We start from the raw sequence: 46626 nt of genomic DNA on the forward strand, positions 1-46626 counted from the left end.
TCGGCCGGCGACGAACACAACGTCGAAACCCACAGCAAGGACGGCAAAAAACGCACCCACGAAGAGGACAACCATGGCAGTCAGCATTTTCCGCCCGGCTGGTACACTTTCGGCACGTTAAGGTTCTGGAAGATGCGTTGGTTGATACGGGGCGTCAGGTAGGACAGTTGCGGGCGCAGGGTCACCGCGTAGCGGGTCAGGTGTTTGCCGGAATCACCCTGGGCGGCGCGATAGATCTGGCCATGGATGCCGCTAGCGTCGGGCGAGAGCTGCAAGAAGGCCGGTTTGTGCAGCAGGGTCTCGAGGTCCAGGGACGGCTGTTCACTGACCAGTTACACCTCAAATACAAAAGGCGGGCTGATGGCTTCCCGACCTTGCAGGGAAAGAACCTGGAAGTCGTTGGAAAGACCTTCGATGGTCAGGGTAAAGTGAGTTTGATTGGCCGGCGCGAACATCCCTTGTTCCTCGTGCAGTGCTGCGGCGTTGCCAATGCCGGAAAAAGGAATCAGCAGACGCAAAATTCTGGAAGGGCGAAAACAACATCGACCAGCAGAGCTGGCCGATGCTTGAAACGGTCGGCTAAACTTAGCCAGCGACCGGGGAACGCCAGTCATCGGAACCCGAAGTACCGGATACTTCGTGGGTCCAGGTGATTTTGCGGTAGGTGAAGTGCACGTCTTCCAGGTGGGTGAAGTGCGAGTTCGCCGGGTCCTGGCAGTTGTGCATGTAGTCCTTGATGTCGACGATGATCGCGTCTTCAAGTTTGGTGGTGTAGTAGTGCTCTTGGGTGCCTTGAGCTGAGGTGCGGTACCACTTGATTTCAATAGTGGTCATGCGCTCGCCCGACGTCAGGGCAGCCAGCAGCAGTGGGGACGCCTTGTCGAACACTTTGGTGATTACAACCGGCTTGTGAACGCGCTGACCAGTAGGTTGGCCGGACTGCGGGTCACGCGGGATGATCACTTCGTGCTGGAAACCCTGAACCATGACCTGGTCTTCGTGACCTTCCTGGTAGGTGTTGCCAACCGAGTCGGCAGTGAACGCGCCGGCAGTGATCAGACCTTGTTTCTCGCCAGTAACGGACATGTACGCTGGTGTAGCCATGGATGTGCTCCTTGCTAAATAAGTGAGGGTGCCCGGGAGGCGGTATCGCCCGGTGGGTGCCTGACTGTTATCAAAGTCCGTGCCATAAACTTGAAACATTATATAAATCAGGTGGTTGAAGATTTTTTCCAACGTTCGCGAAGAGTTTTTTGCAAAGATCGCTGTGAATGTGCGCAAGAAGTTGCGCAGTACTGCGCAACTTCTTGCGCACTTGGCTGGAGCGCCTGACTGGCCGGGCGATCAGCGACCCGGCCAGGTCTTTCGCGGCGTTGAGTGCGCAACTTGTTGCGCATCAAGGCGGTTGGCCATCATTCGGGTGACCCATCGTCTCATTGGCCGAAAACCTTTAGCAGAACCGCTAGGGTGACAGGTGCAACGAACAGTGCCGCCTGGAGGTCAAATTCAGCGCCGAGATGAATGAACATTTGCGAACTCAAGGAGAACGAGATGAAAATCCTGATGGTTTTAACGTCCCACGATCAATTGGGTAACACGGGTAAGAAAACCGGCTTTTGGCTGGAAGAATTCGCCGCACCGTATTTCGCCTTCAAGGACGCTGGCGCTCAGCTGACCCTGGCCTCGCCCAAGGGCGGCCAACCACCGCTGGACCCAAAAAGCGACGAGCCGGACGCGCAAACCGCGGCCACTGAGCGCTTTCGTAAAGACTCCGCCGCCCAGTCCGCCTTGGCGTCTACCGCTCTGCTGAGCAGTGCGAGACCTGAAGATTACGATGCGATTTTCTACCCGGGCGGCCATGGCCCGCTGTGGGATTTGGCCGAAGATAAAATTTCGATTGCCTTGATCGAGGCGTTTTACAAGGCGGGCAAGCCGGTCGCGGCCGTCTGCCACGCACCGGGTGTGTTGCGTGACGTCAAGGGCGCGGACGGCCAGCCGCTGGTCAAAGGCAAGCGTGTGACGGGCTTCACCAACTCTGAGGAAGAGGCTGTGCAACTGACGGACGTCGTGCCGTTTTTGGTGGAGGACATGCTGCAGGAGAAGGGGGGTATTTATTCCAAGGAGGCGGATTGGGCGAGTTATGTGGTCACGGATGGGATGCTGATAACCGGTCAGAATCCAGCGTCGTCTGAGGCAGCGGCACAAGAACTGTTGGCGAAGCTCCGCTAAATATGACGTGTAGCAGCTGGCGAAGCCTGCGTTCGGCTGCGCAGCAGTCGTAAAACCGGCAAACACGGTTTGTCTGAAGACCTCGGCGGCTGATACAACGACTGCTTTGCAGCCGAACGCAGGCTTCGCCAGCTGCTACACGTTCGTGCCACGCCTCAGACAGCGAGGCTCGACGCGGCGAAACATTCCTCGATCGAGCGGCGCTGCGTCTCGGCATACAACGCCAGCTCATCAATCATCGATCGCCCCAGCGCCTTCTCGAACACCTGCCGGTTCGAATGCACCCCATAGTGGGTTTGCGCCGCATCCCCCAGGTTCGACTGAAAAATTCCCGCCGCGCTAACCGGCAGGAAATCTTCGTACACCAACGGTTCAACCCGCAAATACCCGCCGCTGAGCAAATCCTCCAGCGACAACGATTTCAGCTCATCGGCCCCCAAGCCTTTTTCCGTGACGAAGTAGCGAAAGTACGCCAGTTCCTGTTGACGCATGCCTTCGTAGGTGTCAGGAAATTCGCTGAAGTGCTGCGCCATCAGCGCGTTGTAGCGCGCAGCGTTGGCTTCGTTGGGGAAGTCCTTGAGTTCGTCTCGGGCCGCATTGAGCAAGCGGTCGTAAAGCGTCCGGCCCTTGGGGGTGAGTGCGGCACCGCGTTGCTCGATTTCGCCGAAACGGGCGCTGTGGCTGCCGCGAGTCTCGGTTTGATCGGTGAAGGAGACAGGTTCGTCCAGGGCTTTGAAACTGGTCTGGCGCAGCAGGATCGGGCACTGACGGCGGGGCGGGCCTTCGATCACCGCTTTGGGGGTGATGCCATGGGCAGGCATTTGCGCCTGGACCCTGTCGATGTCCAGGGTGCGCGGCGTCAGGTGGTTGATATGCGGGCCTGTGAACGCCACCACGTCGGCGATCAGGCGATGCTGGGCGATAAGTTTGCGGTACTGCTCGGCGGTGACGGTGGCGCTGTGATGCCAGCGAAACGTTTCCAGCGCCTGCTCGACGAAGTTCCGGGCCTCTTGTTCGGTGAGGCCGCCCTGGGTTTCGGCGCGATCGATGAGGGTCAGCGCGGTGGGCGTGAAGATCGAACGCTTATCCAGCACCGATTGGGCGAACGCTCGCAGTTCCAGATCTTCAATCAGTTCCAGGCGCAGCAGGGAGGTGAAGACCCGGAACGGGCTGACCTGCAACGCCGCCTCATGCACCGCGCGAAAAGCCGTGGAATGCACCGGCACGCCGGCCGGGGTCAGGTCGTAATAACCCACTGGTTGCATGCCCATCACCGCAAACAGACGGGCGAGGGTCGCCAGTTCATTGGCAGTGCCGACGCGGATCGCGCCATGCCGCTCCAGGTCCAGGCGCTGGATTTCGCCGGTGCTGTTCAACTGCCGGGCGATCTTCGGGTTGCTGTCCAGCACGTGACGGTTGGTCTGTTCCACCAGTTCCATCAGCGTGCCGTACAGCGGCACTTCTTCGCGGTACATGTCGGACATCGCTTTGGAGAAGCGTTGGCGGATCAGGTCAGGGCTGACGAAGTTCGGGTGGCTCATGAAAAATTCCTGGTGCAGTGACGTAAAGGATGCGGGAAAAGATCGCAGCCTTGCGCGGCGCCGGCAAACGAAGAATCTTACGAACTTCATTCTGCAAAGGACTGCTGGTTGTAGCAGCTGACGAGCCTGCGAGGCTGCGTTCGACTGCGAAGCAGTCGTAAACCCTGGCGGTACGGTCCACCTGACACACCGAGGTGGATGATTTTACGACTGCTTCGCAGCCGAACGCAGCCTCGCTGGGGCTCGACAGCTGCTACACGGGAAGTTCCGAGCGCAGTGATGCCAAAAACTCCCGGTACAACCGAGCCGTGTTTGTGGGTTGTTCCACCATCGGCATATGCCCGGTGTGATCCCAGACTTCCACTCGCAGATCGTCGATGCCTTTGCTCCAGATCGCCACGCTGCTGACATCGATCAAACGGTCCTTGCGCCCCCACAGCAACAGCGCCTGGCACTTGATGTCGGGCAGTTTCGGCTCCATCGGCGGGCTGGCGCGCAAGTCTCTGAAGATTTCTTCCAGCTCCTCGCATTGCTGTTCATAGCGCTGAGCGATGGCGTCCAGCATTACCCTGGGTACCCACGGTGGTTCGGCCATGGTCATGGCATAGAAGCGCTGGAATTCTTCCCTTGAATGGATAAGGAACGGGTTGTGGCCCTTGGCCAAATGCCGCTCCAGGTCGCTGGTTTCCGGGGCGGTGACACCCGCCGGGTCGATCAGGGCCACCGAAACAATGCGATCGGGATACGTGGCCGCGAGCCACGCCGCCATGTAACCGCCCATCGAGTTGCCGATTACATGGACTTTCTCGACGCCGCAGACATCGAGCAACTGGATCATCCGCTTGGCCTGCAAAGGAATGTCGTAGCCGCCGCCCGCCTTGAAACCGGTTTCGCCATGGCCGGCGATGTCGGGGATGATCACCCGATGGTTGCCGACAAAGTGCCGGGCAAAACGCAGCCAGATGTTCTTGTCGGCACTGTAACCATGGAGCATCAGCACACTGCTGGACGCTTCGTACGGCCCGCCTTGCCAGGTCGAAACGGTCATTTCGGCGATCGGCACGACGATTTTGTGCATTCGATACAGCTTGGCCTCTATCGACATGTTCAAGTCATAGAGCCAATGACCGATGGCCGGGTAGCTCAACCAGCTCCAGGCCACGAAAACTGCGATAGCGACAACCAACACAAGCATCAGGCATCTTCCTTTTACGTGATCAGGACAGAATGTGATCAGCGGGTTTCAGCGTCCTCGTCAAGCGGTGATAGCTGAAACTGAACCCCGGAAACATCGCAATCACATGACCGCTCTTGCTTTGATACCAACTATGGCAGCCCCCGGACTTCCATACGGTGCGTTCCATCTCCCGGTGGATCATTTCAGTGTAGGTACGTTCTGCTTCGGGGCGTACTTCGATGCTGCGCAAACCGTGTTCTTTTAACGTGCGGATGCAATCAAGAATGTAATTCATCTGTGATTCGATGATGAACAGCGCCGAGGTGTGGCCGATGCCCGTGTTGGGGCCGGTGACGATAAACAGATTGGGGAAGTCCGGCAGGCTGGTGCCGAGATAGGCCCGCGGGTACTGCGCCCAGAAATCGCTGAGTTGCTTGCCGTTTTTTCCGGTGACCGGGTAAGAAATCACCCCATCGGTGGCGTCGTAACCGGTGGACCAGACGATCAAGTCCAGGTCGATGTGTTGGCCGTCCTGGGTGACGATGCCGGTTTCGTCGATGGAAACGATGCCTTGCTCGCGGCTGTGTAGTGTCACATTACTGCGACCGAGTGCCGGGTACAGGGTGCTCGAGATGATTATCCGTTTGCAGCCGATTGCGTAATCCGGCGTCAGTTTTCGCCTAAGTTCCGGATCGGGCACTTGCCGTTCGAGAACGCGCAGTGCGTGTTGCTGGACCAAACGGATTGCCGGCCGTGAGTATTTGAAGGCAATCACTCGGGTTTCGAACTGCCAGTAGATCAGCCAGCGCAACAGTTTGTAGGCCGGTTTGAGCCCCAGCAGCCAACGCTGCAAAGGCCCAAAGGCGCGGTCGGCCCGAGGCAATACCCAGTGGGGCGTGCGCTGGAACACATGCAAATGCTCAGCGTCTGGGGCAATCGTCGGAATAACCTGGGCCGCGCTGGCGCCGCTGCCAACGATGGCCACGCGTTTTTGCCGGTAATCGTAGGCGTGGTCCCAGTTGTTGGTGTGAAAGGTCTTGCCCTGAAACCGCTCCTGGCCTTCGAAGTGTGGGACCACCGGTTGGCTCAGCGGCCCGGTGGCGTTGATCAGGAACTGCGCATGGAACGTGCCTTTGCTGGCGGTGTGCACCGCCCAGCGTTTGCTGTCGTCGTCCCATTCGATGCGCTCGACATTGGCTTGCAGTTCCACCTTTTCTCGCAGGCCGAAGTGCTCCACCACGTACTGGGTGTAGTGGTGCAGTTCGGCCTGTTCGGCGAACATTTGCGTCCAGCGGAAGGGGGCGAAGGACAGGGAATAGAGCGGCGAGGGTACGTCGACCGCCGCACCGGGGTAGGTGTTTTGGCACCAGGTGCCACCGAAAAAGTCACGCCGTTCCAGCAGGCGGAAATCGCAGATGCCTGCCTTGAGCAGATTGATTGCCGCGCACTGGCCGCCAAAACCGCTGCCGATGATCAACACTTGAAAAGTCTGCATGGGCCTCCTTTTTTGTCGTTATTGATCGAACCCTCCTTTCATGTATAGCAAAACATTAGGCGCTCGCCTCATGGCTATGCCTCGGTATTCAGACCGCCAGCCGGTGATGGCTATTTGCCGTTGCCCTGATAGACTCTCACCACACTTGAAACCCTAGTGTTTTCAGGTTCCGTTCTGTGGCGCAGAGGCTCCTATGGGAAAAACGGGAGGAAAAGGACTTTCACTGGCCAGGAGGCTCTATACATCGCGAACCTTGGGTTTGGCCCTGGGATTGTTGCTCGTGAGCGCGGCGATGTATCCACTCAACCCGGCACCGTGGGTCTGGGTGGTGATGCTGCTCAACGCCGTACTCTGGCCGCACCTGGCTTATCAATGGGCGCGCCGCGCGCAAGTGCCTTATCACGCCGAACACCGCAACCTGCTGGTAGACGCCTTTCTCGGCGGCTTTTGGGTCGCTGCCATGCAGTTCAATCCGCTGCCCAGCGCGACGACCCTGGCCATGATGGCGATGAACAATGTGGCCATTGGCGGTTTGCGTTTCCTGTTGGCGGGAACCGTGGCGCAGATTCTCGGGATAGGTGTCGGACTGCTGATTTTCACCCCCGCATTCATCCCGCAAACCAGCCAAATGCAGCTGTATGCCTGCCTACCCTTAATGTGTTTGTATCCGCTGGCATTGGGCTGGATCTGCTTTCGCCAGGCTCACACCCTCGGCCGACAAAAGCGTGAGTTGCTGGCCCTGAGTCGCACCGACAGCCTCACCGGTCTGCTGAACCACGGCGCCTGGAAGGATCAACTGGAAGTCGAATTCCAGCGTTGCAAACGTCAACAGCAGGGCGGGGCGATTGCGCTGATCGACATCGACCATTTCAAAACCATCAACGACACGTACGGCCACGTTGCCGGGGACATCGTCCTGCGTCAGTTGAGCAAAATGCTCAAGCAGAACCTGCGCGCGGCTGATGTTGCCGGGCGCTACGGTGGCGACGAGTTCTGCGTGATCCTCCCGGACCTTCCGCTCACGAGCGCTGCGGCCGTCATGGATGCCCTGCGTGATCGCTTCGCCACCTTGGGCTACGAGCAGAGCCCGACGCTGAAAGTCAGCCTGAGCATTGGCCTGGCCGCCTTCAACCCGGCCCACACCGACGCGACCCTGTGGCTCAACGACGCCGACCAGGCGCTCTACGAAGCCAAAGCCACCGGTCGTAACCGCGTCATCTGCTGCGGCGATGGCAGTCTTCATCATGAATTGCTTGATTCGGTGTGAACGGTGATCGTTGCCACGCTCCTGCGTGGAGTTTGACCGGATCGAGAAGGACCTGGCGCGGGTTTCGAAGGACAAGCTGATTCCCGAGACGGAAGTCACCACCACACTTCAACGCGGATTGCCGCCGATGCCGCCGATACCGCAAACGCCGGAATCGGATCGGTTGATGGCCATGGCTCAGGGGATTTACGGGGAGATTGGCCGTAAGTTGACGGAAGAAGGCAGTGGTGGGGCGGCGGATGCGAGTTTGTCCGCGGGCGTGGGTACGCCGACGCTGGATGGGTTCGGGATTGTCGGCGGCAATATTCATACGCCGCAGGAATATGCAGAGGTTGAGAGTGTGGCGCCGCGGATTTATTTGTTGTCGCGGATGATTATGAAACTCGCCAAGAAATAAGCCGCACAGCCCCTGCCGATCGTTCCCACGCAGAGCGTGCGAACGATCAACTTGTGGCGCACAACTTTCCAAGACGTTTCCCACAGAACTGCTCGTTGCGGTGCTGCAGTTGGCCCTTTATGATCCCGGCTCGCGGTCAATCCTGCGACGATTTTGGCCGGTCGAATCCCTGGAATCCTTATTAGTCAGGAGATATTTCCATGTTCGACCAAGTCATGCCTCGTTACCTCCCCATCGACACCTACGACGCCGAAACCCCGGTGCTCTTCATCAACACCCACAAAGAACTCAGCGACATCGCCGCTTGCGCTGCGCATCGCTTCACCGTGGTTCGCGATCTGGCGGACACCTTGTCCAGCCTGAACCTCAAAGACATTTCCGATTGCGATCTGACGCGCGTGACCCGGGCGGTTCATCTGTTGATGCGCGAAGGCTGCGCGATGCTGGATGTGGTTCAGGCGCGGGCGTTGCAGCGGGAGGTGGAGTTCAAGACTCCGGCCGGACAGGCGAGTGAGTACTGTGTCGAGGGCGCAAGCTCCCTCGGCACAGGCAAAACACTCTCGCCGTCATTACTCCTTCACACTCATAAACTCTTCCGCCCAACGGATGTATTCCTCAGGCTGCGTATAGGTGTGGGTCAACTCGGTAGCGCTCAGGTCTGACGCCTGAGTAAAGATCTGCCGTTGTTCCCGCAGGCTGTCGTATGTGGCCTTGATCGCGGCAAAGTAGGCGCCGTGACCATCGATAGTGACCCGCACACCCAGTTCAGCCAGGCGTTTATCGTCGCGCAACAGTGGATTGCCGTAGGTGACCAGCATCAGCGGAACGCTCAGGTGCTCGGCGATTTGTTCCAGTTGGTCAAAGTCCTGCACACCCACCATGCAAATCCCATCCGCACCGGCCTGCTGGTAGTGCTTTGTGCGGCTGATGATTTCCTGGATCGGCAAAATCCCCGCGTTGGTGCGGGCAATGATCGCCATCTCCGAGTCGACCCGAGCTTCCAGCGCCGCACGAATTTTGCCGACGCCTTCCGCCACCCCGATCAGGTCGGTGGACTTGCGGCCGAACTGGGCCGGCAGCAGCGTGTCTTCGATGGTCAGGGCCGCCACGCCGGCGCGTTCGAGTTCGACGATGGTGCGCATGACGTTGAGTGCGTTGCCGTAGCCGTGGTCGGCGTCGGCGATGACCGGCAATTGGGCAACACGGCCGATGCGGGTGGCCTGCTCAGCGAACTCGCTGAGGGTGATCAAGGCAAAGTCGGGGGCGCCCAGTACCTGCAACGACGCGACCGAACCGCCCAGGATTCCCACTTCAAAACCCAGGTCAGCGGCAATACGGGCCGACATCGGGTCGAAGACCGACGCCGTGTGATAGCAGGCGTTGGAAGCGAACAGCTTGCGAAAGTTACGGCGTAAATCTTGATGAGAAAGCCTGGACATATGAGTTCCACCACTGCAATGGGAATGGAAGGGCTTGAGCAAAAGTGTCAACGCCGAAGGAGTAAAAGGCTATCACGCGGGCGAGGGAAGGATGATGACGAATTTGCAGGTGGTGCGATGAAAACACCATTGTGCGCGAGGGTTTTAAAGACCGATCACGCCGCCACCGCTTGCTGCTGTTGATTGAGCAACGGCACGGCGCGTACCGAGTTGCCGGGTTGCAGTTGCAGGCGTTTGGCGGTGAGGCGGTCGACAATCAGGCTGTTGCCCACCTGTCTGGCCTGGGCGGCGGTGATGCGGCAGTTTTCCAGGCGACGGTTGTGGATCATCCACACCGGGGCCTGCTCGTCGGGCGTGCCGATGGCCAGCACCAGCGGTTGGCTGTCGCGCACGGTACGGATAGTCGAGACCGGGGCTTCGATCACCGGGCCGGCGTCGAAGATGTCGATGTAACCCTTATGGGCAAAGCCTTCGGCGGTGAGGATTTTCAGGGCCGGCTCGGTGTTCGGGTGCGCCTTGCCAATCACGGCTTGAGCCTGTTCGGTGAGCAGACAGGTGTAAAGCGGCTGGCGCGGCATCAGTTCAGCGATGAACGACTTGCTGCCCAGCCCCGACAAGTGATCGGCATGGCTGAAATCCATTTTGAAGAAGTGCCGGCCCAGACTGTCCCAGAACGGTGAACAGCCTTTTTCGTCTGCGCTGCCACGCAGTTCGGCAATGAGTTTATCGCCGAACAGGTGCGGAAATTCGGCAACAAACAGCAAACGCCCCAACGACAGCAATCGACCATTACTGCCCCGGCGTTGATCGGGTCGCAGAAACAGCGAGCAAATCTCCGATTGGCCGGTCATTTCATTATTCAGGAACAACGTCGGAATCTGCCGTTGAATACCCAGGTCCGGTGACGAACTGACCGTGAGCCCGACCCGGTAGTTGTACCAGGGCTCGCGCAGGCCCACGGCGCCCGCCAGGCCGCTGACGCCCACCAGTTGCTGATCGTCGTCTTCGAGCACGAAGAGGTAATCGGCATCGGCGCGTTCGACCTGTTCGGCGAAGGTTCGTTGCGCCCAGCGTATCCGGTGGGTCAGGCGTTCTTCGTTGGCCGGCAGGGTTGTGAAGCCGGGGCCTGCCTGGTGCACCAGATTCAGCAAGGCGGGCAGGTCGGTGACGTGAACCGGGCGGACAATCATGATGCAACTCCTTCTGCACGCCTGCTCGGGCGCTGTCGTTGGGCACGGGGCCGGGTGATGCTCACAGGGCGATCAACCGGATCGGGCAGCCTTCGGTCACGTTCAGGGCGGCGCACATCTCGGCGCTCAACCCCACAGGTTCCCCGGTCTGGTAATCCAGATCGGCGACGATGGCGCGATAGTCTGTCAGCGAATCGTTGCTGACCAGAAAGCTGCCGCGTGCGTCGATGGACAAATCCAACCGAGCCGTGCCGGTCTGGCTCTGGGCGATAGAGCGGATACCCGGGGTGCGCGCATACAGCGTCGGACCACCGTCGAACAGGTCAATGTAGCTGTTGGTCTCGAACCCTTCGCGCTCGAGGATATCGAAGGCCTCCTGGCCATCGGGGTGAATACGGCCGATGCAGTCCTGCGCAGCCTGGGGCAGCATCGGCACGTAGATCGGGTATTGCGGCATCAGTTCGGCGAGAAAGGTTCGGCTCTCCAGACCGCAAAGCCGCTCGGCCTCGGCGTAGGGCAGGTCGAAGAAATGCTTTCCCACTGCGTCCCAGAACGGCGATTGCTCTTCATCGCTGCTGAAGCCGACGATCTCGGTGATGACGGCTTCGGCAAAGCGCCGCGAGTGCGCGGCGATGAACAATAGCCGCGCCCGGGACAGCAGTTCAGAGAACCGTGTTCGTACCAGCGCTGCGTCAATATGAAAACCTCGCAGCAAGGTATGGCCACTGAGGTCGTGACACAACGACAGTGCCGGCACGCCGTGCTCGATGTTCAGCTCCCGCGAGGCACTGGTGAAATGCCGGTTGCGCAGGCTGTAGAACGGCTCGCTGAAACCGGCGGTGGCAAGGATCTCCGAGCAGCCCACCAAACGCTCTCGGGTGAGATCTTCCAGCACGAAGAAATAATTCTCCGGACCCTGACCCTCAACGTCTTTTTCGAATGAGGCGCAGGAGTCGAGAATCTTCTCGCGCAGGCATTCGGTGTCGTCCGGCAAGGACGTGACGCCTACCAGACTGTCGCGAGCCAGTTGCTGCAACTGGGGCAGGTCGGTTAACTCGACTGGGCGTAAGACCAGCATGGATGCACTCCTGTATCAAAGGGTTCGGCGGTTAGCACCGAACCTGACTATCACTGTCGGTTTCCACGCGATATGTCGGCGGTCGCCTGAATTTTTGTCAGACGCCGCTCTTTTTGTTGTCAGCCGTTGCTCGGGTCGGGCAGTACCGTACCGGTGCCCAATTTGTTGAGTACAAACAGGTAGACCAGGCCCAGGGCAATCCAGATCAGGCCGAGTTTCTGTGCATCGACGCCCATGTTGTACATGATGGCCGCGACGATGATGAAGCCGATCACCGGGCAGATCAGGTGACGGATCACCTGTCCGGATTTCTGCCGACGCCAGTAGTAGTTGATGACCGTCAGGTGCAGCAACATGAAGCCGCTCAGTGCGCCGAAGTTCACCAGCGAGGTGAGGGTGTCCACCGAGTTGATGAACAGGTAGCAGATCACCAGCGACAGCACGGCCACCAGATAAATGCTCACGTACGGCGTGTTGTGTTTGGGGTGAACCTTGGCCAGTACTTTCGGCAGCTTGCCGTCTCGGGCCATGCCGAACAGCAGACGAGACACCGCCGCTTGAGAGGTGATTGCCACCGCAACGCCCCAGGCCAGGGCCGTAGCCACGGCGGTCAGGGTGGCGAGCCAGCTGCCGGCTGCGATTTCAGCGATTTCATAAAACGCCGTGTCAGCTGATTTGAAACCCATGCCGGCCGCCAGATCCGTCGCAATCCAGGTCTGCACGACAAAGATCACGCCCATGACCACCAGCGTTATCAGCGCGGCCTTACCGACGCTGCGGCCCGGGTCACCCTTGACCTCTTCGGCGAGGGTGGAAATCGCATCGAACCCGAGGAACGACAGCACCGCAATCGACACCGCTTGCATCAGCAGGGCGAAGTTGAACGTCTCGGGGTTATACAGCGGCGCCAGTGTCAGCTGACCGTTACCGCCGCCGCTGTGCAGCGCGTTCCAGGCGTAGAACAGGAAGATTCCCAGCACCACCAGCTGCGCCAGCAGAAAGATGATGTTCATTCGCGCGGTGAAAGTGATGCCCCGCAGATTGACGAAGGTCGCGCTGACCAGGAAGGCCAGGATGAAACCGACCTTCGGAATGTCCGGGTACAAATGATTCAGCGCCATGGCCGCGTACACATACAACAGCGGCGGAATCAGCAGGTAATCGAGGAGCATTAGCCAACCGGCGATAAACCCTACGTGCTGGTTCAGGCCCCGCTGGGCGTAGGAGTAAACCGAGCCAGCAATCGGAAAGGCCCGAGCCATGCTGCCGTAACTCAGGGCAGTGAAGAGCATCGCCACCATGCCGATGATGTAGGCCAGCGGTACCAGCCCCGGTGCCTCGGCGTTGACGTAGCCATAAACACCAAACGGTGCGATGGGGATCATGAAGATCATCCCGTACACCACCAGGTCGGTCAGCGACAAGCTGCGTTTCAATTCTTGCTTATAGCCGAATTCTTCTAATTCCATGAAGCCATTCTCCTAGGGATGAAAGCAGCTGCAAGCTGCGAGTTTGAAGCGATTCCTTTACAGCAGCGGCGCCAGGTATTCGGTCCAGCGACTGATGTCTCCAGGCGTGCGCAGCAGGTCGTTGCGTACCTCGATCAACACCGACTCCAGGCCTCGTGCATCGCCGTGGACCGGCACGGTCATATCGCCCAGCGGGTTGATTTTGTACGGTTCATTACCGGCAACCTTCAAAGGGTGCTGGCTCAAACCGTCAATCAAACGCTGGGCATAGGTCGTGGCTTGCCCATACAACACGCCGATTTCCAGCATGCGTGGCTGGCCGTGATAGACCGGCGTGAAACTGTGAATGCCCACCACCCGTACAGGCCGCCCTTGAACGACACGTTGGTCAATCAAGGTGTGCAGTCGAGCATGAAAGGGCTCGAACAAGGATTGCCGACGGTACTCGCGGGTGGCTTCGTCGAGATCCCGGTTGCCCGGGACCTGATAGATTTCACTCTGCGCCGGAATGCTGTCCGGGGCTTGGCGCGGTCGGTTGAGGTCGACCAACAGTCGCGAATAGTTGGCCGCCAACAGCGTTGCGCACAGTGCCTGCGACAAACCCTCGGCCAGCGCCAGGGCACCGATGTCCCAGGCGATGTGCTCGCGGGCCGCCTCGTGACTCAGGCCCAGGTCATTTAACCCGGCCGGAATAAAACGACTGGCGTGCTCGCACACCAGAATCAACGGGTGCTCGGAGTCTTCCCGGCTCAAGGTGTACGCGGGCTCGGTAAAAAGACCGAGTTCAGCAGGTTCAGTACAGGCGCGCATAGTGCTCACAGCGTTCGGCGGGCGACAGCTGTTCCGTCAGTGTCAGTTCCTCGGTTTTAAGGGCGAAGTAGGTGTCCAGCAACGCGCTCGGCAGGGCTTCGATCAGTGCCTCGCTGTTGCGCAGGCAGTCCAGGGCCTGGGCAAGGGAAGCGGGCAGGGCGACGATGCCGCGCGCCTGGCGTTGTTCTTCGTTCAGGGAGTCGGGGACTTCATCGGTGATGGCGTTCAAGGCCAGGCGTTGCTCGATGCCCAACCGACCGGCAATCAGCAGCGCGGCCATGGACAGGTGTGGCGAGGACGTGGCGTCCATGGCGCGAAATTCCAGGTTGAATTGCGTCGCCACCGATTTGCCGCCCAGGCTCGTCGTCGGGCAGATTCGCAGCGCCGCTTCGCGGTTGCGCTGCCCGAGGCACGCGTAGGACGCGCTCCAGTGATGGGGCTGCAAACGCTCGTAAGACACCGGCGTCGGTGCAGTAAACGCACAGAGCGCAGGCAAGTAATGCAGGATGCCAGCGGCCCAGTGCTGGCCGAGGGTCGACAAGCCATTGGTGGTGCCGGCGTCGTACATCACCGGTTGGCCGGCCAGGTCCAGCAGGCTGACGTGCAGGTGCACGCCGTTACACACCGCCTGCTCCGAGGGCTTGGGCGCGAAGCTCAAATCCAGGCCCATTTGCCGGGCGATCTCGCGGGTGATTTCACGAACGTTCACCGCGCGGTCGGCAACCGCCACCCCAAGGGTCGGGCGACAGGTGATTTCGTATTGATGCTTGCCGTACTCGGGCAGGAACATTTCCGGTTCGACGCCACCCGCGCGCAAGGCGCTGAGCAGCCAACCACCAAATTCGGCACCCTGACGCTGGGCTTGCAGAGAAAACGCCAGGTGTTCAACTTCGCCGGTGTTCATGTTGAACTCATGCTCGAATGCAGCATTGACCTGCAAACCCAACTCGGCGCGATAACGCTCTACCTCGTTGCGCAACAGCGTACGCGGGCAAGCACCCCAAGGGCGTCCATCGGTTTCGCGAATGTCGCTGTGAATAAAATCCAGCGCCGGGGCGTCGGGATCCGGGCCGTTATTGACCGTCACTCGGCTGGCCAGATCGGGCATCAGCCGCAAATCACCATAAGCGCCCCAAGGATTTGTGGAGGCGATGATGTCTTGTGGGGTCAGGGCACTGTTGGCCGGCACCCAGCCACACCCCGCCCTTTGATAGTGCTCGAGTTCGTCCGTGGGAAAGGAGCGCCCGCGAGTCACGCCAATCAGGTCGGTGGTGACGAGGGTGGTCATGGGCAGTGGCAGCAGGCGCTCGCTCATGGCTGCATCTCCTGCAACCGGCCGAGCACGGTCTGGGTGTCGGTGATCCAGCAGTAACCCTTGATTGCATTCAGGCAGGCCTGATGCCGCTCGGCTGTGTAAGTCGCGCAGGCATCTTCCACCAGCGTCACGAAGTAACCGCGGTCGGCGGCATCACGCACGGCCATGTCCACGCACTGGTCGGTGACGATGCCGGCGATGATCAGGTGCCGCGTCTCGAGGTTGCGCAGCACGTAGTCGATATTGGTGGAGTTGAAGACCCCGGACGAGGTCTTGGGCAGCACGATTTCGTTTTCTACCGGGGTCAAGTCGTCGATGATCCGCGCTTGCGGGCTGCCATTGGGCAAGTGCATATCCGAGAGTTTGTGGTCCAGCGAGCGGTCGCGGCCATCAGCGGTGAGGCTTTCGATGATCGTGTGCAGCACGTTTTGCCTGGCGCTGCGAAAGGCGCTGAGCAGCCGGCGTTGATTGGGCACCACCTGCAGGCGGGTGCGGGTCAGGAAGTACTCGGCGTCCGGCCCGTCGAGGTGCGGGTCGAACTGCGGCTCAAGCCAGGCGCGTTGCATGTCCACCAGCAATAGCGCGGTGTGATCGGTGACGAACGGTAAATTCCGAGGCGAGTGGTGGGGGAGCGTGAACATCCTTATTTTTCCTCCAGCAGGTGAGTGTCGAAGTCGGTCCGCAGGGTATCGATGCCTTCCAGGCGATCGGCCAGATCAGGACTGCGCAGGGTCAGGCAGGCAATCAGCGCCTCGACCTGAGCCAGCGCCGGGACCAGGGAGTCGAAGGCCGACACCGATTCCACCGGCGCACTGATAATCAGGTCGGCCATTTCTCGCAGCGGTGAAGCATAGATGTCAGTGAACAACACCACGCGTGCATATCGATTTTTCGCCGCATTGGCCACGCGCAGAGCCTGTGATTGGTAGCGGCGATAGTCGAACACCAGCACCACGTCCTGACGCTGCACGTCGAACAATCGGTCTGGCAGTTGCGCGTTGTCTTCCAGGGCGAAACAGCCCGGACGCAGCAGGCGCAGGTGGTTGAGCAAATAATTGGCGAGGAAACTGCTGAAGCGCCCACCGAAGCAATGCACCTGATGGCGGGTGTCGAGCAGCCACTCCACCAGAATCCGTACATCTTCGGGCTGGGTCAGGGCATGGGTGTCCACCAGCGCTCGATGGCTGTCCGCCAGATAATGGCTCCAGGCGTCGCCTTTCTGAAGATGAGAACGAGGTTGCAACAGGGCGCTGGGGGAACGCAGGCGGTGGTCCATGTCGCTGAGCAGGGCATCCTGGAAATCGGCGTAACCGCTAAAGCCCAGTTTTTTCACCAGTCGCACGATGGTGGGATCGCTGACACCGGCATGTTCGGCCAACCGTGACATCGGGCCCAGTCCGTTACGCGGGTACTGGTCCAGCAAGGCACGGATGACTTTGCGTTCCGACGGCGTAAGTTCCAGGCCGGGATCGGTGATCAGGTCTCTGAGAGAAGGCATCCGGGCTCCTGCTGGATGGATATGTCGGTTTCGCTTCACAAATTGCTAAAACAGTATTTATGTAGTGGACTCAACATGTCTAGTGAATTTTTCCATGTTTTTTTGGAACCGCAAATTGGGGCGAAAAGCCCGTGGGCCTTGGGCTACTTGGATGTCGACTGAGCTCGTAGGTCATCGCCCATAGTGGTGTCGGATATCGCCGATTCTTTGAGGTGAAATAAGTTTTCGATCGTGTATGACTGGATCAAACGAAACGCCCTGGATCGCGCTTCTTGCGGCACAATTGGGCAATTGTCGCGGCGTGACGCCGTTTTCCGTTCCCATCGGCCGAGTGATCCTTCGTGCAGGCAACCCGTTTGACCCTGATGTGCCACGCTCGAACTGTCGCACAGAAATTGGCGCGTTTTCCTACGAATGAGCCGTTGGAAATGGATTGGCAATCGGCAAGGGGATCTCGTTGTGCTCAGTTCAAAGGGACGCCACGACTGGTGTGTGGACCTGAACTGAGAACCCGGCAAACCGCCGAGCTGTTCGGCAGCGACGTGGAGGTTGTCTGCGCACTGAGGGATTGCGATTTCGGGAACTGGAAAGGCGCGCGGATCGACGATCTGCAAAAATCCGCAGCCGATACGCTGCAGATCTGGCTCGATGACCCGAATTCGGCACCCCACGGTGGCGAGTCGGTGGCGCAACTCGCTGAGCGGGTGGTCGCGTGGCTGAAAACTCTGGAGGCCATACAGGGGCACATCGTTGCTGTCACCCATCCGTTTGTCATTCGCGCCGCCCTGACGTACGTGCTGCAAGGCGCTTCGTTCAACCTGATCGACGTCGAACCGCTGTCGACCCTCGAGTTGCGGTTCAACGGCCGCTGGCGCCTACGCTTGCTGGGCACTGACCCCGAGGGAACACGTTGATGAAAAAACTTCTGGTCATCGGCATCGGTGCCGGCAACCCCGATTACATCACGATGCAAGCCGTGAAAGCGCTGAACCTCGTCGATGTGTTTTTCCTCATGGACAAGGGCCAGAGCAAAGACAAACTGATCGACCTGCGCCGCGAGATCTGCGAGCGCTACATCACCGATCGCGACTACCGCTTTGTCGAAGCCCACAGCCCGGAGCGCGAGCGTGGTGATGTGGACTACAAGGCCAGCGTGGAAGACTTGAACCTGGCCAAGCAGCAGACCTTCGAACGGCTGATCAACGAGGAAATGACTGACGACCAGTGCGCCGGTTTTCTAGTGTGGGGCGATCCGGCGCTGTACGACAGCACTGTCCGGATCTTGCAGGCGATTCTGGCCTCAGGCCGGTGCGTCTTCGAGTTCGAAGTGATCCCCGGCATCACCAGTGTCCAGGCGCTGGCGGCGCAGCATAAGGTGCCACTGAACCGAATTGGCCGCTCGATTGAAATCACCACGGGCCGGCGGCTGGCGGCGGGGCAGGTGAGTGATGCCGACAGCCTGGTGGTGATGCTGGATGCGGAGGATTCCTACCATCAAGTGGTGGATCAGGAGACAGAGATTTACTGGGGGGCCTACCTCGGGACGCCGGATGAAATCCTGATCAGCGGCAAGCTCAGGGAGGTGGCGGATGAGATCGAACGGGTGCGCAAGGCGGCTCGGTTAGCCAATGGGTGGATCATGGATACGTATCTGTTGCGTAAGCCTTGAGAAAACTGGTGTTTGGGCTGACGCCTTCGCGGGCAAGCCTCGCTCCTACAGGGACGGCAGTGTTCTTGTAGGAGCGAGGCTTGCCCGCGAAGGGGCCTTCAAATTCACCTTAAGAAATTGCTTTAACCTCACGCCCAAAACGCTCCCGATACACCGACGGCGGCACGCCGACCACGCTACGAAACGCCACCCGAAAACTCTCCACTGAGCGATACCCACAGCGTTGGGCAATCTGGTCGGTGTTCTGATTCGTGCTCTCTAGCAGCTCGCGGGCCCGGCCCAGGCGCTCATGCTGCAACCAGGCTTTAGGCGGCATGCCGGTGGCTTCAGTGAACCGGCGCAGAAACGTCCGTTCACTCATGGCCGCCTCACTTGCCAGTTCGCGAACCTCCAGCGGTTCATGCAAACGCTCCCGCGCCCACTGCATGACGCGGGACAAATCGCTACGCGGCGTAGGACTGACCGGTGTCGGTATGAACTGTGCCTGTCCGCCGGTGCGTTGCGGCGACATCACCAGCCGCCGCGCCACCGAGTTGGCCACTTGCGTACCGAAGTCCCGCGCCACCAAGTGCAGGCAGGCATCGATACCGGCAGCGCTGCCGGCCGAGGTGATCAGCTGACCTGAATCGACATAAAGAACGTCCGGGTCCACCAGAATGTTCGGAAAACGCTCGGCCAACTCAGCGGTGTAGCGCCAGTGCGTCGTGGCGCCGCGACCGTCGAGCAAACCGGTGGCCGCCAGCACGAACACGCCCGAACAGATCGACAGCAGCCGCGCGCCCCGTGCATGGGCCTGGCGCAGGGACGCGATCAGTGCCTCAGGCACCGGGGCACTGCGATCACGCCAGCCGGGAATGATGATGGTCCGGGCGTCCTCGAGCAGTTCCATGCCGCCATCGGCCAGCACCTGAATACCGCCCATGGCGCGCATCGGGCCTTGATCGACAGCAGCGATCCGATTCTCGTACCAAGGGAAGTCGAACTCCGGACGTGCCAGGCCGAAGATCTCCACGGCGATGCCGAACTCGAACGTACAGAGGCCGTCGTAGGCCAGAATCGCAACTAATCCAGGGGTGGGCTGCATTTGGCGGAAAGTTCCCGGTGAGTGTCTTGTGCGCCACTGTAGCCACAAGCGTCGAGCGGATAAAGTCTTCTCACACCCACCGAGACTTTGGAGTACAGCCCATGAACAGCCTGGTCCGCGAGATTCCCGCCGCCCCATCGGCCATCGCCCTGATGCATTTCAGCAACCGTCTGACCTTCGAAACCGATTGTTCCGACGTCCATGGCAGCCAACAGGCCGGCGAGGTGGATTTTGTTTTGGTGGATGTGCGCGGTCCGCTCGCATTCGAGCGTGGCCATGTGCCGGGAGCGATCAATATACCGGGGCGACTGCTGACCGCTGAAGGTCTGGCGGCGTACCCGAAAACCAGCGTGTTCGTGGTTTATTGCGCCGGGCCCCACTGCAACGGTGCCAACAAGGCTGCGGTGAAACTGGCGGCGCTGGGCTACCCGGTCAAGGAAATGATCGGCGGGGTGACCGGGTGGGTGGATGAAGGCTTTGAGTTGAGCACTGCGGTGCAACGGCCGGTGAATGCTGTGATCGGTTGCGAGTGCTGATCAGGCGGTAGCCTGCGCCTCCCACCACCCATCCAGCGTCGCCTGCAACCACTCGAGCACGGTTGCGTAGGCGGCGCTGTCCTGTTGATCCCGAGGCAGCGGTGACTCCTCGGCAAAATGCGCATTGAGCGTCGCCACTGATTCAGCATTCCATTCTGGATGAAACTGCAAACCCACCCGCGTCGGCCCGACGCAATACATCTGCTGCTCGCACTGATCACTGCTGGCCAGCAACTGCGCGTTGGGCGGCAAGTCGATCGCGTCTTCGTGCCATTCCAGCACCTTCAGCTTCTGGCCATCAACGAACGTCACGCGGGTCCATCCGGTTTCGGTGCGGTCCATCCGCCGCACATTCCCGTCCAGACTCAGCGCCAGCAGCTGCGCCCCCAGACAAATCGCGAACACCGCCGCGCCTTGATCCAGACTGCCCGCCAGCCACCGACGCTCCGCTTCCAGCCAGGCCGGCCCGCCGGTGGACTCATAAGGCCCGCCTAACAGGATCACGGGTGCCGCACTCGCTGGTGGCAACTGGCCGAGGTCGGCGCGAAAGACGTTCAGCGTCAGTCCTCGAGACTTGGCCCAGTCGGCAATGGCGCCAGGACCTTCGGCGGGGTGGTGCTGGATCAGATTCAACGTTGGCATCAGGGCTCACTTGTAGTTTTTGCTTGTAGGTTTTGTCTGAAAAAAGGGCTTGTCCTACCGTCTTTGCACCGGCTTGGCGCACGCTTCAAGGAGGTTTAATTCGCCGGCCACTTTTCTATAAGAATTTGTCGCTTAAACACAATTTGCCCTCCTGAAGCCGCTCTAGACTGCCGGCCACTTCGGTGCTTTCCAACCGGACGCAGCCTACCGAATGCTGCCAATAAAAAGCCTCCGCACACAGGAGTTATAAATGAAGAAGCTAGTGATGTTCGGTGCCCTGGCACTGTCGATGTTGTCCCTGACGACCGTGGCCGAAGACGCCAAGCCGATCCGCCTCGGTATCGAAGCCGGTTACCCGCCATTCTCGATGAAAACCCCTGACGGCAAACTCACTGGTTTCGACGTGGACATCGGCGACGCGCTGTGCGAGCAGATGAAAGTGAAGTGCACCTGGGTCGAGCAAGAGTTCGACGGCCTGATCCCGGCCCTGAAGGTCAAGAAGATCGACGCGATCCTGTCGTCCATGACCATCACCGACGATCGCAAAAAGAACGTCGATTTCACCATCAAGTACTACCACACCCCGGCGCGTTTCGTGATGAAGGCAGACACCGACGTCAAAGACCCGCTGACTGAGCTCAAAGGCAAGAAAGTCGGTGTGCTGCGCGCCAGTACCCACGACCGCTTCGCCACTGAAGTGCTGGTGCCGGCCGGTATCAATCTGGTCCGCTACGGCTCCCAGCAGGAAGCCAACCTGGACATGGTCGCCGGTCGTCTCGACGCGATGCTGGCCGACTCGGTCAACCTGAATGACGGTTTCCTGAAAACCGATGCCGGTAAAGGCTTCGCTTTCGTGGGCCCGACTTACGAAGACGCCAAGTACTTCGGCGGCGGCGCCGGTATTGCTGTGCGCAAGGGTGATAAAGAGCTGGCGGACCAATTCAACACCGCCATCACCGAAATCCGCGCCAACGGCAAGTACAAACAAGTGCAAGACAAGTATTTTGACTTTGACGTTTACGGCCAGTAATCACGCGGTTCAAACAAGTGGCAACCGTTGACGCGGTTGCCACTTTTTTTATGCCTTCATGATTTATTCTGCGCAGATCACGAATACAGGAGCACGCCATGCAACGCATCGACCATTCACTGCCCTGGAGTCACCTGGGCACCGAACGCACCCTCAGCGTGTTTCGGTATGGCGTGGGCACTCGCAAGGTCTATATTCAGGCCAGCCTGCACGCTGATGAACTGCCGGGCATGCGCACAGCGTGGGAGCTGAAGAAGCGTCTGGCCGAACTCGACACCCAAGGTCAGTTGCAGGGTGTGATCGAACTGGTCCCGGTGGCCAATCCCATTGGCCTCGATCAGCACCTGCAAGGCAGCCACATGGGTCGCTTCGAGCTGGGCAGCGGCAAGAACTTCAACCGCTCCTTCGTTGAACTCAGCGCACCGGTTGCCGAGTTGATCGGCGATCGGTTGGGCAGTGATGCGGCTGCCAACATTGCGCTGATCCGCCAGACCATGGGCCTGGTACTCGACGGCTTACCGACACCGGCCTCGCAACTTGAAGCCATGCACCGCTTGCTGCTGCGCCACGCCTGCGATGCCGACATCACCCTCGATCTGCATTGTGATTTCGACGCGGCGATTCATCTTTATGCCTTGCCGCAACACTGGCCGCAGTGGCAATCCCTGGCGGCGCGTTTGAAGGCTGGGGTTGCATTGCTCTGCGAAGACTCCGGCGGCAGCTCATTCGATGAATCGTGTTCATCGCCGTGGTTACGCCTGGCAAGGGCTTTCCCTGAGGCCGCGATCCCGCCGGCCAACCTGGCGACGACGCTGGAGCTGGGCAGCATGGGAGATACGCGGGTCGATCAGGCTCAAGCCAATTGCGAGGCGATTCTCGGGTTCCTCGCCGAGCAGGGTTTCATCAAAGGCACTTGGCCTGCGGCACCGAGCGAATGCTGTGAAGGCATGCCGTTCGAAGGCACCCAATACCTGTTCGCGCCGCATCACGGGGTTGTCAGTTTCCTGCGCGATTCGGGTGAGTGGGTGGAGAAGGGCGATGCCCTGTTTGAAGTGGTTGACCCACTGAGCGACCGGGTTACCACCGTTTGCGCCGGGACCAGCGGCGTGATGTTTGCCATCGATCGCGGGCGCTATACGCAGCCGGGCACTTGGCAGGCGAAGGTGGCGGGGCGTGAGCCGATTCGGGTTGGGAAACTCATCAACGATTGAGGTTTTCCCGACCGTTAGGGCGGCGTATCCGGAAAGAGATGTTAGGCTCTGCCCCGAATCCTGCACTTGTGAAGGAAGGTTTATGTTGAAGTTTTTCGCTCTGCTGACACTCCTGGCGTCCGCCGCCGTCCACGCTCAAACCCCGCTGCAAACTGATCTGCCGCTCAAGTACCTGGAGCAGGCCAACCCCGAATCGCGCAATCAGCCGTTGGTGATTTTCCTCCACGGTTACGGCAGTAACGAGCAGGACTTGTTCGACATCAAGGCTGAGTTACCCGCGCAATACAACTTCCTGTCGGTACGCGCACCGATGGTGATGGAGGAGGGTAGTTACAAGTGGTTTCGCGAGAAGGGCAACGCTGCCTACAACGGTGAGACGGATGATCTGAAGTCCAGCGGCCAGGTGTTGCTGGATTTCGTCGCACAGGCCGCGAAGAAATATCACACCGAACCGAACAAGGTTTTCCTGGTGGGTTTCAGCCAGGGCGCGATCATGTCCTACGAGGTGGCGCTGCGTCATCCCAAGGCGGTGGGCGGGATCGCAGCGTTGAGCGGGCGGATTTTGCCGGTGCTCCAGTCCGAACTGAAACCGGATGAAAACCGCCAGAAGCTGGCGATTTTCATCGGTCATGGCACTGCAGACAAACGCCTTCCCTACAATGACGGCACGGACGCCAACAGCCTGTTGCAGAGCCTGTCACTCAAGCCTGAATTTCATGCCTACCCTGGCGTCGGTCACAGCATCAGTGCTGCCGAGATGCAGGACTTGAGCGCCTGGTTGCAGCACCTCAATCGCTGATGCTTACTTGCCGGTGACGATCTGTTTGACCAGCGTCTCGTGGCCAGCATTGTCGCTGAGGCGGGAAATCACCTGAACGATCGCCATGCGTGTGTTGGACGCGGCCATCAGTGTGGTGTCGAGGGTTTTACCGCCGCCCTGGGTCGCGGTGCTGTCGATCTGCCGCAGGCCCAGACCGGTGCCTTTCTGGGTCAGGCTTTTTTCGCTGAGCTTGGTGAAGTCCGGCAGCGCCTTGGCTTGTTCGGTGGCGAAGTCGGAGGCCGCCGAGTCGAGGAACTGACCGTCGTTGTCTTTGACGTTGAGGCCGCCGGGGAGGGTGTTTTCAGCCGCGATCACGACGGTTTTGGTGGCCTGATTGGTGTACATGGTGCCCGTTGCCCCTGCGGTACCGGTGGCCGCGTCGCCGGCGGGCAACGGGTTGGCGACGAAGCCCTTGGGCAGGGTGAACTTGAACTTGCCGCCGAGCATCGAGACTTTCTGTGCCGGCGCGGTATCGCTGGCCGTGGCCTTGGCTGCCTGCGCATTCAGCGCTCCCAGACTGGCAACCGCCGTCAGCAACAGGACAACGGCTTTTTTACTTAACAATGACATCGGAAACTCCAGGGGATGGTCGCGCTTTGAGGGCGATCATCCCATGGAGGTTGTGACGCATTCCAGCGCGTTGTATCGAAAGAGCTTCTGTGGCGAGGGGGCTCGCCATGGAGTGTTGAACTGAGGCTGGTGGTGGGCGAAACCCGTTAGATTGACGTACGAGCTTTTTGCTTTACTCGTTCGAAACTATCGAACGTGTTATCGGCACTTTGGTGGTTGATCGCGAGGTGGCGATGGCTGCACCGGCAATAATCAGCAGCGCAGGGATGATCAGAATCGGGCTGGCATGGCTGCGCCCGACGGTGATCAGCAACAACGTGGACATCAGCGGCGCCAGGTAGGAAAGCGCACCCAGCGTCGCCAGACTGCCGTGTTTGGTGGCGTGGTCCCAGGCAAAAAACGCCAGTCCTACCGGCCCCAGACCGAGGACGACAATCGCGGTCCATTGGCTGAAGTCGGGCTGTACCGTGGTTTCGAAGGCCAGGTGACAGACCAGTCCGGCCACGGCGACCAGACCGCAGATTCCGCCGATGATGCTGCTCGGTACTTCGCTGAACCGGCGGTTGATTACCGAGTAAACCGACCAGATCAGCGCACAGCCAAACGCCGCGAGATAACCGGCGATGGGCATCGCGGCACCCGCATTCGGGGCGCGCTGCTGCATGATGAAAGCGGTGCCAGCCAAGCCCAGCAGTGCGCCGAGCAATTGCCGTTTGTGCAGCTTTTCGCCGGCTGAGAACGCCGACAGCAACACCAGCAACAGCGGCCAAAGGTAATTGATCAAGCTGGCTTCGGCCGCCGGGGCGGCTTTGAGCGCGAAAAAGTACAGCGCGTGATAAACGAAAATCCCGACGAACCCGGTCGCCCAAACGGCCCAGGGCTGGCGCCAGCTATTGAACCCGGCGATCCCGCGTCGGCCCAGAATCACCAGGCTCGCCACGAACGCCGCGCCGAAACCCAGTGTCAGCAGCTCAAACGGTGGAATGCCTTCGGTGAGGGTGGTCAGCAAGGCCAGGGAAGACCAGAGCACTATCGCAATCACGCCGACGGCCGTAGCGCTGTGGCTGTTTCGGAGCTGAGTCATGTCTGTTCCTTCAGCGCGATGAGCGGGCTACCATCCTGGCCCGATGACATCGAGCAGCTTAGCGTTTGATTGCCGTACGTCCAGCGTCCGCCGTCGGGCTCATCGGTTTTGCCAGCAAGCGCTTGGTCACTCCGAGCATGCCCACTGACACCGCGACGCCAAGGGCAAACGCGGTCAGACCCATGCCAGGCAACGCCAACGCCAACACCAGGCAAAACGCCGCGAACGAATACATTCCGGTCGCCGTCGCCCGCAACAAAGCAGCGGTAAACGCCGGACCGCGGGTTTGCTGGGAGAACACCGCCATCACGCTGCCCAGCACCGGGAACACGGCAAGCAGGCCGCTCCAGCGTTCGCCGACGGTGCTGGCCAACAACGTGACCGCGAGGGTGAGCAGGGCGCCGGCAATCATGCGCAACAGCAGTTTGTCGGACTTCGGCACCGGACCTGAAACGATTGGCTGTACCGAGGGAAACAAATACGGCGCCGCCAGCAGGGCAGTCGCGGCGGCGATCACCGAGAACACCAGGGACGGTGGAGTCAACGACAGCACAACGGCCGCCGTGGCCCAGACCGACAGCGATATCACCAGCGCCCACGGCCAACTCGCGCGTTGTGCAACCTGAGCGTAGGTTACGCAAAAGGCAATCATCGCGAACATCGCAGACAGTGCTGCCGTCGCCGATTGAGCGGCGAACACCTGGCCCTGTTCGATGGCGAGAAAGAACAGAATCGGCCCAACCACCACCGGCAACCCCGACAACCAACCGGCGACACTCGGTCCCCAGCGTTTACCGGCCAGGGAAATCAACAAGAGAAATCCTGGGATGACCAGCAGTTTGAGTATCAGCACACACGCACCTCTGACCTGAGTGAGGCGGCAACGTTAGCATTGCGGGTGAGTGATTGCTCTATAGGTGTCGTGATTTTGTATACAAATATCAGGGCCGCAATCGACACGGGGTTTGCGTGTACACCAAAAAGCGTGAGGCCGATGCGGGTGCTGATCGTTCCCACGCTCTGCGTGGGAATGCCTCAATGGACGCTCCGCGTCCGCTTCGGCAGGGACGCGGAGCGTCCCGGGCTGCATTCCCACGCAGAGCGTGGGAACGATCAGTCTGTCAGTGGTGTGAAAACGCCTCGACCACAAAGTCTATGAACACCCGGGTCTTGGCCGGCATCAACGTCCGGCTCGGGTAATACAGCGAAATCGGCCCCGCGTCGGCGTGCCAATCGGGCAGCAGGCGCACCAATTCGCCACGCTGGATATTCGCCCGCACATCCGGCATTACCAGCAGTGACACGCCCAAGCCAAGTATCGCCGCTTCGCGCATGGCGGCCGGATCATTGAGCACAATGTTTTCGTTCAGATTGGCAGGTGCTTCATTGCCCGCGCCATCGTGCATCAGCCAGTGGCGAATCCGCCCGGTGCGGGTGCCGCGCATCACAATGCCGGTGTGTCCGGACAGGTCCGCCGGTCTGGAGAATTTTGGTGGGCGGATTGTCATCGACGCCAACAACTCAATCGAGGCGCCGTCGTTCAAAGCGGTGGATTTGCAAGGCCGCACCTCCAGCGAAGTGTTTGCCGAATGGGTGCCCGGTGCGAGGGTGGTGAAGGCGTTCAATCACCTTCAGGCACGTTCTCTGGAGAGCGATCCGACGGCGGAGGGTGCGCGGCGAGTGCTGTTTCTCTCTGGTGATGATGCCGATGCGAAAGCTCAAGTGGCAGCGCTCATCGAACAGCTGGGCTTCTTCGGGATCGACCTTGGGGGATTGAGCGTCGGGGCGCGGCTGATGCAGTTTCCAGGCGGTCCGCTGCCGGTGCTGAATCTGGTGAAATTTGCCTGACGACGCAACCTGTAGCAGCTGGCGAAGCCTGCGTTCGGCTGCGAAGCAGTCGCCAAACCTGAACACGCGGTACTCCTGATGCACCGCACTGCCTGATTCCACGACTGCTTCGCAGCCGAACGCAGGCTTCGCCAGCTGCTACAAAGTATGCGGCGCAGCGTAGATTTATGACTGACTGTAGGACCCAGTGCGATGTGAATCGCACCGGGTGTTTTGCCAGACGGCGAACGGATCTTCGTGGGTCCCCGCGCCGTCTGTTGAACGCTTTACGCCCGTTCGATCGCCAGTGCCACGCCCTGACCACCACCGATGCACAGGGTGGCGAGGCCTTTTTTGGCGTCACGCTTGATCATTTCATGCAGCAAGGTCACCAGCACCCGGCAACCCGATGCACCGATCGGGTGACCCAGCGCGATGGCGCCGCCGTTGACGTTGACTTTGTTCAGGTCCCATTCCAGGTCCTTGGCCACCGCCAGAGATTGCGCAGCGAACGCTTCGTTGGCTTCGATCAGGTCCAGTTGGTCGATGGACCAACCGGCCTTGTCCAGGCAACGACGAGTCGCGCTGACCGGGCCGATGCCCATGATCGCCGGGTCGACGCCCGCGTTGGCGTACGCAGCGATTTTCGCCAGCACTGGCAGGCCGAGGGCCTTGGCTTTTTCGGCGCTCATCAGGATCACGGCGGCGGCGCCGTCGTTCAGGGACGAGGCGTTACCGGCGGTTACCGAACCGTCTTTTTTGAAGGCGGGTTTCAGTTTGCCCAGCGCTTCAGCGGTGGTACCTGCTCGGGGTTGTTCGTCAACCTGGAAAGCAACCGGATCGCCTTTGCGCTGAGGAATCAGGATCGGCGTGATCTCGTCGGCAAAACGCCCGGCTTCGATGGCGGCCGTGGCTTTCTGCTGCGAGGCCGCGGCGAAGGCGTCTTGCTGTTCGCGGGTCAGGTTGTACTTGTCAGCCAGGTTTTCGGCAGTGATGCCCATGTGGTAATCGTTGAACGCATCCCACAGGCCGTCGCTGATCATGGTGTCGACAATTTGCGCGTGACCCATGCGCAGACCGGTGCGCGCACCGGGCATGACGTAATTGGACAGGCTCATGTTTTCCTGGCCGCCCGCAATGATCACGTCGGCATCGCCGCAACGAATCGCCTGGGTCGCCAGATGCAGCGCTTTGAGGCCCGAACCGCAGACCTTGTTCAGGGTCATCGCCGGCACGGTAAACGGCAGGCCGGCCTTGATCGCTGACTGGCGCGCTGGGTTTTGTCCGGCGCCGGCGGTCAACACCTGGCCCATGATCACTTCATCGACTTCAGCAACATCCAGACCGGTTTGTGCCAGCAGCTGGCGGATCACCGCAGCGCCGAGGTCAACGGCGGAAACATTCGCCAGGGCACCCTGGAAACTGCCGATGGCGGTACGGGTGGCGGCGACAATGACGACTTCTTGCATGGAATGATTCCTCACTGAGCAGCGAACTGCATTTCTGGAACGTGATCCGGCACGATCAGTTTACCGGCCGTCTTGGCGACAATCTCCTCAACGCTGACGCCCGGTGCACGTTCCTTGAGAATGAACGCGCCGTCCTGGATTTCCAGGTAGGCGAGGTCGGTCAACACACGCTTGATGCACCCGGCGCCGGTCAGCGGCAGGCTGCATTTGGACAACAGCTTGGACTCACCGTCCTTGGACGCGTGGGTCATGATGACGATGATGTTGTCTGCACCGGCTACCAGGTCCATCGCGCCGCCCATGCCCTTGACCAGTTTGCCGGGAATCATCCACGAGGCGATGTTGCCTTCCACGTCCACTTCAAACGCACCGAGTACGGTCAGGTCGACATGACCACCGCGGATCATCGCGAAGGACTCGGCCGAGGAAAAGATCGACGCGCCGATACGTGCGGTCACGGTTTGTTTGCCGGCGTTGATCATGTCGGCATCGATGGTTTCTTCAGTAGGAAAGGGGCCCATGCCCAGCAGGCCGTTTTCCGACTGCAGCATGACTTCCATGCCTTCAGGGATGTAGTTGGCGACCAGGGTCGGAATGCCGATGCCCAGGTTCACGTAAAAACCGTCCTGCATTTCGCGGGCGACGCGTTGAGCCATTTGTTCGCGGGAAAGTGCCATTGTTGTTATTCCTTCAGGTCCGGGGGCAGGGGATCACTTACGCACGGTGCGCTGTTCGATGCGCTTCTCGAACGTGCCGCAAATGACCCGGTCGACGTAGATGCCAGGGGTGTGGATCTGCGCCGGGTCCAGCTCGCCGGGTTCGACGATTTCTTCGACTTCGACCACGGTGATCTTGCCGGCAGTGGCGGCCAGGGGATTGAAGTTCTGGGCGGTATGGCGATAGATCACGTTGCCGAAATGGTCGGCTTTCCAGCCTTTGACGATGGCGAAGTCACCGGTGATGGATTCTTCCATCAGGTACTTGCGACCGTGGAATTCGCGCACTTCCTTGCCGTCGGCAACCGGAGTGCCGACGCCGGTGGCGGTGAAGAAAGCGGGGATGCCGGCACCGCCAGCGCGCATTTTTTCGGCCAGGGTGCCTTGAGGGGTCAGGACCACTTCGATGGCGCCGCTCAGCAGTTGTTCTTCGAACATCTTGTTCTCGCCCACATACGAAGCGACAACCTTGCGAATCTGCCGGTCTTCCAGCAGCACACCGAGGCCGAAACCGTCGACGCCGCAGTTGTTGGAAACCACCGTGAGGTCGCGAGTGCCTTTGCGCTTGATTTCGGCGATGAGGTTTTCCGGGATCCCGCACAGACCGAAGCCGCCGGCGATCACGGTCATGCCGTCTTCAAGACCTGCCAGAGCTTCCTCATAGGAACTCACGCGCTTGTCGAAACCTGCCATATGCACCTCTTTTATTCTTTGTGGGCGGCTGGCTAGCCGTAGGGGTTGAGTGTCTCGTCAGTGAATTCATTTGTTAAGTTGATTTTTAAGGTTGATTGATAGATAAAACTCACCAATCACCTGCCCCGTACTACGTTGGAGACACCGGTCATGACAGTCAAGCAGATCCGCGCGTTCCTGGCCGTGGCCCAGAGTTTGAGTTTTGCTGTGGCCTGCGAGCGGTTGCACCTGTCGCAATCGGCGTTGAGCCTGACCATCAAGGCGTTGGAGGAGGGGCTGGGCGGGCGTCTGTTCACCCGCAATACACGCAATGTGGCGTTGACGGCTGAAGGCGAGTCGCTGGTGCCATTGGCTCGGCGGCTGATTGCTGATTGGGACAATGCCGAGGATGAACTGCGGCAGCGTTTTACGCTTCAGCGCGGTCGCGTGACGTTGGCGGCAATGCCGTCGTTTGCCGGCAACTTGCTGCCGCCGATCCTGAAAACCTTCCGCGCGCGGTATCCCAAGGTCAACGTCACCGTGAATGACGTGATCAACGAGCAGGTGCTAGAGATGGTGCGTGATCGGCAGGTCGAACTGGGGGTAGCGTTTGAGCCGACTCAGAGTTCGTCGCTGGAATTCACGCCGTTGTACATGGATCGGTTTGTTGCCGTTGTGCCGAAGGATTCTCCTTTTGCCGAACTGGAAGACATCGATTGGCAGACCTTGCTCAAGGAGCCGTTTATTACCTTGCAGCGTCCGTCGACGGTGCGGGTGATGCTGGAGGAGCACTTGCAGGCGCGGGGTATGAAATTGCCGGTGGAGTTTGAAAGCCATCAATTGGCGACGGTTGGGCGGATGGTGGCGAGCGGGTTGGGGGTGAGTGCAGTGCCGGCGTTGTGCGCCGGGCAGATGCGGGAGCTGGGTGCGCGGTGTATTACCTTGCGGGACCCGGTGGTGGAACGGGCGATTGGGGTGTTGACGAAGCCTGGGGTGGAATTGTCGGCGGCGGCTCAGGCGTTGTTCGATATTCTTAAAGCCGAAAACCTCGGCCAACAAGTTTCTATGCCTTGAACACGGTCACCTGTGGGCGCGAGCCGGCTCCGGGCGGCGATCCGACGAAGAGGCTGGCACATTCGATATCGATGTCGCCTGATACCGAGCTCGCGAGCAGGCTCGCTCCCACAGGAGTTGGGTTTCGTCAGTTTTCAAGTGGACAGTTTTTGGGCCAGTAAGGGCAAAAGCTGTTCGCACGGCGCCTCTATTTTTATATCCAGAATCTCATCCGCCCGAGTCTTCCCCAAATTGATCGCAATCAACGGCTTCCCCTGATCTGCCACCGCCCGGCACAACCGAAACGCCGAATACGCCATCAACGAAGACCCGACCACCAACAATCCCGCCGCCTTTTCGACCGCCGCCATTGCCTTGGCCGCCGTCGCCTGCGCCACGTTCTCGCCAAAAAACACCACGTCCGGCTTCATCCGTTCCCCTGCGCAGTGCGGACAATGCGGTACCTGAAAGCGCGCTTCAAAAGCCGCGTCGAGCAGGGTATCGCCATCCGGTGCCTGCACCGCGTCCACCCCGGCCAGATACGGGTTCTGCACTTCCATCAGTTGCTGGATCGAATCCCGTTCGCTGCGCTTCCCGCAGTCCAGGCACAGGACCCGGTGCAGGCTTCCGTGGAGTTCGATGACGTCATGGCTGCCGGCCTGGTCGTGCAGGGTGTCGACGTTTTGAGTGATCAGCTCGCTGATCTGCTGCGAACTTTGCAAACTGGCCAAAGCCTCGTGGGCCACGTTCGGCTGAGCCTGGCGCACCCGTGGCCAACCGAGCATCGCTCGCGCCCAATAGCGCCGCCGGGATTCGGGTGCCGAGAGAAATTCCTGATACATCATCGGCTGCCGGCCACGCCGCACGCCTTGGTTGTCGCGGTAGTCCGGAATGCCCGACGGGGTGCTGATGCCGGCACCGGTCAGGACCACAAACGGCTGGTCAGCCATTAACTGCTGGAGGCGGTCGAGTTGTTCGCGAATGGGGCTGCATGGCATGTTCAACACTCCGCAGGGCCTGTAGGAGCTGCCGAAGGCTTGGGCCGCGTTCGGCAGCTCCTACAATAACTAACGGTAGTTACTTGCGCGCCTCCAGAATCAGGTTGAACGGTGTTTCCGTGGCCCGACGGAACGTCTTGAACCCCGCCTCGGTGAAGACTTTGCGCAGTCGCGCCTCGCCAGCCTGGGCGCCGAGCCCGAGGCCGACTTCCTGGGACAGCGAGTTCGGTGTGCAGATGAAGGTCGAGGCGGCGTAGAACAACCGACCAACGGGGGTGGTGTTGTCGTCGAGCGAGTCATTGGCGAACGGTTCCACCAGCAACACCGTGCCGTCCGGTTTCAGCGAGTCATAAGCGTGCCGCGCTGCACCCACCGGGTCGCCCATGTCGTGCAGGCAGTCGAAGTAGCAGACCAGGTCATAGTCGTTGCCGGGGTAGCTTTTTGCCGTGCCCTGGAAGAACCGCGCCCGCCCGGACACGCCACCTGCTTCGGCGCGCTGGGTGGCGACCGTAACAGAGGGCGCGTGGTAGTCGAAACCGACGAACCGCGAATCGGGGAACGCCTGGGCCATGATCACGGTTGATGCGCCATGCCCGCAGCCGATATCGGCCACCTTGGCGCCAGCCTCCAGTTTGGCGACCACGCCTTCGAGTGCCGGCAGCCATTCGGCGACCAAGTGCGCTTTGTAACCGGGCCGGAAGAACCGCTCCGTGCCGCTGAACATGCACGGATGGTGATCGCCCCAGGCGAGGGCACCATCGCCGCGCATGGCGTTGACCAGTTTGTCCTTGTCATGGAAAAACGATGCGACTACCCCGATGCCACCCGCTATATAGACCGGCGAATCTTCGATCGCCAGCGCCAGGGCTTGCTCTTCGGGCAGGCGGAACTGACCGTTGGTGTGTTCCATGTAGCCGGAAGCGGCGTGGGCGCTGAGCCATTCGCGCAGCAGGCGGGTGTTGCAGCCGGTTTTGTCAGCGAGGGCTTCAGGGGTGACTGGCTGACTGTCGGCCATGGCCCGGTACAGTCCAAGCTCTTCGCCGAGGATGACATTGGCAAGCATCGCCGCGCCGCCCATGTCGTTCACCAGTTTACCCATGAAATCATTGAGTCTGGCCTCGTCCATTACGTGTGCTCCTTCAGCAGGATCACGGTCCAGAAGCCTTGTTTTTCGAGGCGTTCACTTCTGGGCGGTGGTCGTGGGAATGAACAGGACGATAAGCGCGCCCTGCGTGCAGTAAGTTTAGTCCGGGGTCCGTACAGCGCTGCTCGGAGCGACGAAAGTCCTGCGGACCACATTTCCCTGACTGCCACCGTGTATCCCACTGTATCCAACCCCCGTCCCGATACAGTTCCCCCCAACACCAGGACACTGCCGAACACAGACGAGATACACCGTTTCGATTAACTGTGATTCCGTTCTGACAATCATTGAGATCGACATCATGCAAACTCCCACCCTCTCAGCGAAAGCGACCGTTGGGCTCGGCTTGCGTCGCGGTTTAATGACGGACCTTCAAGCCGCCCACACCGGCGATTTTGATTTTCTGGAGGTCGCGCCGGAGAACTGGATCGGCATCGGTGGCGCGCATGGCCATGCGTTGCGTGCCTTGGCCGAGCGTTATCCGTTGTCCTGTCATGGCTTGTCCCTGTCGTTGGGCGGCCCGGCACCGCTGGACGTCGGGTTTCTGCAGGAAGTCCGGGGTTTCCTCGATCAATACAACGTGCCGCTGTACAGCGAGCACTTGAGCTACTGCAGCGATGACGGCCACCTGTACGACCTGCTGCCGTTGCCCTTTACCGAAGAAACGGTGCACCACGTCGCCACGCGAATTCGCCAGTCCCAGGACGTTCTCGGTCGGCGCCTGGCGGTGGAGAACGTCTCCTACTATGCCGCGCCACAGCAAGACATGGACGAACTGACCTTCACCAACGCGGTGCTGCGCGAAGCCGATTGCGACCTGCTGCTGGACGTCAATAATGTCTACGTCAACTCGATCAATCACGGTTTCGATCCGCAGCGTTTTTTGGCCGGCATCGATTCAGGCCGGGTGGTGGCCATGCACGTGGCCGGGCATTTTGATGAGTCCGACACGTTGAAAATAGACACCCACGGCGCCTCGGTAAAACCGGTGGTCTGGTCGTTGCTGGCTGAGGCTTACGCTCGATTCGGTGCGCAACCGACATTGCTGGAGCGGGACTTCCACTTTCCGGCATTTTCCGAACTGGTGGCTGAGTTGCAGACCATTCGCCGCCTGCAAACCGAGGGGTTGAACCGTGGATAAGCCGAGTCTGTTTCAGCAGCAAAACACCTTGGGCCTTTACCTGCGCGATCCCGATCATTGCGCGCCACCGGCTGAAATGGACGTGGCACGGGCGCAGGTTTACCGCGACCTGGTGTTCTCCAACCTGTCATCGCTGCTCAGCGGCACCTTTGCGGTGCTGGTGAAGATTCTGGGTGATGATGGCTGGCGTTCGCTGGTGCGGATATTCCTGCGGGACTACCGTGCGCGCACGCCGAAATTCGGCGAGATCGCCAAGGAATTCGTCGAGTTCCTGGCCTCAGAACCGCAAGCGTTGAGCGATGGGCCGTGGCCGCCGTTCATGGTGGAGCTGGCGCATTACGAGTGGGTTGAGATGGCGTTGCAACAATCCGAAGCCGAGCCGTTGCCCCTGAGCGACGCCGGGTTGTTGTTGGACCGACCTTTGCAGGTGTCGCCGCTGGCCTGGCCGTTGGCGTATGCCTGGCCGGTGCAGTTGGTGGGGCCGGATTATCGACCGGAGACGACGCCGGCTCAGCCGACGCTGTTGTTGGTCCGTCGGGTTGAGGACTGGAGTGTGAAGTTCTCCGAGTTAAGTCCGTTGGCGTGGCGGTTGTTGCAGCGGATTGAGGCGTTTCCGCAGCTGGATGGACGTGCGCAGCTGGAAGGGTTGGCGGTGGAGGCGGGGATGGCTGGGTCGCCGGCGTTTATGGAGAGTGGGGCGGGGTTGTTGCGGCAGATGCATGCAGAAGGGGTTTTGGGCTAGGTAGCATGAGTCGGTAATTTGAGCTCCGCACACAACCCACCCCCCTCACGGTTATTCAACGTCAACGACCCCCCGATCGCCAACGCCAATTGCTGCGCAATCGCCAAGCCCAATCCGGTTCCGCCAGTGCTGCGGTTTCGCGAGTTCTCCACGCGATAAAACGGTTCCATCACCTGAGCCAATTCCTCCTCGGCAATCCCTGGCCCGCGGTCCATCACCTTCACTGACAAACTGCCGTCAGCCTTCGCTTCCACCCACAACTCGGCGGCGCCGGCGAACTTCAGTGCATTGTCCGTCAGGTTCACCAGCACCCGCCGCAAGGCGTGTGGCCGGGTGTTGATCACTGCGTCACTTTTACCGCCCAGCTGAACGTCTTTGCCCATGTCCTGATAGTCGAACACCAGGCTGTCGAGGAATGAATCCAGATGGGTGCGGCGACTTTCCTCGGTGGCTCCATGAACGCTGCGGGCATAGGCCACACCTTCGCGCACCAGGTGTTCTATCTCGCCCAGATCATTCCAGAGTTTGTCTTTCTCGGCGGAGTCATCCATGAATTCGGCGCGCAGTTTCATGCGGGTGATTGGGGTTTGCAGGTCGTGGGAAATCGCCGCCAGCAGCTGCATGCGCTCCTTCAGGTAAGCGGCGATGCGCGCCTGCATCGAATTGAACGCCTTGGCGGCATGCGCGACTTCGGTCGGGCCTTTTTCATCCAGGTGCACAGCATGGGTGTTGGGGTCCAGGGTCTCCACGGCCTGAGCCAGGCGGGTGAGGGGGCGAATGACGATTCTTACGGCCAGCCAGGTGCAGAGGATCATCAATGCCAGTTGTCCCAGCAACACGATGGGTAACCACGGCGACAACGGCACCATCGAGGGTCGCACGTCGATGGTCACCGGGCTGCCGTCCGCCAGTTTCAGGTGGACCTGAAAATGTTTATTCGGCCCGGGGATGTCGGTCACAGTCATCGGGTAATCCTTGCCGATGGCCTCCTTGATCGAAGTCATCGCTATTGGCGAATCGCGCACGGGCGTGCCCGGCGAGCCTTCGTTCAACAAATAGCGGTAGTTACGTCGATCCAGTTGTTGCAGCCAACTCATGCGTTCTTCGGCCGGCAAGCGGTCGAGGATGGCGATGGACGTCGAGACGTCAGTTTCCAGATTGCCCAGCATGGTGTTCTTCGTGCTTTCGTATCGCTCGTAGTACTGCGCGCCGAAGGACAGTGCCTGCGCGAGAATCAAGCCGATCAGGAAGATCAGCGACAGTCGCGAGGCCAGGGTGCGAGGCCAACGAGTCGAGCGTTTCATGAGGGCGCCCCGAGGACTTCCACCGGCAGGGAAAACACATAGCCTTCACTGCGTACGGTCTTGATGTAGGCCGGTTCGCGGGCATCGTCCAGCAAGCGCTGGCGCAAACGGCTCACCAGCAAGTCGATGGAACGGTCGAACAGGTCGGCGTCGCGGCCTTGGGTCAGGTTTAGCAATTGATCGCGATTGAGCACCCGCTGAGGGTGATCGAGGAACACCCGCAGCAGCCGATATTCCGCGCCACTGAGCGCGACCATCGTGCCGTCTTCATCGAGCAAGTGCCGGGCCGAGGTGTCCAGTCGCCAGCGCCCAAAGGCCAGCAGGCGACCGCTTTCGGTGACCACCAGGTTGGGCGGCAGCATCCGCGTGCGGCGCAGCACAGCGTTGATTCGCGCGAGCAATTCACGAGCAGCGAACGGCTTGACCAGATAATCGTCGGCGCCCATTTCCAGGCCGATGATGCGGTCGGTTTCATCGTTGCGCGCGGTGAGCATCAGCACTGGCGTGGCCTTGTGTTTGCCGGCGCGTAACTCACGGCAAAGCATCAGGCCGTCGTCGCCCGGCATCATGATGTCGAGCACGATCAGGTCCACCGGAGTGGACTCCAGGAAGGCGCGCATTTGCCGTCCATCCGCCACGACGGTAGTGCGCAGGCCGTTTTTCTTGAGGTAGTTGCCTACCAGCTCTCGGATCTCGCGGTCATCGTCCACGATGAGAATGTGATCGACGTGTTCCATTTGGCCAAGCCTCTGTAGATGGGGGATGTCGCGCAGTCTATCGAGCCTTGGCCCGCTCGCCCGCCGCCCTTTGTATTGCAGTGTATCTGGCGTGTCGACGGATACACGCGGACGCAAAAACCCGAATTTTCAGGGGGTTTGTATCGCTGTGTATCAGGGGGCAGCTTTGATACGTACCGATTTACACGCGCCTGTTCCCGACACATACGGGATACCTCGCGGGCATTTAATAGGTTCTATCGAGGCAAGCCAAGCCGCCTCGGCCCACTAAACGATTGACCTGTTGAAGCCTTGAGGAAACCACCATGAACACCAAAGCCGTCTGCGCCGCTTGCCTGTTTGCCGCCCTGAACATCTGCACCTTGTCGGCCCGCGCCGAAGCTGGTGTCACGCCTAAAACCTACACCTACGGAACGCACCTGGACATCAAGAAAGTGGTTTCGCTGAAACAGGACGCCTCGCCTTCCTGTGGGGTTGTGGATGCCCAGCTGACCTACCTGGATTCCCATAACAAAACCCAGGTTCTGGACTACCGCAAAGTGGCTGACAGTTGCAACTCAGACAACTGAGTGCTTCGGCCGCCCAACGCCACGCCCATTTGAAACAGGAAGAACATCATGAACAACGTAAGCCGCTTTTTGACGGCCATTGCCTTCTCCGTAGCCGGCGCCGCTGCCCATGCTAACGCTGCTGTTGAACAAAAAAGCTGTGGCAGCGCTACTTGCTTCCAACTGACGCCGGTGGCGCAGAAGGGTGGGAACGACTTTCTGGCGCAGGATGGATCGAGCCGGACGCCGCAGGGGCAGCAGCTGGAAAACCAGACGGCCTGAGGCCAGACCACTGATCTGTGAACACCACCGATCGAGTGTGGTGAGTCGCCCTCCATAATTTCAAGGTGATCCCATGTTTATCATCGCTTTCCTGGGCGGCATATTGACCGTCCTCAGCCCCTGCATCCTCCCGGTCGTGCCGTTCCTGTTCGCCGGTGTTAAACGTTCACGTTCCTCGATCCTGCTCACCCTCGGCGGCATGGTGCTGACCTTTGCCCTGATCTCCAGCCTGGCCGTGGTCAGCAGCGAGTGGGTGATACACGCCAGCAACACCGGCCGTCATGTAGCCCTCATCGTGATGGTGCTGTTCGCCCTGTCGCTGATTTCCGCCCGTGTCGGTGACTGGCTGGCCCGTCCTTTCGTGGCGCTGGGCAATCGCATCGACCCCGACACCCGCAAAATGTCCGGCCCGTTGAGTTCGGTCATGATCGGTGTTGCCACCGGCCTGCTCTGGGCACCGTGTGCCGGGCCGATCCTCGGTGTCATCCTTACGGGCGCCATGCTGCAAGGTGCAAGCGCTCAAACCAGCCTGTTACTGGTGGCGTACGGCTTGGGCAGCGCATTGTCCCTGGGTACCTTGATCTTCGCCGGGCGCGGCCTGGTCAATCGCTTGAAAGCGTCGATTCCGGTCACCGGTTGGTTGCGTCGCGGCACCGGTGTTGCGGTGCTGGCGGCTGCGGCGGTGATCTCCACCGGTGCCGACAAAACACTGCTGGCCGGCACCTCGTCCGAAGGCGTTACTACGGTTGAAAAACAGGTGTTGGAAACCGTACCGAAAGTCGTCGATTACTTCGTCAGCAAGGTCAAGGCAGATTCGTCCATGGACAACGCCCAAGGCGCCATGCCGTCGCTGTCCGGTGCGGTCGAATGGCTCAACTCGCCGGCGCTGAGCAATGATTCACTGAAAGGCAAAGTAGTGCTGGTGGACTTCTGGACCTACGACTGCATCAACTGCCAGCACACCTTGCCCTACGTGAAGGACTGGGCGAAGAAATACGAGAAGGACGGCTTGGTCGTGATCGGCGTGCACACCCCTGAATACGGTTACGAACGCATCATCGGCAACGTCAAGGATCAGGTGAAGAAGCTCGGCATCACCTACCCGGTGGCCATCGACAACAACTACGCGATCTGGCGCAACTTTGACAACCAGTATTGGCCCGCTCACTACCTGATCGATGCCAAGGGCCAGGTGCGTTACACCCACTTTGGTGAAGGTCGATATGAAACCCAGGAGAAGATGATCCAGCAGTTGCTGGAAGAGGCTAAAGCGCCCGCTGCGTAATGCATCAAATCAATGGCTCACAGGCTACGCGCCGTGGGCCATTGGTTTTTTCTCCTGACTGCGCCGCCACGCCGCCGGTGGCGCTCCAAACTCTCGACGAAAGGCCCGACTGAACGCCGTGTCGGTCTGGTAACCCACCTCTTCGGCGATCCGCATCAACGTGTTGGCGGGCTGCTTTTGATGGTGAGCTTGATTGTGCGCCTGTCGCGCCAGACCGTGAAATCTCCGGACGATCGGACAGGGCCCAGGTCACGGCCATCATCGATCCGACCACGGCCGAATAAGCCGGGGCTGCGTTTCAACCCGCAACGGAGCGGATTCCATGAGTACACCCATTGATCTTACTGCCTTGAAAAACCGTCAGATGGCTTCTTGGGCCAGTGGCGACTATGCCGTGATCGGCACCACTTTGCAGATTGTCGGTGAGCAACTGGCCGAGGCCTGCGATCTGCTTTGCGATGAACGCGTGCTCGACATGGCCGCCGGCAACGGTAACGCGACACTCGCCGCTGCGCGCCGTGGTTGCCACGTCACGTCTACCGATTATGTGGCCGTGCTGCTTGAACGCGGCGAAGACCGGGCCAGGGAGAACGCCTGGAAGTGACGTTTCAAGTGGCCGACGCTGAAGCATTGCCGTTCGAGGATGCGAGCTTCGATGCCGTGCTGTCGACTTTCGGTGTGATGTTTACGCCAGACCAGCCCAAGGCCGCCGCGGAACTGGCACGGGTCTGTCGTCCCGGAGGCCGGATCGGCCTGGCGAACTGGACGCCCGAAGGTTTCGTCGGCCAGATGTTCAAGACCCTCGGTCGCCACCTACCACCACCGCCAGTACCTTGAGGTGGTGATCACCCGGCGTTGACCTGGCAACACAAAACCCCTGTGGGAGCGAGCTTGCTCCCACAGGATTTTGTGTTGTCCGGTAGATCCATCACTCGTCCAGTCGCTCGGTGTACACCACCCAAACGCTGCACGGCATTTTGTACAGCAGATGCTCCACCGTACTGCCGATCAGTCGGCCCATGCCGCGATGGCCGATCCGCCCCATGACAATCACGTCGACGTCATAAGCATCGGCATAGCGGGTGAGGACCTTGGCCGGGTTGCCCATGATCATGTGCCGTTGCTGCGGCCCGATGCCGTTGCGCTCGGCCAGTTCGTTGAAGGCATCCTCCTGGTAATCGAACACGGTCTTGGCCTTGCCCGACGAGAAGAACGCCGAACCGTTGTCGAAGCCGAACTCGTCGGCGCTGATGGATGAAAGGTCATAGGCGTAGACCACATCGAGCTCGGCATTACAGGCGCTCGCCAGTTTCACCGCTTCGTGAAGAATTCGGTCGTTGAAGGTTTTGTAATGGTCATCGCGATGAAAGGGGTCGACCGCCGCGACGATCTTTCGCGGCAAGGCGTGCACGGCGTGGCTCACGAAATGCAGCGGCACCGGGCATTCGCGCAGCAAATGCACATCGAGCGGGGTAAACATCAGCCGCGACAGCAGCGATTCGTGTTCCAGCGCCTTGATCAGCACGTCCATCGGCTGTTCTTTGAGGTGAATCAGGATTTCTTCCAATGGGCGTTCGACCCAAGCCACTTCGGTGGTGACGTGCACACCGATTTTGCGCAGGGGGCGGGCCTGTTCCTCAAGCCATTGACGATGGCGATCGACGTAGCCCAGGCGCATCTGTTCCAGGGCCTTTTCGTTGACCAGACTGGCGGTTGCCAGGCCTTCAAGATAGTCGAAGGCGACGATGTGCAGTGCCGCGTCTTCGGCCTTGGCCAGCGCAGCGGCCCTGTCGAAAGCGGGGCTGTGTTCCATCAGCGGTGATGCAACTAGCATGAAGCGGGATTGACCAGACATGACGAACCTCCCGTGGATTAGCCGCCCGACGTGCGGCTCGTGCGACGTACATCCAGTCTCTAAGTATTGACCATGATCAACCTCTCGTCCGTAAACCGGGCGCAGGCTGAGGTTCGTGCTGAACTCAAGCGCACGATAATCCTCAGGAGAGCCCCAATGGCAACCATGAAAGCTGCGATATTCGTTGAGAAAAACCGCATCGTGCTGGATGACAAACCGATCCCCGAGGTCGGGCCACTGGATGCGCTGGTCCGTATTACCACCACGACGATCTGCGGCACCGACGTACACATCCTGCGGGGTGAATACCCGGTGGCCAAAGGGCTGACCATCGGACACGAACCGGTGGGCATCATCGAGCGGCTGGGCTCGCAGGTGCGTGGTTTTGTCGAAGGACAACGGGTGATTGCCGGGGCCATCACCCCTAGCGGGCAAAGTTACGCCTGCCTGTGCGGTTGCAGCTCACAGGATGGCCCGGCCACCCGCCATGGCTTTCGCGCCGCCGGTGGCTGGAAGTTCGGTAACACCATCGATGGCTGCCAGGCCGAGTACGTGCTGGTGCCGGATGCGTTGGCCAACCTGTGCCCGATCCCTGACGGCCTCAGCGACGAACAGGTGCTGATGTGCCCGGACATCATGTCCACGGGGTTTTCCGGGGCAGAGCGAGGCGAGGTCAAGATTGGCGATACCGTCGCGGTGTTCGCCCTCGGGCCGATCGGCCTGTGTGCCGTGGCCGGCGCGCGCCTCAAGGGCGCCAGCACCATTATCGGCATCGATACCGTCGCTGAACGAATGAGCGTCGCCCGGCAGTTGGGAGCGACCCACGTGGTCAATTTCAAGGACGGCGACGTGGTCGCGCAGATCATGGCCCTGACCGACGGTCGAGGTGTCGACGTGGCCATCGAAGCGCTGGGCACCCAAGGCACTTTCGAGTCCGCGTTAAGGGTGTTGCGCCCCGGTGGTCGGTTGTCCAGCCTGGGGGTTTATTCCAGTGATCTGCGCATTCCCCTTGAAGCCTTTGCTGCGGGGCTCGGGGATTTCAGCATCGTCAGCACCCTGTGCCCCGGCGGTAAAGAACGCATGAGACGGTTGATGGCAGTGGTGCAAAGCGGTGGCGTCGACCTGTCGCCGCTGGTGACGCATCGCTTCAAACTCGACGACATCGAAGCCGCCTATGAGTTGTTTGCGCATCAGAGGGACGGGGTGATGAAGGTTGCAATTACGCCTTGAGGTTGTCCTCAGGGCTTGCAGCAGATATCGACTGCAGGGGCTAACTACACGTGACGCTGACGGCCTTCGCGGCGCGTTGCAGTTCTTTTTTAACATCGACAGGTATCCGCTGTTTCACGAGTCGCTGCTCGAGGAATGTCTGATCGCCTCGAGTATCAACCTCAGCGTCAATTGCAGCATCCACCGCTTCTATGGCGGCGGCGTGCGCTTCGATGACCGAGTCAACCTCAGCGTCACTGGTGGCGGCGTCGAGAGCACCAATGAGTGTCGCCACTTCGTCTTCTTCAGCCTTGCCATAGGCGTCTACGGACAGTCCGGCAGCCAACGCCCGCGCTCGGATTTCCACGCCTTTCAGAGCCTGCTTGGCCTCTCCACACAGAACGTCATGTTTGTGGTTTTCGGCGACTTTCCATTGAAAAAATCCATACGTCATCGTGCCGATAATCGCTACGGTGATACCACCGATCAGGATCCGCTTCATGGCTGCAGTCGTGAGCGTCTGAGGATTGAGGGTTCGGTGGACATCGCTTCGTTCTCTATTCGAGGAAATGAAAGCGTAGCACCGGAGCAGGCCTAGCCTCGTCCAACATCAATGCAAATACATGGGTAAAGGAGCGGCGTGTCTTCAAGAATATGGCGCATTAAGTAAACCTTTCACATCGGCCAGCGTTGGAGCATGGGCCCCGGCATGGTGGCAGGATAGGGATGCGCAGGCTGCTGAAAATCGCAAACGATCCCAAAAATCGGTCATTCCGAGCAATCCCGATGCCAGCCAACCGGCCATGCAAGCGTCTCCTGCACCTACCGTATCGGCCACGTCTACGGCGATAGCTGGCTGCTCGTACCGGTCGTCGGGGGTGTACAGAACCATGCCGTATTCACCTCGAGTAAACAGGATTTCAGCCTCTGGATTAAGTGCGCGAAGCTCACCCAATGCCTGGTGTTCGGTCAGCCCCGGATAAATGTGCCGAAGGTCTTCGTCGGAAAGCTTAATCATGTCGGCCAGGGCGGTCATCGTCGGGAACGTCTGCTCCCGATAACGGCTGTCCATTAAATTGCGCCAGTTCGGATCATAGCTAATGCGTTTACCCGCGCCTTTGGCCTGCTGAGCGAGTTTTACCAATCTGTCGCCAAGCGGCTGGCGCGCCAGGCTGATACAGCTGAAATGGCACACTTGGGCATGCTCAATCCATCCTTGCGGCATCAGGCCTGGATCGAAAAACTGATCGGCATCTCCAGCAAAAAAGTACCGTGGAGGACGGCTCGATGGAACGATGGCCACCAAGGGATCTTGGTCTACTCGTTGGATAAATCGCCTGTCCAGACCTGCCAGCTCTGATTGCCTGGCTATCTCGTCGCCCAGAGAGTCCGTACTGATTGAGCCTGCGAAGGCGCTGCTGACGCCCAAGCGACTTAGCGCTCGTGCAACATTCCAGGGCGCACCGCCGGGATAGCCTTTCCACTGTCCGGGAGTGCCTTGGACAAGGTCGGTCAGGGCTTCGCCAAATACGACTGCGCGAGGCAATACCATCGTCATTTCCTCAATATTTTCTAAGAGGGATTGCTGCTGGCTGATCAGAGTCGACCACCGGGCATCACTCACTCAATGGGCTCGGGTGAAAGGCAGGGAAGGGTGAGCACCGTTGCGATTGAACAACGTCATCGCCGTTTCGCGACGATACTCGCTCGGTGTCTGTTCCATTTCGATGCGAAAGTGCCTGTTGAAGTTGGAAAGGTTTTCATAGCCAACCTCAAAACAGATGTCAGCCACCGACATCTCTGTTTGCAACAACAGCCTGCAGGCGCGCTGAACCCTGAGTTTGCGCATGAGATCGATGAAGCCGTGGCCGGTAATCCTTTTGAAGAAGCGCGAAAAACCTGGCTCGCTCATCTCCAGGCGCTGAGCGATAACTGATAGGCGAATGTCGCCGGTGAGCTCAGTCAGTAGATAGTCAAAGGCCTTGTTGATTCGCTCGGAACTGCGGGCGTCGAGGGTGGGCGCGTAGCAAGCGCTGGCGAGCAAGTGGACGTCATGCGCGGGCGCTTTCATCAGCGCGTTGATCAATTGCAGAAACAGAATCAAACGCTCGAGACCTTGCGCGTGGCCTATCTCCTCCAGCAGTCGCGCTGCCTGTAGAGCCGTTGCCCCAGTGAATTCCAGGCCACGACGCGCTTGTTCAAAAAGGTGTTGAAGCTCCCCCAGCTCAGGCATCGTTGCGCGTAAGGCCAAGATGGCTGCGCCATCAAACTGCAGCACCACATCGCGCCCCGCGAGGTGTTCACCGGGCGCGAGATCCCCAATCCAGTCATGGGGAAGGTCGGGGCCGATGAGCGCTACGTGTCCGGCACCGAACGCACCGATGTAATCGCCTGCGACGAGCTTGCCGCTGCCTTGGCGGATCAGATGAATTTCGAATTCTGGGTGATGATTCCAGCGAGCCAGGGAGTAGGGGTAATCGTGTTCGTACCAGCGAAAGCTATGATCGGGCTCGGGAAGAATAACCTCCAACTCGGCGGGTCGCTGCTCGAACAGGGCTGCTCGGGTATCAGGCATGTCATGCCCCTTTTTAATTATTTGTTCTTCGAATGCAACCAACATACGCCTTCTCGGCCGGCACCTGCTAGCTCACGTATTGCCTGCAACTGATACTTTTTTGATCTCTGGCAGCCAGGCTGCGGTCGGTTAAAAAAGTATCAGATGAGCATCCGCTATGCGTTTGTCCGGGCCTTTTTAAGCTGCTGTAATCGAGTCGTCCACCATTGCCGGCCAGACGTATTTGATCAGCGGTGGTTAACAACAAAAATAAGAGCTCCCGTCGTCCAAGGCGCGGAGCGGAGAGCACTACGATGAAAATCCCGAAAGCGCTTTTCCTTTCCGCAGGCCTATCCTTCGCCCTTGTCAGTCAAGCCGCTGAAACAGTGACCATTGCCACCGTCAACAATGGCGACATGATCCGGATGCAGCGACTCTCCAAAATTTTTGAACAGCAGCATCCTGATGTGAAGCTCAATTGGGTGGTGCTGGAAGAAAACGTCCTGCGTCAGCGCCTGACCACCGATATCGCCACACAAGGCGGCCAATTCGATGTGCTGACGATTGGTACCTATGAAACGCCGCTTTGGGGGGCCAAGGGTTGGCTCGAGCCCATCACCGGGCTGCCACCGGAGTACGACCTGGAAGACATCTTCCCTTCGGTACGCCAAGGCCTGTCGGTCAACAACACGCTCTACGCGTTGCCTTTCTATGGCGAAAGCACGATCACCTATTACCGCACCGATCTGTTCAAGCAAGCAGGCCTGAGCATGCCGGAGCATCCGACCTGGACGCAGCTTGGCGAATTTGCGTCCAGGCTCCACCAGCCTGACAAAGGACAGTACGGCATGTGCCTGCGTGGCAAGGCCGGTTGGGGGGAGAACATCGCACTGATGAGCACCATGGCCAACGCCTTTGGTGCCCGTTGGTTCGATGAAAAGTGGCAGCCGGAACTTTCCAGCCCAGAGTGGACAGCAGCGGCGCACTTCTACGTTGATACCCTCAAGAAGTATGGGCCGCCAGGTGTATCCAGCAATGGGTTCAACGAAACCCTGGCCCTGTTCAACAGCGGAAAATGCGCCATCTGGGTGGATGCCAGCGTCGCGGGCTCGTTCACTACCGATAAAGAGCAGAGCAAGGTCGTCGACAGTGTGGGCTTTGCGCCTGCACCGACTGAGGTGACCGACAAAGGTTCGTCGTGGCTGTATGCGTGGTCGCTGGCGATACCGGCAACCTCCACGCACAAAGACACCGCAAAGGCCTTTATCACGTGGGCAACGTCGAAAGAATACATTCAGCTTGTCGCTAAAACAGACGGCATCACCCATGTGCCGCCAGGTACTCGACAGTCCACCTACAACGAGGCCTATTTGAAGGCCGCGCCTTTCGCCCAAGTGACCTTGCAGATGATGCAGCACGCCGATCCTGCGCACCCCTCGATCAAGCCTGTTCCTTACGTGGGTATCCAGTACGTCACCATTCCCGAGTTCCAGGCGATCGGCACTTCCGTCGGGAAGCTGTTTTCGGCGGCGCTTACTG

At 59.7% G+C, this 46626-nt stretch carries 44 protein-coding genes and 7 pseudogenes; 20 read left to right on the forward strand and 31 right to left on the reverse strand.

Going from position 1 to position 46626, the window contains the following annotated elements:
• Positions 1-104 precede the first annotated feature (104 nt).
• Positions 105-455: pseudogene (locus QK293_RS24525) on the reverse strand (contractile injection system protein, VgrG/Pvc8 family); the annotation flags it as partial.
• A 130-nt stretch (positions 456-585) separates the two neighbouring features.
• Positions 586-1104 carry an Hcp family type VI secretion system effector gene (locus QK293_RS24530; protein WP_095131286.1) on the reverse strand — a complete coding sequence of 173 codons (519 nt, stop codon included), beginning with the start codon at positions 1102-1104 and terminating at the stop codon, positions 586-588.
• Between the two features lie 447 nt (positions 1105-1551).
• On the opposite strand from QK293_RS24530, the gene QK293_RS24535 reads away from it, so the two are divergent.
• Positions 1552-2229, forward strand: coding sequence for a type 1 glutamine amidotransferase domain-containing protein (locus QK293_RS24535; RefSeq protein WP_282382167.1), 678 nt, complete (start codon positions 1552-1554; stop codon positions 2227-2229).
• Between the two features lie 155 nt (positions 2230-2384).
• Here QK293_RS24535 and QK293_RS24540 read toward each other — a convergent pair whose 3' ends face one another.
• The 3 genes from QK293_RS24540 to QK293_RS24550 form a co-directional block, all read right to left on the reverse strand.
• Positions 2385-3770 (reverse strand): VOC family protein, encoded by a 1386-nt coding sequence (locus QK293_RS24540; protein WP_282382169.1) that lies wholly within the window; start codon positions 3768-3770, stop codon positions 2385-2387.
• Between the two features lie 253 nt (positions 3771-4023).
• Complete coding sequence (locus QK293_RS24545) at positions 4024-4965, reverse strand: alpha/beta fold hydrolase (protein ID WP_282382171.1); 942 nt, start codon at positions 4963-4965, stop codon at positions 4024-4026.
• A 22-nt stretch (positions 4966-4987) separates the two neighbouring features.
• Positions 4988-6442, reverse strand: coding sequence for an NAD(P)/FAD-dependent oxidoreductase (locus QK293_RS24550; RefSeq protein ID WP_282382173.1), 1455 nt, complete (start codon positions 6440-6442; stop codon positions 4988-4990).
• A gap of 193 nt (positions 6443-6635) precedes the next feature.
• On the opposite strand from QK293_RS24550, the gene QK293_RS24555 reads away from it, so the two are divergent.
• The 3 genes and pseudogenes from QK293_RS24555 to QK293_RS24565 all read left to right on the forward strand — a co-directional run.
• Complete coding sequence (locus QK293_RS24555) at positions 6636-7709, forward strand: diguanylate cyclase (protein ID WP_282382176.1); 1074 nt, start codon at positions 6636-6638, stop codon at positions 7707-7709.
• A gap of 28 nt (positions 7710-7737) precedes the next feature.
• Positions 7738-8106 (forward strand): annotated as a pseudogene (locus QK293_RS24560) (M20/M25/M40 family metallo-hydrolase); the annotation flags it as partial.
• A gap of 200 nt (positions 8107-8306) precedes the next feature.
• Positions 8307-8585: pseudogene (locus QK293_RS24565) on the forward strand (hypothetical protein); the annotation flags it as partial.
• A 90-nt stretch (positions 8586-8675) separates the two neighbouring features.
• Here the strand turns inward: QK293_RS24565 and QK293_RS24570 are convergent.
• From QK293_RS24570 to QK293_RS24605, 8 genes are all read right to left on the reverse strand, one after another.
• A complete protein-coding gene (locus tag QK293_RS24570; protein ID WP_282382179.1) occupies positions 8676-9545 on the reverse strand; it encodes an oxaloacetate decarboxylase in 870 nt (289 codons plus the stop codon).
• A gap of 155 nt (positions 9546-9700) precedes the next feature.
• Positions 9701-10735: an arginine N-succinyltransferase gene (gene astA, locus QK293_RS24575; RefSeq protein ID WP_282382182.1), complete on the reverse strand. Its 1035-nt coding sequence runs from the start codon at positions 10733-10735 to the stop codon at positions 9701-9703.
• Positions 10736-10796: 61 nt separating this feature from the next.
• Positions 10797-11813 (reverse strand): arginine N-succinyltransferase, encoded by a 1017-nt coding sequence (locus tag QK293_RS24580; protein ID WP_282382185.1) that lies wholly within the window; start codon positions 11811-11813, stop codon positions 10797-10799.
• 119 nt (positions 11814-11932) lie between these two features.
• Complete coding sequence (locus tag QK293_RS24585) at positions 11933-13282, reverse strand: APC family permease (RefSeq protein ID WP_282382188.1); 1350 nt, start codon at positions 13280-13282, stop codon at positions 11933-11935.
• Between the two features lie 57 nt (positions 13283-13339).
• Complete coding sequence (locus QK293_RS24590; protein WP_282382192.1) at positions 13340-14092, reverse strand: N-formylglutamate amidohydrolase; 753 nt, start codon at positions 14090-14092, stop codon at positions 13340-13342.
• Positions 14076-15407 carry a glutamine synthetase family protein gene (locus tag QK293_RS24595; RefSeq protein WP_282382195.1) on the reverse strand — a complete coding sequence of 444 codons (1332 nt, stop codon included), beginning with the start codon at positions 15405-15407 and terminating at the stop codon, positions 14076-14078. The genes QK293_RS24590 and QK293_RS24595 overlap by 17 nt, the downstream gene beginning before the upstream one ends.
• Positions 15404-16048, reverse strand: a complete 645-nt coding sequence (locus QK293_RS24600; protein WP_282382198.1) for an isochorismatase family cysteine hydrolase — start codon at positions 16046-16048, stop codon at positions 15404-15406. The genes QK293_RS24595 and QK293_RS24600 overlap by 4 nt, the downstream gene beginning before the upstream one ends.
• Before the next feature lie 2 nt (positions 16049-16050).
• On the reverse strand, positions 16051-16905 hold the full coding sequence (locus tag QK293_RS24605) for a MurR/RpiR family transcriptional regulator (protein WP_282382200.1): 855 nt from the start codon (positions 16903-16905) through the stop codon (positions 16051-16053).
• A 341-nt stretch (positions 16906-17246) separates the two neighbouring features.
• On the opposite strand from QK293_RS24605, the gene QK293_RS24610 reads away from it, so the two are divergent.
• Both QK293_RS24610 and cobF read left to right on the forward strand, forming a co-directional pair.
• Positions 17247-17819 carry a histidine phosphatase family protein gene (locus tag QK293_RS24610; RefSeq protein ID WP_282382203.1) on the forward strand — a complete coding sequence of 191 codons (573 nt, stop codon included), beginning with the start codon at positions 17247-17249 and terminating at the stop codon, positions 17817-17819.
• Complete coding sequence (gene cobF / locus QK293_RS24615; protein WP_282382204.1) at positions 17819-18574, forward strand: precorrin-6A synthase (deacetylating); 756 nt, start codon at positions 17819-17821, stop codon at positions 18572-18574. The genes QK293_RS24610 and cobF overlap by 1 nt, the downstream gene beginning before the upstream one ends.
• 109 nt (positions 18575-18683) lie before the next feature.
• On the opposite strand, the gene ftrA is transcribed toward cobF, so the two are convergent.
• On the reverse strand, positions 18684-19658 hold the full coding sequence (ftrA, locus tag QK293_RS24620) for a transcriptional regulator FtrA (RefSeq protein WP_282382206.1): 975 nt from the start codon (positions 19656-19658) through the stop codon (positions 18684-18686).
• A gap of 101 nt (positions 19659-19759) precedes the next feature.
• Between ftrA and QK293_RS24625 the strand changes: the two genes are divergently transcribed.
• Positions 19760-20194, forward strand: coding sequence for a rhodanese-like domain-containing protein (locus QK293_RS24625; protein ID WP_282382208.1), 435 nt, complete (start codon positions 19760-19762; stop codon positions 20192-20194).
• Here the strand turns inward: QK293_RS24625 and QK293_RS24630 are convergent, their stop codons facing one another.
• On the reverse strand, positions 20195-20836 hold the full coding sequence (locus tag QK293_RS24630) for a type 1 glutamine amidotransferase (RefSeq protein ID WP_282382210.1): 642 nt from the start codon (positions 20834-20836) through the stop codon (positions 20195-20197).
• 250 nt (positions 20837-21086) lie between these two features.
• Between QK293_RS24630 and QK293_RS24635 the strand changes: the two genes are divergently transcribed.
• The 3 genes from QK293_RS24635 to QK293_RS24645 all read left to right on the forward strand — a co-directional run bounded on the left by QK293_RS24635 (position 21087) and on the right by QK293_RS24645 (position 23876).
• A complete protein-coding gene (locus QK293_RS24635; protein WP_282382214.1) occupies positions 21087-21866 on the forward strand; it encodes an ABC transporter substrate-binding protein in 780 nt (259 codons plus the stop codon).
• Positions 21867-21964: 98 nt separating this feature from the next.
• Positions 21965-23077, forward strand: a complete 1113-nt coding sequence (locus tag QK293_RS24640) for a succinylglutamate desuccinylase/aspartoacylase family protein (RefSeq protein ID WP_282382216.1) — start codon at positions 21965-21967, stop codon at positions 23075-23077.
• Positions 23078-23159: 82 nt separating this feature from the next.
• Positions 23160-23876, forward strand: a complete 717-nt coding sequence (locus QK293_RS24645; protein ID WP_282382218.1) for a dienelactone hydrolase family protein — start codon at positions 23160-23162, stop codon at positions 23874-23876.
• Positions 23877-23879: 3 nt separating this feature from the next.
• Here QK293_RS24645 and QK293_RS24650 read toward each other — a convergent pair whose 3' ends face one another.
• The 4 genes and pseudogenes from QK293_RS24650 to QK293_RS24665 form a co-directional block, all read right to left on the reverse strand.
• On the reverse strand, positions 23880-24467 hold the full coding sequence (locus tag QK293_RS24650; RefSeq protein WP_282382220.1) for a hypothetical protein: 588 nt from the start codon (positions 24465-24467) through the stop codon (positions 23880-23882).
• A gap of 172 nt (positions 24468-24639) precedes the next feature.
• Positions 24640-25551, reverse strand: coding sequence for a DMT family transporter (locus QK293_RS24655; protein WP_282382223.1), 912 nt, complete (start codon positions 25549-25551; stop codon positions 24640-24642).
• 58 nt (positions 25552-25609) lie between these two features.
• Positions 25610-26404, reverse strand: coding sequence for a hypothetical protein (locus QK293_RS24660; RefSeq protein ID WP_282382226.1), 795 nt, complete (start codon positions 26402-26404; stop codon positions 25610-25612).
• A 268-nt stretch (positions 26405-26672) separates the two neighbouring features.
• Positions 26673-27029, reverse strand: a pseudogene (locus QK293_RS24665) (LysR substrate-binding domain-containing protein); the annotation flags it as partial.
• Between QK293_RS24665 and QK293_RS24670 the strand changes: the two are divergent.
• Positions 27025-27399: pseudogene (locus QK293_RS24670) on the forward strand (NADP oxidoreductase); the annotation flags it as partial. The pseudogenes QK293_RS24665 and QK293_RS24670 sit on opposite strands and share 5 nt — an antisense overlap.
• A 266-nt stretch (positions 27400-27665) precedes the next feature.
• On the opposite strand, the gene QK293_RS24675 reads toward QK293_RS24670, so the two are convergent.
• The 3 genes from QK293_RS24675 to QK293_RS24685 are packed head-to-tail and all read right to left on the reverse strand — an operon-like array spanning position 27666 to position 30256.
• On the reverse strand, positions 27666-28847 hold the full coding sequence (locus tag QK293_RS24675; RefSeq protein WP_282382229.1) for an acetyl-CoA C-acetyltransferase: 1182 nt from the start codon (positions 28845-28847) through the stop codon (positions 27666-27668).
• A gap of 11 nt (positions 28848-28858) precedes the next feature.
• Positions 28859-29524, reverse strand: a complete 666-nt coding sequence (locus tag QK293_RS24680; protein ID WP_282382231.1) for a CoA transferase subunit B — start codon at positions 29522-29524, stop codon at positions 28859-28861.
• A 33-nt stretch (positions 29525-29557) separates the two neighbouring features.
• Entirely contained in the window at positions 29558-30256 is a 699-nt protein-coding gene (locus QK293_RS24685; protein WP_074875602.1) for a CoA transferase subunit A, read from the reverse strand.
• 150 nt (positions 30257-30406) lie between these two features.
• On the opposite strand from QK293_RS24685, the gene QK293_RS24690 reads away from it, so the two are divergent.
• A complete protein-coding gene (locus QK293_RS24690) occupies positions 30407-31309 on the forward strand; it encodes a LysR family transcriptional regulator (RefSeq protein WP_282382241.1) in 903 nt (300 codons plus the stop codon).
• 134 nt (positions 31310-31443) lie between these two features.
• On the opposite strand, the gene QK293_RS24695 is transcribed toward QK293_RS24690, so the two are convergent.
• Both QK293_RS24695 and QK293_RS24700 read right to left on the reverse strand, forming a co-directional pair.
• A complete protein-coding gene (locus QK293_RS24695) occupies positions 31444-32286 on the reverse strand; it encodes an NAD-dependent protein deacetylase (RefSeq protein ID WP_282382243.1) in 843 nt (280 codons plus the stop codon).
• Positions 32287-32365: 79 nt separating this feature from the next.
• On the reverse strand, positions 32366-33412 hold the full coding sequence (locus tag QK293_RS24700; RefSeq protein WP_282382245.1) for a class I SAM-dependent methyltransferase: 1047 nt from the start codon (positions 33410-33412) through the stop codon (positions 32366-32368).
• Positions 33413-33731: 319 nt separating this feature from the next.
• Between QK293_RS24700 and QK293_RS24705 the strand changes: the two genes are divergently transcribed.
• Both QK293_RS24705 and QK293_RS24710 read left to right on the forward strand, forming a co-directional pair.
• Entirely contained in the window at positions 33732-34571 is an 840-nt protein-coding gene (locus tag QK293_RS24705; protein WP_282382247.1) for a DUF692 domain-containing protein, read from the forward strand.
• Complete coding sequence (locus QK293_RS24710) at positions 34564-35313, forward strand: putative DNA-binding domain-containing protein (protein WP_282382250.1); 750 nt, start codon at positions 34564-34566, stop codon at positions 35311-35313. The genes QK293_RS24705 and QK293_RS24710 overlap by 8 nt, the downstream gene beginning before the upstream one ends.
• On the opposite strand, the gene QK293_RS24715 is transcribed toward QK293_RS24710, so the two are convergent.
• Both QK293_RS24715 and QK293_RS24720 read right to left on the reverse strand, forming a co-directional pair.
• Positions 35310-36617: a HAMP domain-containing sensor histidine kinase gene (locus QK293_RS24715; RefSeq protein WP_282382253.1), complete on the reverse strand. Its 1308-nt coding sequence runs from the start codon at positions 36615-36617 to the stop codon at positions 35310-35312. The two genes, QK293_RS24710 and QK293_RS24715, sit on opposite strands and share 4 nt — an antisense overlap.
• Positions 36614-37354 carry a response regulator gene (locus QK293_RS24720; RefSeq protein ID WP_282382256.1) on the reverse strand — a complete coding sequence of 247 codons (741 nt, stop codon included), beginning with the start codon at positions 37352-37354 and terminating at the stop codon, positions 36614-36616. The genes QK293_RS24715 and QK293_RS24720 overlap by 4 nt, the downstream gene beginning before the upstream one ends.
• A gap of 305 nt (positions 37355-37659) precedes the next feature.
• Between QK293_RS24720 and QK293_RS24725 the strand changes: the two genes are divergently transcribed.
• The 3 genes from QK293_RS24725 to QK293_RS24735 all read left to right on the forward strand — a co-directional run bounded on the left by QK293_RS24725 (position 37660) and on the right by QK293_RS24735 (position 39469).
• Positions 37660-37923, forward strand: coding sequence for a DUF2790 domain-containing protein (locus QK293_RS24725; RefSeq protein ID WP_282382258.1), 264 nt, complete (start codon positions 37660-37662; stop codon positions 37921-37923).
• Positions 37924-37971: 48 nt separating this feature from the next.
• On the forward strand, positions 37972-38184 hold the full coding sequence (locus tag QK293_RS24730) for a hypothetical protein (protein ID WP_282382261.1): 213 nt from the start codon (positions 37972-37974) through the stop codon (positions 38182-38184).
• A gap of 73 nt (positions 38185-38257) precedes the next feature.
• The gene (locus QK293_RS24735) at positions 38258-39469 is read left to right on the forward strand and encodes a cytochrome c biogenesis protein DipZ (protein WP_282382264.1); all 1212 of its coding nucleotides are present in this window, start codon (positions 38258-38260) and stop codon (positions 39467-39469) included.
• 24 nt (positions 39470-39493) lie between these two features.
• Here the strand turns inward: QK293_RS24735 and QK293_RS24740 are convergent.
• Positions 39494-39634 (reverse strand): annotated as a pseudogene (locus QK293_RS24740) (helix-turn-helix domain-containing protein); the annotation flags it as partial.
• A gap of 157 nt (positions 39635-39791) precedes the next feature.
• On the opposite strand from QK293_RS24740, the pseudogene QK293_RS24745 reads away from it, so the two are divergent.
• A pseudogene (locus QK293_RS24745) lies at positions 39792-40294 on the forward strand (class I SAM-dependent methyltransferase); the annotation flags it as partial.
• Positions 40295-40397: 103 nt separating this feature from the next.
• Here QK293_RS24745 and QK293_RS24750 read toward each other — a convergent pair.
• Positions 40398-41324 (reverse strand): universal stress protein, encoded by a 927-nt coding sequence (locus QK293_RS24750; protein ID WP_282382268.1) that lies wholly within the window; start codon positions 41322-41324, stop codon positions 40398-40400.
• A 156-nt stretch (positions 41325-41480) separates the two neighbouring features.
• On the opposite strand from QK293_RS24750, the gene QK293_RS24755 reads away from it, so the two are divergent.
• Positions 41481-42554, forward strand: a complete 1074-nt coding sequence (locus QK293_RS24755; protein WP_282382270.1) for an NAD(P)-dependent alcohol dehydrogenase — start codon at positions 41481-41483, stop codon at positions 42552-42554.
• A gap of 40 nt (positions 42555-42594) precedes the next feature.
• Here the strand turns inward: QK293_RS24755 and QK293_RS24760 are convergent, their stop codons facing one another.
• The 3 genes from QK293_RS24760 to QK293_RS24770 all read right to left on the reverse strand — a co-directional run bounded on the left by QK293_RS24760 (position 42595) and on the right by QK293_RS24770 (position 45108).
• Positions 42595-43035, reverse strand: coding sequence for a hypothetical protein (locus QK293_RS24760; RefSeq protein WP_282382272.1), 441 nt, complete (start codon positions 43033-43035; stop codon positions 42595-42597).
• Between the two features lie 144 nt (positions 43036-43179).
• A complete protein-coding gene (locus QK293_RS24765; RefSeq protein WP_282382274.1) occupies positions 43180-44085 on the reverse strand; it encodes a carbohydrate kinase in 906 nt (301 codons plus the stop codon).
• A 72-nt stretch (positions 44086-44157) separates the two neighbouring features.
• On the reverse strand, positions 44158-45108 hold the full coding sequence (locus QK293_RS24770; protein WP_282382275.1) for an AraC family transcriptional regulator: 951 nt from the start codon (positions 45106-45108) through the stop codon (positions 44158-44160).
• 293 nt (positions 45109-45401) lie between these two features.
• Here QK293_RS24770 and QK293_RS24775 point away from each other — a divergent pair.
• The coding region (locus QK293_RS24775; RefSeq protein WP_282382276.1) for a sugar ABC transporter substrate-binding protein at positions 45402-46626 on the forward strand (1225 nt) is incomplete at its 3' end.

Origin of the sequence: Pseudomonas sp. AL03, from assembly GCF_029960815.1 — a bacterium.
Taxonomy (GTDB): domain Bacteria; phylum Pseudomonadota; class Gammaproteobacteria; order Pseudomonadales; family Pseudomonadaceae; genus Aquipseudomonas.

Excerpts from the sequence above, each read along its gene's own strand:
- QK293_RS24725 (WP_282382258.1), top strand. The coding sequence starts at position 37,660 with ATGAACACCAAAGCCGTCTGCGCCGCTTGCCTGTTTGCCGCCCTGAAC.
- QK293_RS24735 (WP_282382264.1), top strand. The coding sequence starts at position 38,258 with ATGTTTATCATCGCTTTCCTGGGCGGCATATTGACCGTCCTCAGCCCC.
- QK293_RS24555 (WP_282382176.1), top strand. The coding sequence starts at position 6,636 with ATGGGAAAAACGGGAGGAAAAGGACTTTCACTGGCCAGGAGGCTCTAT.
- QK293_RS24580 (WP_282382185.1), bottom strand. The coding sequence starts at position 11,813 with ATGCTGGTCTTACGCCCAGTCGAGTTAACCGACCTGCCCCAGTTGCAG.
- QK293_RS24750 (WP_282382268.1), bottom strand. The coding sequence starts at position 41,324 with ATGTCTGGTCAATCCCGCTTCATGCTAGTTGCATCACCGCTGATGGAA.
- QK293_RS24635 (WP_282382214.1), top strand. The coding sequence starts at position 21,087 with ATGAAGAAGCTAGTGATGTTCGGTGCCCTGGCACTGTCGATGTTGTCC.
- QK293_RS24655 (WP_282382223.1), bottom strand. The coding sequence starts at position 25,551 with ATGACTCAGCTCCGAAACAGCCACAGCGCTACGGCCGTCGGCGTGATT.
- QK293_RS24765 (WP_282382274.1), bottom strand. The coding sequence starts at position 44,085 with ATGGTATTGCCTCGCGCAGTCGTATTTGGCGAAGCCCTGACCGACCTT.
- QK293_RS24685 (WP_074875602.1), bottom strand. The coding sequence starts at position 30,256 with ATGGCAGGTTTCGACAAGCGCGTGAGTTCCTATGAGGAAGCTCTGGCA.
- QK293_RS24590 (WP_282382192.1), bottom strand. The coding sequence starts at position 14,092 with ATGCGCGCCTGTACTGAACCTGCTGAACTCGGTCTTTTTACCGAGCCC.
- QK293_RS24695 (WP_282382243.1), bottom strand. The coding sequence starts at position 32,286 with ATGCCATGCAGCCCCATTCGCGAACAACTCGACCGCCTCCAGCAGTTA.
- QK293_RS24605 (WP_282382200.1), bottom strand. The coding sequence starts at position 16,905 with ATGCCTTCTCTCAGAGACCTGATCACCGATCCCGGCCTGGAACTTACG.
- QK293_RS24545 (WP_282382171.1), bottom strand. The coding sequence starts at position 4,965 with ATGCTTGTGTTGGTTGTCGCTATCGCAGTTTTCGTGGCCTGGAGCTGG.
- QK293_RS24530 (WP_095131286.1), bottom strand. The coding sequence starts at position 1,104 with ATGGCTACACCAGCGTACATGTCCGTTACTGGCGAGAAACAAGGTCTG.
- QK293_RS24550 (WP_282382173.1), bottom strand. The coding sequence starts at position 6,442 with ATGCAGACTTTTCAAGTGTTGATCATCGGCAGCGGTTTTGGCGGCCAG.
- QK293_RS24700 (WP_282382245.1), bottom strand. The coding sequence starts at position 33,412 with ATGGACGAGGCCAGACTCAATGATTTCATGGGTAAACTGGTGAACGAC.
- QK293_RS24770 (WP_282382275.1), bottom strand. The coding sequence starts at position 45,108 with ATGCCTGATACCCGAGCAGCCCTGTTCGAGCAGCGACCCGCCGAGTTG.
- QK293_RS24715 (WP_282382253.1), bottom strand. The coding sequence starts at position 36,617 with ATGAAACGCTCGACTCGTTGGCCTCGCACCCTGGCCTCGCGACTGTCG.
- QK293_RS24625 (WP_282382208.1), top strand. The coding sequence starts at position 19,760 with ATGAACAGCCTGGTCCGCGAGATTCCCGCCGCCCCATCGGCCATCGCC.
- QK293_RS24755 (WP_282382270.1), top strand. The coding sequence starts at position 41,481 with ATGGCAACCATGAAAGCTGCGATATTCGTTGAGAAAAACCGCATCGTG.
- QK293_RS24705 (WP_282382247.1), top strand. The coding sequence starts at position 33,732 with ATGCAAACTCCCACCCTCTCAGCGAAAGCGACCGTTGGGCTCGGCTTG.
- QK293_RS24570 (WP_282382179.1), bottom strand. The coding sequence starts at position 9,545 with ATGTCCAGGCTTTCTCATCAAGATTTACGCCGTAACTTTCGCAAGCTG.
- QK293_RS24595 (WP_282382195.1), bottom strand. The coding sequence starts at position 15,407 with ATGAGCGAGCGCCTGCTGCCACTGCCCATGACCACCCTCGTCACCACC.
- QK293_RS24760 (WP_282382272.1), bottom strand. The coding sequence starts at position 43,035 with ATGAAGCGGATCCTGATCGGTGGTATCACCGTAGCGATTATCGGCACG.
- QK293_RS24640 (WP_282382216.1), top strand. The coding sequence starts at position 21,965 with ATGCAACGCATCGACCATTCACTGCCCTGGAGTCACCTGGGCACCGAA.
- QK293_RS24645 (WP_282382218.1), top strand. The coding sequence starts at position 23,160 with ATGTTGAAGTTTTTCGCTCTGCTGACACTCCTGGCGTCCGCCGCCGTC.
- ftrA (WP_282382206.1), bottom strand. The coding sequence starts at position 19,658 with ATGCAGCCCACCCCTGGATTAGTTGCGATTCTGGCCTACGACGGCCTC.
- QK293_RS24630 (WP_282382210.1), bottom strand. The coding sequence starts at position 20,836 with ATGCCAACGTTGAATCTGATCCAGCACCACCCCGCCGAAGGTCCTGGC.
- QK293_RS24675 (WP_282382229.1), bottom strand. The coding sequence starts at position 28,847 with ATGCAAGAAGTCGTCATTGTCGCCGCCACCCGTACCGCCATCGGCAGT.
- QK293_RS24585 (WP_282382188.1), bottom strand. The coding sequence starts at position 13,282 with ATGGAATTAGAAGAATTCGGCTATAAGCAAGAATTGAAACGCAGCTTG.
- QK293_RS24680 (WP_282382231.1), bottom strand. The coding sequence starts at position 29,524 with ATGGCACTTTCCCGCGAACAAATGGCTCAACGCGTCGCCCGCGAAATG.
- cobF (WP_282382204.1), top strand. The coding sequence starts at position 17,819 with ATGAAAAAACTTCTGGTCATCGGCATCGGTGCCGGCAACCCCGATTAC.
- QK293_RS24540 (WP_282382169.1), bottom strand. The coding sequence starts at position 3,770 with ATGAGCCACCCGAACTTCGTCAGCCCTGACCTGATCCGCCAACGCTTC.
- QK293_RS24730 (WP_282382261.1), top strand. The coding sequence starts at position 37,972 with ATGAACAACGTAAGCCGCTTTTTGACGGCCATTGCCTTCTCCGTAGCC.
- QK293_RS24650 (WP_282382220.1), bottom strand. The coding sequence starts at position 24,467 with ATGTCATTGTTAAGTAAAAAAGCCGTTGTCCTGTTGCTGACGGCGGTT.
- QK293_RS24720 (WP_282382256.1), bottom strand. The coding sequence starts at position 37,354 with ATGGAACACGTCGATCACATTCTCATCGTGGACGATGACCGCGAGATC.
- QK293_RS24690 (WP_282382241.1), top strand. The coding sequence starts at position 30,407 with ATGACAGTCAAGCAGATCCGCGCGTTCCTGGCCGTGGCCCAGAGTTTG.
- QK293_RS24535 (WP_282382167.1), top strand. The coding sequence starts at position 1,552 with ATGAAAATCCTGATGGTTTTAACGTCCCACGATCAATTGGGTAACACG.
- astA (WP_282382182.1), bottom strand. The coding sequence starts at position 10,735 with ATGATTGTCCGCCCGGTTCACGTCACCGACCTGCCCGCCTTGCTGAAT.
- QK293_RS24600 (WP_282382198.1), bottom strand. The coding sequence starts at position 16,048 with ATGTTCACGCTCCCCCACCACTCGCCTCGGAATTTACCGTTCGTCACC.